Origin of the sequence: Paenibacillus germinis (genome assembly GCF_013141785.1) — a bacterium.
Classification (GTDB): Bacteria; Bacillota; Bacilli; order Paenibacillales; family NBRC-103111; genus Paenibacillus_E; species Paenibacillus_E phytorum.
Window position 1 is genome coordinate 1 of sequence record NZ_WHOC01000080.1, and the last position, 57,671, is coordinate 57,671.

Sequence of the window (57,671 nt, forward strand, 5' to 3'; positions counted from 1 at the left end):
CCTTCTGTCGCGGTCGCTGTAGTTACTGGTGCCGTGCGGTCAATCTTCACTTCTACGGTTTGTGCCTTCTCTGCGTTGCCCGCTTGGTCAACCGAGTAGAAGCTGACCTGACTCACGCCTTCTTGACTCACTGTCACGCTTGTGCCTTCTGCATAGACTCCTCCGTTCACGGAGTAAAGCGTCTTGGCTACGCCGCTTTGATCATCTATTGCTGCCAGCGTCACAATTGCTTCCTTAGACCATCCTTGAACAACACTTGCCTTTGTCAACGGAGCCATTTTGTCAATCTTCACATAAATGATTTTTGTCGCTTCCGTGTTGCCTACTTTATCTACAGAATAATAAGATACTTTATTATTGCCTTCTTGACTAATAGTAACGGCAGTTCCGGACACGAAAGCTTGGTCGTTCAAAGAATAGAACGTATTTGCCACTCCCGTTTCATTATCGGTTGCCGACAATGTTACTGCTGCAATTTGATTCGTCCAATCCGCTGGTGCAGTTGCTGTCGTTACCGGTGCCTCAGTATCGATGATCAGCTTTGCCTCAACTGTATTGGAAGGATCCGATTCACCAAATGAATTACTATACGAAGATACATAATACAGGTGGTTAGCATAAGATAGGTTATTTACTGTGTAAGACAGGTTGTTTAAGTTTTTAACTAGCAATATCGGTTGTCCATTTACAATTTCATACACGTTATAACCATTAGCGTACGTGACAAAATTCCATGTAATTACAGCGCTTGTTGGACTTAGCAGCCTCGAACTTGCCACTGGGGACTGCATATCAGGGAAAATAATATCAAAATTTAACCGATTGGAAGGTGCAGACTCTCCAAACCGTGTATTATAAATCACTAATTCGTAATAATGGTTTTTTTCTGTCAGGTTGAATAGCTGGGTTGTTAAAGCCGCACCTTTGTACATTAATTGGCGAGTATCGCCTGTCACCTCATAAACGCGATATTCATTGGCCCAAGTTGCCGTCGTCCAAGTTAATGTTAGATTATTAGCATTCGTGACTGTTCCTTTCAATTGCGATGGCTGAAGTACCGGCCAAGTTAAAGTAAAAGTTGAGAGCCCTGCTAACGGCGATTCACCGAATCGATCACTATAGGAGTAAATTTCATAATTGTAGTCACTTTCTGGCATGTTGGTAAACGTTACGGTTGTACCCGTTTGTGTTTTTTTCAATTCTCTTTGACCATCTACGATTTGGTAGACACGATAAGCCGTAGCGTACGTTACGGTTCCCCATTTTAAAGTAATGTCATTGCCATTCGTGATACTTTTTGTCACATTACCCGGTGCTTCCATAACTGGATGTACGAGTGTAAATGAGAGCTCGCCTCCCTCTGGAGACTCACCGAAGCGACTGCTGTATGAATGAATTTCATAGGTATAATCTCCAGCAGGCATGTTGTAAAATCCTATCGCTGTGCCCGTCTGTGTACTTTTCAGCACCTTTTGGCCATCTACAATCTGATAAACTTTATAGGTAGTAGCATAAGTTGAAGTTCCCCACAATAAAGAAATGTCGTTGCCATTCGTTATACTTTTCGTCACATTAGCAGGTGCTTGCATGATCGGATGTACCAGCGTAAACGTGAGCTGCCGTCCCTCTGGGGACTCACCGAAACGGCTGCTATAGGAATGCACTTCATAGGTATAATCACCTGCAGGCATATTGGTATATGTTACAGTTGTTCCGGTCAGTGTGCTTTTCAACACCTTTTCACCATCAACTACTTGATAAACTTTATAAGATGTAACGTAAGTTGAAGTTCCCCACTTTAAAGTAATATCATTACCATTCGCAATTGTCTGCGTTAATGTAGCAGGTGCCTGCATCACAGGGAAATCCAATGTAAAGCTTACACTTGCTCCATCTGGAGATTCCCCGAATCGAGTTCCAACTGAATGAACTTCATAGGTGTACTCTCCTTCAGGCATGTTTGCAAAAGTAAATGTGGTTGCTGTTTGCGATTTCTTCAGAACTTTCTCACCGTTAATTACTTGATAAATGTTATAGGATGCTACATTAGCCACGGCCCCCCATTGCAGGGTGATATCGTTGCCATTCACAATCGTTTGAGTCACTTGATCCGGTGCAGCAGTCCAATTCTGATCTAGCGTAAAACTAAGCTGACTCCCCTCTTGCGATTCACCGTAACGAGTGCTGTATGAATGGACTTCATACGTATAGTCACCCGCAGGTGAACGAAGATAACTTACGGAAGTAGTGGTCACAGTGCTTTTCAATACCTTCTGACCGTCAACGATTTGATATACCTTATAAGAGTTGGCATAAGGGACTGTTCCCCACTTAAGGGTAATGTCATTACCGTTTGCAATCGTCTGGGTCAGACTTCCCGGCGCTTGCATCACTGGGAAAACCATGGAGAGGTTCACTTTACTTCCTTCCAACGACTCTCCGAATTTGGTACTCACAGAGTGAACAACATACGTATGATCCCCAGCTGTCACATTCGTGTATGTTACGGTTAACGTGGTCACTGTGCTTTTTAAAACCTCTGTGCCATTCACAATCTCATAGACTTTGTAGCTGTTAGCATAGGGTACTGTATCCCACTTAAGGGTAATGTCATTACCGTTTGCAATCGTCTGGGTCAGACTTCCCGGTGCTTGCATCACTGGGAAAACCATGGAGTGGTTCACTTTACTTCCTTCCAGCGACTCTCCGAATTTAGTACTCACAGAGTGAACAACATACGTATGATCCCCAGCTGTTACATTCGTGTACGTTACTGTCAACGTGGTCACTGTACTTTTCAGAACCTCTACACCATTCACAACTTCATAAACTTTGTAGCTGTTAGCATAGGGTACTGTATCCCAAGTTAAAACCACATCGTTGCCATTCTGTACTTTAGCTGCCAGATTACCCGGCCCTACCATTGTCGGAAGAGTCAAATTGAAGCTTACCTCAGCACCCTCCGGGGATTCTCCTAAAATCGTTGAGTAGGAATCAACTACATAATGATAATCCCCACCAGGAATATTAGTATAGGTTACGGTTAGGCCTGTTAATGTGCTTTTCAGAACCTTTTGGCTATCAATAACCTGGTACACTTTATAGCTCGTTGCGTAAGGTACTGATGTCCACCTCAAGGTCAGATCATTCACATTTGCCAAACTGTAAGTCAGGCTAGCCGGAGCTTGCATCGTTTGCCCATTCAAAGTGAATGTCAATTGCACGCCGTCTACTGATTCTCCAAATCGTGTTGAAACCGTATGAACTTCATACGTATAATCACCAGGCTGCATATTGGTATAAGATACCGTTGTTGTAGCTACTGTGCTTTTCAATACTTTTTGACCATTAACTATTTGATACACTTTATAGCTGTTACCATTTGCTGCTGCGTCCCAGTTTAAAGAAAACGCCGTAGCCGATGTTACACTCTGCACCAAATTGGTTGGTGGCAGTATCGTTGGAAGTACGATAGAGAAAGTTACCTGAGCACCTTCAGCCGATTCTCCAAATCGTGTGGAATTCGAGTGAATTTCATACGTGTAATCTCCTGCTGCCAGATTTGTATAAGTTACCGTCGTACCTGTCACCGTGGATTTCAATACTTTTTGACCGCCTGAAACTTGATACACTTTGTAATTGGTTGTATTTGCAACAGCAGTCCATGTTAATACGACATCTGTCACATTTTGAACCTTTGCAGTCGGATTTCCCGGAGCTGCCATGGTTACAGCATCTACCGTAATCGATACCTGGCTCCCTGCCACGGATTCCCCATATCGATCGCTATAGGAATGAACCTCATACAGGTAATCGCCAGCCGACATATTTGCATAGGTCACAGTCATTCCGGTTACTGTACTTTTAAGTACCTTTGCACCGTCTACGATTTGATACACTTTATAAGCCGTAGCATTAGGTGCAACCGTCCATATCAGTACGATGTCATTTACATTCTGAAATTTGTATGCGAAATTCCCCGGAGCAGCCATGACTACTTCCCCTACCGTTAAGGCAGTTTGTGTTCCTTCAGCTGACTCACCAAAACGGGTGCTAACAGAATGAACCTCGTATACATAATCACCCGCAGGCATGTTAACGTAGGTAATCGTCGTGCCCGTCACAGTGCTTTTCAGTACTTTTTGATCACCAATAACTTGATAGATATTATAGGAGGTAGCATTGGGTGCAACCGTCCAAGTCAGTACAATATCAGTCAGGTTTTGCAGTTTGGAAGTAAACGTTACCGGAGGAGTCATCGTAACCGATCCTACACTCAAGGAAACCGTACTGCCGTCTACCGACTCGCCAAACAAGTTATTGGACGAATGAACTTCATATACATAATCGCCTGCCTGCATATTCGTAAATGTAACCGTCGTACCAGTTACTGTGTTTTTCAATATTTTTTCTCCATTGATAACTTGATACACCTTGTAAGAGGTCGCGTTGGTCGCAGCGCTCCAAGTTAGTACCAAATCATTCACATTTTGAAGTTTAAAAGTTAGGTTGCTTGGCGGCACCATTGTTCCTACGGTTAATGAAATCGTGCTACCCTCGACAGACTCTCCGAAACGGTCACTGAAAGAGTGAATTATGTATGTATAATTTCCAGCGGGCAAATTCATATAGGATACGGTTGTTCCCGTTATTTTGCTGCTTTTTAATACTTTTTGATTATCAATAATTTGATAGACATTATAGCCAGTTGCATAAGCAGTAGTATTCCACTTCAGTGTAACGTCATCGGTAGCCACCGTATACGTTAAACCGCTAGGAGCCGTCATCGTCGGGTAGCCGACAGCAATTTCTACCGGTGCAGAGTTTGGAGATTCTCCGTACAAAGTATGACTAGCTGTTACCGTATATGTATATATTCCCTCTGCGACATTGTTGACGGTAAAAGTTCTCGCTGTCCCCGAATAGACTAACTTTCTTCCGCCTTCTTGATTTACATACAAATTATATGTTTGTACATTAGGAGCTGTTCCCCAGTTCAAAACGATATTATTGCCATTCTGTATGGTGTACGTTAAAGTGGCCGGGGCAATCATATCCGGATAAGTGATATTGATATTCACCGGAGCACATGGGCCCGATTCGCCACCTGAACTTAAAGTAGACACCACATAACTGTAAGAGCCCTCAGTCAGGTCATTCATGGTAAAAGAAGCTGTTGTCGTTGTCCCGACATTGATAAGCTGCCCATAGGTGATGCTGTATACAGTGTATCCTGTAGCTCCATACACCGGACTCCACGTCAATTTCACATCATCAGGCGTCAGAAGTTGAGTAGCAAGATTGCTCGGAGGTAAGATGGTTCCGTTGTCTGTTGCTCCCCACGCATGTAAGGCTGGAAAAATTAATTGAACAAATAAAAGCAGTGTGAGAACCATAGACATTTGTCTTGATTTCTTCATTGACATCTGACTTCCCTTCTTATAATAAGGATTGATAGATCTCAAAAAAAAGAAAAGAACCTTAAACAAGGTTCATAGAAAAACACTATGATTCCCTGTGGTAACCGGCTGCCATTCGCGTTTTTTAATACGCGTTTCAGGCCCTTGGCTTTGCGTCTCACAGTTTCCTGTGATTTGCCCTTTTCACTTGAGATTTCGATACTTCTATCTCTGCCATAATACTATATTCCTAATAGTTTGAATAGGTAAATTTAACTATAAAGTCATTCTCCGTATATATTCTAGTACTTTTGATCTTCTTAATTAGTTAAAAAACCAATAATTTTCCTATATTTATAAAACTTGCATTATAATTCGACAATATTTGATTGGATACCCCTTACATAAGATGTTGTATACTATATGATTATCGAACTATTTAGAGTCTTTCCAACTTAAAAATAGACCATGCTTCTACAATCGTAGATAGCATGGTCTATTTTAAGTACCATCAGACTTGCAGGGTGTTTTACAAAATTGATTCTGTCCGTCCGCTATACCTTAGTTAGCGATTCTGCTCCATACAGGGTACTCTTCCAAGTACCCATATTCGTTCAATTCCTTAAGAGCCTTGCGTATGCTATGTTCATCCTCGCCCGATTCGCTGGACAGCTCCACTAGATCGTCTAGGTCGATGTTCGGGTTCTCTTTGCAAAACGTAAGCAAGCCCTTTGCAGCCCAGGAAAGTCGATCGTCTTGGAAATCTCCCACCATACGGCGGAATATTTTGTGCGAGACAATTCTCAGCTCCACGAGTTGCTGTAAAGATTTAGTCGCCTGCTTGATATTCATGCGACCGAGCTTAGCAATATCAGATAATCCTGGAATGTTCGATTCCGAAGAAAAACATTTCAAGACGATAAAGGTCATTTGTGTATAAATATCCATACCGGGATGGTGAAAAACTTCATCTGAAAGATTAAAATGACGCGCTGCGTCCTTAGCTTGTCCGTTGTCCATCTGATGTCCTCCTTTTCATTACCATGGAGTTCACCTACTCATTATTGTTGCCATGATCCGAGGATTGTACTAGCTTTCCCGAATTGTGCCGAGATTGCCGGAATATTTGCGCCAAGCTGAATTTTTTCTGATCATTGGCACCCGGGATCTCCTTCTTTGGCTGGTTGAAATCATCATTCGCTTCATGAGCAGGTTCAATAGGCTCTGCCGACTCCATGTCACTATAGCTGTCTGCTAGAGAAACGGCATTATCCATGTCCGAGTCTATTTCTTTCCCGGGAAATAATTCTACAACAGGTCGCTTATTCGATTGCTCTTCACGAACATATCTTGTCAAAATATCCATGATGCCTTGACTGAAAATGCCTTCCATTTTCAACTGATTCAAATAGTCGATGACCTCAGGCGGTGTATCTGATGGAATATAGAGTGTAACATCCTTACCGGAACGAACGTAAACGGTGGATCTCCGCTTTTTCAATCCGAACCGCTCCCGCTCTCGGATAATCCTTCAGAATCAGCACTGGCTGCCGCGGTTTCGTCCTCATGTTTCAGCGCGTGGTCAAGCATAAGAAAGGTGCCTCGCACATTTCGGAATTGGCTGTGTTCCACGGTATCAAACTTAATGGGCAAGCCCAGCTCGGCGTTTAATTTCTCAATCCAAGGCTGCAACACGACCGCTCCACCGCCGATAAACCAAAACTCGTTGGCGTAGCGAACATGCTTCCAAGAGTTGCGAGCGTATTTCAACACTTTCTCCGCTAATATGCGCATATGCCGATTAATAAGGCTTGTCATGTCAAAGACAACCTTACCCTCCGCATAAATCTCATACTCTTTGTTGACCAGCATGAGAGTTAATTCCGCTGTGCTTGCGATCAACTCCTCGCCTTGCGAGTTAACCTCGTTGCGAATGCTCTCTAAAGCATCATTGAGGTAGATCTTAGCACCAGTAGAGTGCCTCTGATCCAGATCGAGACCGGGTTTGAAGAACGCGATATCCATGTCAACACCACCTACATCCGCGATACCAAAGCCTTTGTGGGATAGATGCGATTTGGAAGTGGCCTCAAGGTCGTAAACACCGGATACATCGTCTATGCTGATATCGGTTGGAAGCGAAAATTCCATTTCCACCGTTATCCCTTTAAATATGGGGGTTGTCCCGAATGTAACGGAATGTACGCCTCCTGTAATCTTATTAGCAAATTCCTCACGGAATTTCGTTATTTCACGAATCGGCAGGCCCGTACCCAAATTGACAGCGGCTTTAATCCGCTTCTTCCCACGCCTGATGGCATCCTCATGTTTCTTGGCAATGGCATACGCCGCAGCCGTAAGGAGAGTCACCATCGTTTCGGGCCTCTGGGCCTTCTTTTGCACCGCTTTATCCCCTACTATTTCATGAATAATCCCTTCGTCACCGATTGCTAAGTTACCCACGTAAACATGCCGGTACTGATCGCTCTCAATCGAAGGCGATGTAATCTGCACGTCAAGAAAATCCAAGGGATCACCTTGTTCCATCAAAAGAAATCGTTCACCAAACGGTTGCGCTAGTACATTAGGGAAAATAAAGTTACAGTCCAAATGGTCATAAATCACTTTAACGTGACTGCTGCCATTATCAATAGACAGCGTGATGGTAGTGGTTAAGACTTCGTTCTTTGTCAAGTCTATTCCCCTCTCCGGTGGCCTTATTTGAGTTTATATAAACATTCGCGCTACTAGGGCCAATTGAGAGGGTATTTGGAGGAATTGGTATTTTTAGCAGCTAGCTGGAATGAACTTTAAACTTTAAAGTTTAGAATTTAAGATTCAAGATTTAAGCTTTAAACTGTACGATTTAAACGTTAAGGTTTAAACTTTAAAGTTTAGAATTTAAATATGAAGTTTAAACTTTGTTTCTGGTTGTTTGTAAAAGTTGATGCCACGCAGGCTAGACATCGCTTGCCTGTCCGTGGAATGTTGTATTTTCTACAACTTTTGGCAAGCAAATAACACCATTTCCACGTGAATGTTGCAAAAAACACAACAATTCCAGCCAAAAGTAGCTCCAAAGCATAGAAAGAGGCTAAATTGTTGTACAACATGCAACATCCTTAGCTTGCCAGGAAAAAATCAAAGAAATTGTTGCAAGCTGTACAACTTGCCATTATTTACGGTACGGCTTACCGTTGAATCATGCACATGCAGCCTTTCTGTGATTTGCTTCATGGTCATAGGCCGAATATGAGAGGAACCTTTCTTGTAAAACTCTGCCTGCAGCACAAAATACCCTGCTCCCTTCGTCAAGGAAGAGAACAGGGTTCTTGATTCTATCCTATAAAAAGCTTAGAGACCTAACACACGCCGCTCCTCATCCGAGAACATCCTCGAGCGAGTCAGAAAGCGTCGCCCTTCCGGCCCCTCAAGCGAGAACATCCCGCCTCTGCCGGGCACCACATCGATGATGAGCATCGTATTCTTCCAATACTCGTATTGCGACTTGCTCATATAGAAGGGGGCGCCGCCTATATCCCCTAGCCATACGTCGCTGTCGCCGATTAGGAACTCCCCTTGCGCGAAACACATCGGAGAGCTGCCATCGCAGCAGCCGCCGGATTGATGGAACATGACAGGGCCATGCTTTGCCTTTACGATTTCGATTAGCTCTAGAGCGGCATCGGTAGCAACAACCTTGCTCACTTCTATCGTCATCGTACGGCTCTCTTAGAAGAAGCCCAGTGCGTCGGGGCTGTAGCTGACGAGTAGATTTTTGGTTTGCTGGTAATGGGAGAGCATCATTTTGTGATTCTCGCGGCCAATGCCCGAGCTCTTATAGCCTCCGAAGGCTGCATGAGCAGGATACGCATGGTAGCAATTCGTCCATACGCGGCCGGCTTGAATACTGCGCCCCATCCGGTAGGCCGTGTTCATGTCGCGCGTCCATACGCCGGAGCCAAGACCATAGAGCGTGTCATTCGCGATCGCCAGCGCTTCTTCCTGATCCTTGAACGTCGTAACGGAAAGAACCGGTCCGAATATCTCCTCTTGGAAGATCCTCATCTTGTTATGCCCCTTCAGAACTGTCGGTTGAATGTAGTAGCCTTCGGAAATCTCTCCTTCCACCTTTGCCCGACCTCCGCCGATCAGGCATTCAGCACCTTCCTCTGCACCGATATGGATATAACTCATAATTTTCTCAACCTGCTCGGTAGAGGCTTGTGCACCAATCATCGTTTCCGTATCCAGAGGGTTGCCTTGTTTGATGGCTGCGACTCGCTTCAAGGCTCTTTCCATAAATTGATTATAAATCGATTCCTGAATGAATGCGCGTGACGGGCTGGTGCACACTTCTCCTTGATTCAGGGCGAACATCGCAAAGCCTTCGAGCGCTTTATTGAAGAAAGCGTCATCACTTTTGACCACATCCTCAAAGAAAATGTTCGGCGACTTGCCACCCAGCTCCAAGGTGACTGGTATCAGGTTTTGCGAAGCATACTGCATAATTAAGCGGCCTGTCGTCGTCTCGCCGGTAAAGGCGATTTTCGCGATGCGGCTACTCGAGGCAAGCGGTTTACCGGCTTCAAGTCCGAAGCCGTTGACGATATTAAGTACGCCCGGCGGCAGCAAATCTTGAATGAGCTCCATCAGCACCAGTATGGATGCCGGCGTTTGTTCAGCTGGCTTGAGGACGACCGCATTTCCGGCCGCAAGTGCCGGAGCAAGCTTCCATGTCGCCATAAGCAGTGGGAAGTTCCACGGTATAATCTGACCGACGACGCCAAGCGGCTCATTAAAATGGTAGGCTACCATATTGTCATCCAATTGGCTGAGCGAACCCTCCTGGGCGCGAATGCATCCTGCAAAATAGCGAAAATGATCGATTGCTAGTGGCAGATCAGCCGCAAGCGTTTCCCGAACCGGCTTCCCGTTATCCCAGGTCTCGGCAACCGCGAGCATTTCCAAATTCGCTTCCATGCGATCGGCAATTTTATTTAAAATGACGGCACGCTCTGCAACGGGTGTGCGCCCCCATGAGTCCTTTGCAGCATGCGCTGCATCTAAAGCTAGCTCGATATCCTCAGAAGATGAGCGTGGAACCTCGCAGAAAACGCGGTTATTTACGGGTGATGGATTGTCAAAATATTGGCCCTTAATAGGCGCAGTCCACTGTCCTCCGATAAAATTTTCGTACCGTTTTTTAAATGTAATCTTTGATCCGTTTTGTCCAGGTTGTGCATAAATCATTTAGCTCAGCCTCCTTAAAATGGAATACGTTAAATATATTAGCAAGGATCGTGCCAACATATTGAATGCCCTCCAATAAGACAATATGGTGCGCGCTTACTAGTTTTTGTTCCGCTCTGAAACAACGGAAGTGTTCCATTTTGGGACATTCTTTCTTTCAGCACTCCATTAATAAAAGCAACTATGATATGATCGGGTTAGGAAACTGATTGCAATGGAGGTGTTTATTTTTGCTATCCGTGGAAAATAACTTTTTATCAGAAGCGGCGGCGTCATCTTGGAAGCGCTGTCACGAACTTGGTTTAATGCCCACCGACCCCATTGACGATGACATCTTAACCGGAAGCCACATTCAATCTCTATTAAGGCAAAACGAGCAAACCATACATTACACGGAGCAAATATTCGAGCAAATGCACACAGGCATCAAGCAATCCGGCCAGATGGCGCTGCTTATCAATACGGAGGGAACCATTATTCACACGGTCGGAGATATCGATTTCTCCCGCCGGGCGTTAGCGGTTCAGCTGCAAGTTGGAGCAAATTGGACCGAGAGAAGAAAAGGAACAAATGCCATTGGTGTCGCCCTCGCAGAGAAAAAACCCGTACGTGTGCATGCCGAAGAGCATTATTTCAACTCCAATCACTTCTTGACCTGCGCCTCAGCACCCGTCTTCAATTCAATCGGCGAGCTGATCGGTATCATCAATATTAGCGGCAAACAAGAGAATTACCACGCCTATACGTTTACACTTGCCTGTATGGCAGCCCTTTCCCTGCAGAACAAAATTCTGCTGGAGGAGTCGAAGAAGGAGCATCTCATTACCCTCAGAGAACTTGAGCATTCCTCACAAAATCATCCTTTACCGCTGCTCTCTCTAAGCCGTGATAACCGCATCCTTCGTGCTAATCATGCCGCTATCCGCATTGTTGGAAGTGACGCCATTGGCAAAGTGTTTACGAAGTTGGAAGGCTTTTCGATCGAAACCATTCATAATGAGCATCAGAAGCTGTGGCAGTCCGTCTCCATTCAGAAGCATGCGGCAAACGAGCAGCATTTGTATACGTTTAGAGATATTGTCGGCACGTGTCCGGCCCTCATAGAGAAGAAAGAACTGGCCAAGAAGGCGGCAGCGACTGATTTTCCTGTCTTATTATTGGGTGAAAGCGGTGTGGGGAAAGAATTGTTCGCGCAATCCATTCATACCGCTAGCACCCGGTCGGCTGAGCCGTTCATTGCACTGAATTGCAGCGCCATCCCGGACAGCCTGGTCGAGAGTGAATTGTTCGGATATGCTCGCGGCGCTTTCACGGGAGCAAACAAAAACGGCAATGCCGGGAAATTCGAGGCCGCGCACAAGGGTACTATCTTCCTCGATGAGATAGGTGATATGCCGCTTCGTGCACAGGCTGCTTTATTAAGAGTACTCCAGGAAGGCATGATTACTCCGGTAGGCAGCGCGAAGAGCAAAGCAATTGATATTAGAGTCATTGCAGCAACGAATAAGGAATTGGCCACGGAAATTAAGGCTGGCCGATTTCGGGCTGATCTGTATTACCGGTTGAAGGGGATACATATTACGCTGCCGTCCTTACGAGAAAGAAGCGATATTTTGACATTAGCCGTGCATTTACTCCAGAAGCATGCTTCGCCCTGTCCATTCCTAACGGAAGCCGCGCAGCAGAAGCTGTTAACCTACAGCTGGCCGGGCAATATAAGAGAGCTTAGCGGCATTCTTATGCAGGCGGTCTTCCTAGCTGGAGGACAGGCGATTGACGCTGAGCATCTATCGTTCGAAGAATCCGATGAGGCTGTGCAAGCAGGATCAGGCAAAGATCACCCACTCTCGTTGAAGGACGCGGAAATCACAGCGATCAAGAAGGCGCTGAAGGCCTCGGAATGGAACCTTAGCAAAGCCGCCGGACAATTGAAAATCGGAAGAACGACGCTATATCGTAAAATTGAGGAGTACGGCATAACGTTATTTTAAGCGAAATATTAGTTAGACATAGCGCCCTATCTCTTTGAGATTGGGTGTTTTTTTCATCGGTCTGTCAATGGTATGATGGAGCCATATGGATAGGATTTCCTAGGAAAGGAATATGAATTATGTCAAAAGCAGATCATATGCTTTCTATCCTCTGGTTGCTCAAATCTCAAAAGCGAATAACAGCTAAGCAGCTTGCTGAGAAGCTGGAGATTAACATCCGAACCGTCTATCGATACATCGATGCTTTATGTGCCAGCGGAGTCCCGATTATTGCCGATTCCGGGCACAATGGCGGTTATAGCTTGCTCGGTCATTTCAATGAAGCTCCGCTTGTATTTGATCTAGATGAACAAAAAGCGTTAATTCACGCAGCAGCTTTTGCCCAGGAGGCAGGGTATCCGTTTGGAGAGAAATTAAGTCAGGCCGTCGCCAAGTTGAAAATGTATACCAATGAAGAACAACTTCATCAAATCAATCTACATGAGCAAGGTCTTGATGTCATTCTCCCCCAAGCTGATGCTTCGCAAGTATCTCTGCTTCAAGAAGTGGAAATGGCGGTGGCTCAGAGCGTGACCATATTTATGCATTATCAAAAAGGCTACGGATCTGTAACAGAAGCTCGTCATTTGGATCCTTACGGACTTGTTTGCTGGAAAAGTAAATGGTATGTGGTAGGTCATTGTCATCTTCGTAAAGAAATTCGAAGCTTTCGTATCGATCGTATTCGAAAGTTGGAAAGGGCGGAGAAGACTTTTGAACGGCCTGCTGATTTCTCGGCGCGCAAATTTATCCTTTCAGGTGTGCTGCCTGATTCGGATAAGCCGGATGAGCTCATATCTGTCAAAATTACTGGAAGAGAGCAAGCACTAGATGATCTATGTGGTCATTGGTTTCTGGCCCATGCGTTGGTAGAACGTTCGCAGCTTGAAGCCCATTTTAAACTGGAAGAGCGATACATCCTGTATGATCTTCCCTACTTTCTTCTGACTTATGGAGGGACCCTTCGCATTAAAGAGCCGCAGCTGCTCCAAAACCAAATGATTCAGGTAACGAAAAATTTACACAATTATTATGCGGCGGCGCAGCTTGACTGACCGTTTCTGTCAGTGAAGATGGGCTACAATGGTTCTTAGGTGAATCCTAAGGAGGAATGATCATGAATTTATTACAAGTTCGTATATTAGTAGATGATTTTCACAAAAGCGCAGCTTTTTATAGGGATCTATTAGAATTGAAAGCTGACTGGTACGAGGAGTCGATGGAGTACGCGTTGTTTAACACAGGCGCTGCTCGTATCGAGCTGCTGTCCCGCAAAGCCATGGGCGAAGCACTGGGAGAAGATTTGGGGCAAAGCGGCAGCTATGCAACGAATTTTGTACTCAATATTGAAGTTGAAAATATAGATGATACCTACCATCGTTTATCCGATAAAGGCATCGAATTCGTCAAAGAACCATTTAATCATCCGACATGGAATGGACGACTTGCCCATTTTCGGGATGCAGATGGCACATTAATAGAACTCTATCAAGCAAAAAAGAAGGAGGATTGATCCGATGTCTACGCAAACTCTCAAAAATTATGAGTATCATGTATGGGCTAATAAGCGGGTTTTCGCGCGTTTAGAGGAACTGCCGGAGGAGATCTTGCACCAGGAGATGAGCAATGTATTTCCAACCATCTATGCCGGACTTGTCCATATATATCGAGTGGATAATGTCTGGTTGTCCGGCATAAAAGGAAACAGCTATGAGCAAGTTAAAGAGCTGCTCGTCACTGTTGAAGAAAAGACTACAGGGAAAAGCATGAAACAACTAGAGGCCGCCTTCTCTGAGCTCGCTGAGGCTTACAGAGCCTTTCTGAATAGCGGTGCCGATTGGCAAGCTGTGAAAGACTTTCCGCATCCAACCTATGGTGTCCTGCATGCCAGCAACGAAGAGCTTATCCAGCATGTTGTTAATCACGGCACTTACCACCGCGGCAACATCACTTCTATGCTCCGCCAGCTCGAACATGCAGGTGTATCTAGTGATTACGTGTTTTACTTGTATGATGTAAATAAGTGAAATTAGATCCGCTACCGTAATAAGTCGCTTTTTCGCTTTTTATAAAGTGGTATCATCGGCGATCGACATTTCCATCATTTCCTTTACCTCTTTGAGGTCATTGGTCTTCCCTAATGCCCACATCAATTTCGGAACGATCGCTTCTTTATTCATATCCTTCGACGAAATAATCTGTTCTCTGCCTACTCTCCGCCCGACTTCATAAAGCGTCAGATCGCCGCCTTCTTCCAGACATTGTGTCGTAATGACAACAGCGACTCCAGCTTCTATAAGCTCAATGATTTTGGGAAGAAGGTTGCGCCCTTGGGTAGGAACCCCTCCTAAACCAAAGCCTTCGATAATCACACCTCTATAGTGCTGCTTCAGATAGTCAAAAAGCTCAGGCTTCGTACCTGGATGCAGCTTTAACAAAAAAACATCAGGACATAGCGATATGTCCAGCTTCATCTCTTGATTCCGAACAGGTTCAATAGGCGTCGTGTACTTGATTTCATCGCCTTCAAAGTAAGCCACATAAGGATGATTTATGCTTTCAAAGGCATCGTAACTGCGGGTTCTGACTTTCACGGCTCTTGTCCCGTTAATCACCTTGCCATCAAAAACAATAAATACACCACCAATGTCTTCACACGCAAACTGTGCAGCGTTACGCATGTTATGGATGGCATCTGTGTGATTGTTGTGGATTGGAACTTGAGAACCTGTAATAACAACCGGCTTACTTAAGTTTTGCAGCATATAGGAGAGCGCGGCTGATGTATAACTCATCGTGTCCGTTCCATGCGTGATGACAAATCCATCATAATCATCATAATGCTTATAAACGGCTTCCGCGATGCGGACCCAAAATTCAGGCTGCATATTCGTGCTGTCAATTTCCATCAGTACGTTACTGTCTACCTGATACAGGTGATTTTGTGCCGGCAAATAGCTTATCAGTTCATCGGCCGTCATCCCTGGGGTCAATCCATCCTCCCCAACCACAGATGCGATGGTTCCACCCGTAGCTAACAAAAGTATCTTTTTCATAGGAACGTTCCTTTCGCGTGGTTTCCGGTTACATAAAAGAGCAGCATGTAGAAAACCTCTATCCAGGCCGTTCAAAGATGAGCGACCTGCTAGAGGTAAGTTTATATAACCATTATAAATCCATCTATAGGATTTTGCTAAGAAATGCTTGGGTACGTTCGTGTTTGGGTGAATCGAATAGTTCAGAAGGTGTTCCTTCTTCTACGATGTACCCTCCATCCATGAAGATTACACGATCTGCCACTTCACGAGCGAAGCCCATTTCATGCGTGACGACAATCATGGTGATTCCCTCATGGGCTAAATCCTTCATGACTTGCAGCACTTCGCCAACCATCTCGGGGTCCAAGGCCGAAGTCGGTTCATCGAATAACATCACACGTGGATTCATAGCTAGCGCACGGGCAATGGCTACACGCTGCTGTTGTCCGCCAGACAACTGGTCAGGGTACGCATCCCGCTTCCCAGCCAAGCCCACTTTTTTCAGTAGTTCCATGGATTTTTGTTCATTTTGCTGCTTATCTATCTTTTTAATGTATTTCGGGGCTAGCATGATATTTTCCAATACGGTCAGATGAGGAAATAAGTTAAAGAGCTGAAAAACCATACCTACATTTTGGCGTAAATGATCGATATTCGTGTTAGGTGAAGTCACTTCGACATCGCCGATCACAACTTTTCCAGATGTCACATCCTCAAGAAGATTAAGACAACGTAGGAATGTACTCTTTCCTGATCCAGAGGGTCCAATCACGCAAACCACTTCTTTCTCTTGGATCGTAGTCGAAATATCTTTCAGCACTTCGTTCGTACCGAATTTCTTTTTCAAGTTTTGTACGACGATCATTTGGAAGCATACCTCCTCTCAAATACGCGAGCTAAGCGGGATAACGCATAGATGATAATAAAGTAGATGACACCCACGACTCCCCAAATCTCAAAAGCACGATAGTTGGCAGAGATAATAATCTCCCCGCTCTGTGTCAGCTCGCTAATTCCGATGACGGACAAAAGGGAAGTATCCTTAATACTTACAATGAATTGATTGACGAAAGCAGGTATCATCCGGCGAATGGCTTGTGGTAAAATGACCAATCGCATCGTCAACCATTTGCTTAATCCCAAGGAGCGCGCCGCTTCCATCTGTCCTCTGTTAATAGAGTTAATGCCCCCGCGGAATATCTCTGCTATATAAGCACCAGCATTCAAACTGATGGCAATAATACCTGCGGTTTCTGCCGGTATCCGAATATCAAAGAAAGCAGGTATACCAAAATACTCAAAGAAGACCTGTACTAATAGCGGCGTTCCCCGAATGATATCAACATAAGAAGAAGCAATACCCCGAAGAATTTTACTAGAAGAAACATTCATCAAACCCGTAATTAAACCTATAAGAAATGCGATCGGTAAAGAGATGATAACAATTTTAAAGGTAATTAAAGCGCCTTTCAGCAGCATGGGTAGTGCATCTAAAATAACCTGCAACGAGGAAGTCACCGGATCAACAACCCTTCCTTTTTAATGGAATTCATAATGACGCTAACCTTCTGAGGCCCATGGAACGTTGGGTGACAAAAGGTTAGCGCTTGTGTTATCTATTTAGTGGATTTTCCCATATACGTGCTGATAATTTCATCGTATTTTCCGTTAGCTTTTACCTTTTTGATTCCATCATTAATTTTTTTCATCAATTCTTCGTTTTCTTTACTCACCGCAATACCATAGTTATCGCCGTTCAAACGATCCCCAACAATTTTCAGCTTGGAATTCGGATCAACTGCAATCTTGTACGAGATCACCGGAAAGTCTTCAATCGTTACATCGGCGTTTTTATTGGCGACTTCTTGATACATGGCCGGACTATCATCGAAATACTTCACTGTAGCGCCATATTTTTTACCATATTCATCTGCTAATTTTGCTCCGGAAGTACCTTTTTTAATAGCAATGACTTTCCCCTTTAAGTCTTCAGGCGTTTTGATTGTTGTATTATCTTCTCGGACGATTAGCGAAAGTCCGGCTGTGTAATATGGATCCGAAAGGGCAACAACCTGTTTACGTTCGTCCGTAATACTGATACCAGCTATAGCGCCGTCCAATTGTTTGGATGTAATAGCAGGTATAATTCCTTTAAAATTCATAGGTTTTAATTCAACTTCAAATCCCTCTTCTTTGGCAATTGCGTTGATTAAATCAATATCTATTCCAATGTACTTACCATCTTTTTGAAACTCGAAAGGGGGATACGTCGCATCTGTACCAAACGTGTATTTCTTAACTGCTGCTGCTGTTTGTGCAGGTTGCGTAGTCTGCGTTGACTTATTATCCGTAGTTGCACCATTTCCACAAGCACTAAGTGTTAAAGCTATAACCGTTCCCAGTACTACTGATAAACCTTTTTTCATGTAAGAACCCCTTTTCTTCTATTAAATTTGAGATCGATTAATTCGATCAGTTTGTAATTACATACTACCTTCCGCTCTACAGCAACATACAGAATCCTACAAAAACAATTACACGACATGAAAATAAAGTTTACATGCACGGCAATTAATTTTACTTGAAAAATTTGTATCCGATTACATTTCGTATGGGTATCTGTTTCATGTGATGATATATCACAGTGAAATAAAAAAAGGAATCCAAACCTCTAGTCCTTACTGTTCCCAGACTTGAGAGGTTGAATTCCTTACTCAACTATTTAATTTTTCTAGGATCTCCATATAAAAAACTTGTAAAAATTTTTTGATGTTTACTTTTCCTTTATCAGGTTGCAGTTCTTCGTCCATGACTTTCATCCTCATTCGAATATCTTGGAAATCAAAGTACAGCGGCGCATAATATTCAAACTTAGGATTACTATAATCGGTTAAACCAATGGAAGCCATATTATTTAAAGCAGCCATAATCGTCCTTCGAATGCGTTGTTCAATCGCCTTACTTTCTTTCTCAATATCTTTCTGGCCTTGTTTATAGGTGTGGGCGACAGACTCGTACAATTCTTTTAACGGAGGGAAACTAGTTGCCTCTCTATGTTCGATGGCATTCTCCATTAAAGCTATGATGTCCTTACTGCCAATCTCACCGATGATTCCCAAATCCATTAGAATGGTCTTCACCACATCACGAACTTTTCGTTCTTTACGGGGGGAGGATGGTCCGGCAATATCTAATTTAGCTAAAGATTGCTTGATCTCAGAAACATACCGCTCATATTTCCACTGCTCATTAACTTTGCTCAGTACGTGCTCTACTTCTACGCGATTAATCGGCTTATGAATAAAGAACTCGATTCCTTTTTTATAAGCTTGTCCTACCATGTCCTTATTTTCAATTTGTGAAATCATAATAAATTTTCCATCATACCCACTGTTTTTTAATTGCGTGATTGTCTCAATACCATCCTGATCAGGCATTAATAAATCAATCAACACGACATCCGGTTTCGATTTAAGGATCATTCGAGCCCCCTCAATTCCACCTTCCGCCGTCCCCATCACCTCGCCAATGCCGCATTCATCAATAATATCTTGCAACATACTTCTGCAAACGACATCATCATCAACGATCATAATTGAAAGTGCCATCGACTCTACCCTCTTTAATTAGACTTGTTAGTGGGAGACGAACAACAAACTGAGTACCGCATGCTTTCTCCGATGATGCTACTGCGATACTCCCCCCAAAGGAAAGAACAATATCCCGTACATGAGAAAGACCGATCCCGGTTGCTGCTATCCCTTCTTCATTGTATTTTGTCGTGTAACCTGGTTCGAAAATAAGCTCCTTCTTATGATCAGGAATTCCTTTTCCAGAATCTATGACGATAAAATATACGTCGTCTTCTTTTTCAAAGACCCGAATATGTATGGTTCCATTTTTCTCTATAGCTTCTACCGCATTGGCAACTAAGTTATTTATGATCGTCAGCAAAGGCACATAGTGCGTCGTGTTCAGATTAAATGCCAGTTCTTTTTCAATGATAACCTTTTTCTTTAGCATTTCACTATATTCTTGATTTCCCTTTACGACAAAGTGCATGATCTCCGAAAGACTCATATGGACGACTACTTCACTATCGAATAATTTCAATAAACCTGCCAAAATACGTTGGGAATCCTTCTTTACTTCATGGATTTGTTGAGCAATTCCTAGCGTACGCTGACTATATCCTTTGAGATTATCCTCATTTAATTTCCGATAAAGATCATAGCTATCCGCGGTAATCCCCTCTATAGTATCCATAGCTTTTTTCAAATAAAAAGCTTCTCCATATAAACCAGAGTTGATGTTCAGCATCTGCTCCATCCGCTTTTCCTGTTCAGCATGAAGTAACCGCATCTGACTAATAGCGATACTGTTGTACAGACCGATTGCAAAATAACTGCGTACCACAGCTATGACCATTATAAGCAACCATTCTTTAAAATAAAAGGTATTCGTACCGAGGAATACCCCACGCAGTAAGAGCTCCGTTTCATTAGAAACGAAGTCAATTAATGCGATATATCCACCTAACATGAGGGGGTGAAGTTCGTTCAATTTTCTTCGAAGCTTACTCATACCAAGCGCGAACACGACATAGTAACAACCGGCTGCCACATTATTCTGCAAGCTCTCCAGGATCGTATAAGAATGAACGTGAGTGATCCAATCTCCAGACTGAACGATCATGCTAACAATCCCCGTTAGGATACCCGTTTTCACATAGGGTAAATGCGGCATAAGCAATAAAAAAAACAAAAAGATACTAACCCCAAGACCGATGCGGAAATAATCGTTGCTAAAGGGATTTATCTTGAATTGTGCGCCCGTGGCCGTAGCAATAGCGATTATGATCATTTGCAATCTTTCGTTTTTGACTAAATTCTGCATCTTTCGATTTGCACCTTCTTGGGGGGTCAGATTTTATCCGCTACCCATGAACTAAAATTCTAATGCTTTATACTAACATACATGACCCCTCATTTGCATAAAAGCTTAGCCATCATTTATGCTGCAGTTCACCCTGCACGCAAATGATGGCTAATTTTAAATTGCAGCTTTAATTTGTCTCGTATAGAAAAAGCGAACGATGAAAAAGTAGACGACTTGTATAGCGGCAAAGACGCACAGTACAATGGCGGATTCTGTAAACAAATTATAGTTAAACATATGGGATAATGCCGTCAGTGCCACGGCCCCGTGGACAAGCGCCACAACAATCGGAGCGAAGAAAAGAATCGCTGTTTGCCTGTTAAGCACTTTTTTCAATTCGTTTTCAGTCAAACCCATTTTGGCTATGGCTTTAAATTTTTGTTTGTCGTCGTCTAAATCTGTATAGAGGCGGAAATATAGAAAACTCCCAGCCGAGACGAAAAAGACAATTCCAATAAACAATCCAATGAACAACACCGGTCCATAGGTTCTATTTAAATCATATACTTCGAAATCAACAGCAAACAGTTCATGCCTTCCAACCTGTTTGGTTAAAATCTCTCCTGCTTGAATAATGGCCTGCTGCTGGCTTCCTTTCGCCTGCCATACATGAAACCTTCGTTGTTCAGTCGAATTTGGAAGCTGCTCATAGGCACCATCGTTGACGACATAATAATCACTAAATTCCGTAAATACTCTTGAACTGATAATGATATTAGGCTGTATGGTTATGCCTGATTGCAGCTTAATAGGCTGCTTCAACTGTTTATCATCACGGTTATTCACGAATCTTTCAGTATGAACGACTGCCGACTGCCCGTCTTGCAGATTGATTTTACCCGCTCCAATTATGCTTGCAAAGCGATTATAATCAGATTGCTTTGCGATCAATGTAGGCGTCTTTTGATCATTTACTCGAAAGTAACTGAGTATGGCTTGAGCCTTCACGGTCTCGATTTGCTTGCTGCCTAACTGTTCATCGATTAATGCAATATCCTTCTCTTCTTTATCCTTACTTTTGTCCTTGTCTGCCGTATAGGTTAATGTGTAGGGATTTTGTGATTTCGTTGAACCTGTAGTTAACGATTGAAATCCATAAAGTGACCCAATGGCGCTGAATGCTACGGTCGAAATGATGGCAACCATGAAAAATGTCCGCGCATTATCCTTCATTCGAAACGAAAGATCAGCAAATAGAAGCATATTTGTTCTTCGCCAGAAGATGGACTCCCTGTTCTTAAGACTGCGAATCACGTAAACACTTAATTGGGTAAACAACAGATAGGTGCCTATGATCACCACAATAATAACTGGCAGCATGACCATGAAAACAAGTGATCCTTTCGCGATCAAAGCAGTGAAGTACCCGATCCCTAGCAATGCAATGGCTGTTATGGTTAAAAAAACAGATGCCTTTGGTTCTCCTTTGGACTTCTTATCTCCTTTAATCAAGTTGATTAACTTTCCGCTGCGCAGGACAAAAGAAACAACAAAAGAAATGAACAGAAATAAAATGGTAAAGGAAGCAAATGTTAAGATAATGGCCTTCAACGGCATATAGAAGTCCAGCTCGGTTCCGATAATCAGAACGTTTTCAGCTGTTAGCAAGATTCCTTTTGCAAAAACTAATCCTAGACCAATGCCCCCTAGTGTTGCGAAAAATCCGATTAACATGTTTTCACAAAATACCATCGAACGGATTTGTCTGGTGGACATGCCTAGCATCATCAATAACCCAAATTCTTTCTTGCGAGACTGCAAAAAAGAGCTCATCGAATACAAAACGAAGAAAAAGGAAAAGACATAAATGATTCCTGAAGCTATATTAAGACCAAAGGTTGCTTTGCCATTCACAGCTCCTCCGTTCAGCGCCGGATGGAAAGCAAAAATAGCAAAAGTGAAAAATACCATCACCATGAACATACTGCTTAGAAAATAGGCCGCATACAGTCTTTTATTGCGTGTGACGTTATTAAACGCGAATTGACGAAAGGTCATTTGCGTTACCTCCCAATAAAGAGAGTGTATCGATAATCTTCTGGAAGAAGACCTGACGATTATCGCTGCGATGAATTTCCGAATAAAACCTGCCATCTCGGATGAAGACGACTCTGTTGCAATAACTCGCTGCTTGAGGGTCATGCGTTACGAGCATCATCGTTGTTTGATCTGTTTGATTGATGGATTCAAGCATTTCCATAACATCCTTCGATGCTTTTGAATCCAGATTTCCAGTCGGTTCATCTGCAAGCAATAGCTTAGGCGTATGAATCATCGCCCTGGCAACGGCCGCTCTCTGCGCCTGTCCACCAGATATCTCGTACGTGCGCTTTTTCATAATATCTGTAATCCCAAGTTTCTTGGCAATTTCATTTGCTTTTTGCTTCATCTCGCTGACTTTTTTCCCGTCCAATGTCAAAGGCAGAACGATGTTTTCTTCAACGGTTAACGTGTGTAGGAGATTAAAGTCTTGAAACACAAATCCCAGCTCACGTCGGCGGAATTTAGCTAAGTCGTTTTTACTTAGATGATGTGGATTATGGCCAGCAATTAAGATCTCGCCAGTTGTCGGTTCGTCTATGGTTGCGATCATATTAAGCAAAGTTGTTTTCCCGCTTCCAGACGGACCCATAATGCCAACAAATTCACCTGATTCAATGGTTAAATCTATATCCGATAAAGCGCGGTAGGCGATCTTCCCCTCATAGATTTTACTTGCTTGCTTCACTTTCAGCATCACGAAAGCCCCTTTCAAATAGTCATCATTCGATCTGTGATTAGTGTACCGCTATCGACCGAATCCAACTATTGATTCTCCTTTCACTTTCCTTACACGGATGTAAGGTTTTGCGATGACGCGAAAATAATTCGAAAGGTTGTACCTTCGTAAACTTCCGAATCAAGTTCTATGCGATGTCCCAGATGTTCGGCTGCCTCCTTCGTTAAATAAAGACCCATTCCGGTCGATTCTCTGAATTTACGCCCATTTTCCCCTGTGTAAAAAGGGTTGAAAATACGGGTTTTATCGGTATCCGGGATGCCCACTCCGAAGTCAGTTACCTCTAGTATCGCTTCTTTATCTTTCTCATATAGGGAAATGATCAATTTTTTGCTTTTTCCTGCTGAATACTTCACCGCATTATTAACAAGTTGTGAAAGCATAAAAAACAGCCATTTTTCATCCGTCTCTACGACGATTCCTTCCTTTATCTCTTGCAGTTGAGGATAAACCTGATTACGGATATAGAACCGTTTATTTTCCTGATTCACTTCATTCACGATTTTGGACAGAACGACAGGTTTGACATGAAAATCCTGCTCAATGGTTCGAAGGCGCGCCATGTACAGAATCGTATTTAACCCCGTCTTCATTCGCTCCGTCTCTTCGCGGATATAGGAAGATTCCGGTTCATCCAAATTTCGAGCAGTGAGTTCGATGACGGACAGAGGTGTTTTCATCTGGTGTACCCATTGGTCCATAAACTTCAGATGCTCCTCTTGTCGATGCTCAGCCGTTTTGATTTGTTGCTGGTAATGCTTATACTGATTTCTCAACAGCTTATTAAAAGCTTCCGACACAGGGGTTTGCTCCGTTTTCTGGAAGGAATCATCCAGTGACTCCAGCGGGTTGCTGAGACGTTGATAGAAACTGCGACGGCTAAAGTATTGATATAACAGATAGCATCCAAGAAAGAAGAATCCGAGGAAAATGGCATAAAGACCCGGTGCCGTATTGCGATATCCATCAAGCCAGTAAATGCCTAGAATCGTGATAAATTGAATGATCTGCAAGACCACCAATAGAGAATGCTCTTTGATAAATAACTTCATTGATCTCCCGCCTTCGTCCATGTAACGTTTAGACGATATCCGGCGCCCCTAACCGTTTCCACCGCATCCTCTATGCCTAGCTCATTAAATTTTTTCCTGACGCGTGTAATGTTTACATTGAGCGTATTTTCATCTACGTACGATTGATCGTCCCATAGCTTTTCAAGTAAATCTTCACGACCAGATACGCGCGGATAGCGCTCCATCAGACTTTCGATGATGTCGGCTTCTTTTTTCGTCAGTGAAGCAGCTTTTGTACCGAATAGGAATTCCAGCCGTTCTGGATAAAGCTTAAGTCCGTCTCTTTCCAATACTCGCTCGCCAACCTTCACCGCGTATTCCCCGTAAGCACGCCGAAGATGACTGCGAATTTTCGCTAAGACAATTTCAGAATGAAACGGCTTCGTAATAAAATCATCCCCGCCATTTTCCAGCGCCATGACCTGATCCATTTCACCTGTTCGCGCTGATATAAATAGGACAGGACATATCGATTGCGTACGAATCTGCCGGCACCAATAATACCCGTCATAGCTGGGTAGATTGACATCGAGAAGCACAAGATCCGGCTTGTTTTTATGAAAGTCATCCATTACATGATCAAAATCAGTTACTGATGTTACATTATAGCCGTATTTTTTTATGTAAGACTGCAAGAGTTCAGCAATTTTAGGATCGTCTTCTACTATCATAATGGTTTGCATATCAGTCTCTCCTTCCGATTGGCACACTTTTAGTATGAATAAAAAAGATTGCCAAGTAAACAATATCCAAATAAATGACAATATTAGGAGGAATCATCATGGTTGGCATATTGGAAGCAGCAATTACTACAATTAAATCTTTGACAGATGAAGAAAAACCCCACCCTCTTCATGTAGGTGAGGTGATGGCTTGTTGGATTTACTTAGCAGGTCTTGAAGTAGCCAAAGTAACTGTTCAAGCGGGTATAAACACCACCAATGATGAAGATCTAAGAGCAGTGCTCAAGGAAGATTTGGAACTCAACCATGGTCAACGGGAACGTCTCTATGATTTCATGCTCAAGGAAGGAATAACTTTACCGCCTGCTCATGAAGATATGCCTCAATCAGATACTAACAGTATTCCGCTTGGTGTTAAATTGACGGATGAAGTACTTGCCAACGAATTATCCTTTAAAATCGTTAGTTTGATTCTCCGTGCCGCAGGTGCCAATGCAGAAGCGATCCGGACTGATTTCGGTTTAATATTTCTTCAATTCCAAGCTGAAAAAGTGATGTTGGGGGGAAAATTAAAACAATTAATGGTTAAACGCGGTTGGATTAAAGTACCGCCGTTTTTCATTCCACCCGGCTCCCAACAAACTTCAACTTAAAACTTTATGGGGCCACCTTTAAGTCTTAAACTCTTAGGAAAGCCCCTTTTCAAAAAATTCAGAACTCCGTTTTCCCAATCCACCTCACATTTGTGAGAATGAATAACCCCGATACTCTACGGTTCATCAAAGATTCCCACCACACCTGCATATAACTCGCCTGTTTCGCCTGTCCAAGAATCCCGACATCAAACAATATCGCACTTCTTCTCCCTCTTAGGAGCTCGTGTTTCAATTCCCGCTATTATGTTTATATTATTACTACGGCTTTTTTGATCGGAGAGGAAATTTCTGATTTAAGGATAGTCTGATTTCAACTAAACAACAGGAGGTAGCTATGCATATTGTTGAAGTCAATAATTTGACGAAGGTATTCGGACAAGATCCCAAGAAGGCCCTTTTACTTCTTGATAAAGGATGGTCCAAAAAGAGAATATACGAAGAAACGAAGCATACCGTTGGTGTAAATAAGGTCAATTTAACCATACAGGCGGGCGAAATCTTCGTGATTATGGGATTGTCCGGAAGCGGCAAGTCTACGCTGGTCCGTCTATTGAATCGTCTGATTGAACCCACCTCTGGAACCATTCTCATTGATGGTGAGAACATTGTATCGATGAACCATGAGCAGCTTCGCCAAGTTAGGCGCAGTAAGATCAGCATGGTTTTCCAGAAATTCGCCTTGTTTCCGCATAAAACAATCATTGAGAATGTGGAGTTTGGACTGGAGATTCAAGGCGGTTCCAAGCAGGCCAATCGGCAAAAAGCGCTGGAATCTTTAGAGCTTGTCGGTTTAAAAGGATTGGAAGACAGCCATCCCGACCAGCTGAGCGGAGGCATGCAGCAGCGGGTTGGACTAGCACGTGCTTTAGCGAACGATCCTGATGTTCTGCTTATGGACGAGGCATTCAGCGCACTGGATCCTTTAATTCGTAAGGATATGCAGGATGAACTGCTGGAGCTCCAGGATAAAATGAAAAAAACAATTATTTTCATTACACATGATTTGGATGAAGCCTTGCGAATTGGCGACAGAATCGCTCTTATGCGGGAGGGCTCCGTTGTCCAAATTGGGACACCCGAAGAAATTTTAATGAATCCAGCAAATAAGTACGTGGAACGATTCGTAGAAGATGTCGATCTGTCCAAAGTGTTAACGGCTGCACATGTGATGCGCAGGCCAGAAACGATCACTTTGGAGAGGGGACCAAGGGTCGCCTTACAATTGATGCAGGATAATGGGATTTCGAACCTGTATGTCGTGGATAAAGCCAAAAGGCTCATTGGCGCCATTACAGCAGAAGATGCCGTTATGGCTGTTAAAGGTAATAAAACGATTGGAGATATCGTCATTCGTGATGTGCCTACAGTCCCGCCTGACATCCATTTGAATGAATGCTTCGAGCTTATTAGCATTGCCAAAATTCCGGTTACTGTGGTCGACGAAAAAGGCCGTTTACTTGGCATTATAGTTCGTGGCGCAGTCCTAGCTGCCATCGCAGGCACCCATGATACTACTGACAAGAAGGTGAACCTCTAATGTTCACGAAAATTCCTTTGGACCGCTGGGTCGAATCCATCATCAGTTGGTTCAATACCAACTTTGCCTTCCTGTTTGATTTCTTCTCATCCATCATTAGTGGGATCGTAGGCGGATTTACTTTCCTATTTCATGCCTTCCCCGCTATCGTTGTTATCGTAGTTCTAACGCTCCTTGCTTACTATTTCGGCAAGTGGCGGCTGGCACTATTTACAGTGCTCGGATTGCTGCTTATCCTTAATCTCGGATACTGGGAATCCACAATGGACACATTGGCATTGGTATTAACCTCCGCCCTTATTTCCATCGTTCTTGGACTGCCACTCGGGATTTGGTGTGCCAGAAACCGCTCGGTGCGGAGTACGCTGACCCCCATGCTGGATTTCATGCAGACAATGCCGGCGTTTGTATACCTCATTCCTGCGGTTACTTTCTTCGGTCTTGGCGTGGTTCCAGGCGTTATCGCCTCGGTTATTTTCTCTATCCCGCCGACCATTCGCTTAACGAACCTTGGTATCCTGCAGGTACCTGCCGATTTAGTGGAAGCTGCAGATGCATTCGGGTCAACCCCGGCTCAGAAGCTTTTCAAAGTACAGTTTCCATTGGCCCTGCCGACCATATTAGCCGGGATCAACCAGACCATTATGCTGTCTCTGTCGATGGTGGTCATTGCTTCAATGATCGGAGCACAGGGTGTCGGAGCGGACGTATACCGGGCTGTGACTCAATTGAAGACAGGACAGGGATTTGAAGCAGGACTTGCTGTTGTCGTTTTGGCTATCCTACTAGACCGATTAACACAGAGCGTCATTGGAAAGAAAAGAAAAGGGAAAAAGTCTTTCACATTAAAGAAGCCGCTGGTAATCGCGGCCGTAGCCGCTTTCTGTATCGTTGCTATCTTTATAGGAATAGGGAAGAAATCTCCTGTTTCGACGAGTACTTTTGTCGGAGACCAAGTGGCTTATAGTATTGTAGGTATTGACCCCGGTTCTGGCTTAATGAATGCTTCTGAAAAAGCGCTTAAGGCTTATAATCTTACCTCATGGAAGCTAATTGAAGGGTCCAGTACAGCTATGACCATTGCCTTGGACAGAGCGTATAAGGAAGGGAAGCCCATTATTGTGACCGGCTGGACACCGCATTGGATGTTTTCTAAGTATGATCTGAAATATTTGGAAGATCCGAAAAAGGTATTTGGCGGAGATGAGGAAATTCATACGATTGTACGTCTCCGATTGAAAACCGATCAACCTTCGGCCTATCAATTCCTCGATAAATTTCAGTGGACACCTGCCGATATGGAAAAGGTGATGGCGAACATCCAAGATGGCCAGAAGCCGGAGGAATCCGCTGCCCAGTGGGTGGAGACTAACCCGGATAAGGTGAATGCGTGGATTAGCGGTATTCCCAAGGTGGAAGCGAAGAAATTAAAGCTTGCCTATGTAGCATGGGATTCTGAAATTGCCAGTACAAATGTGGTTAAATACGTGCTGGAGAGCAAGCTAGGATACCAAGTAGATATGCTTCAGGTTGAAGCTGGACCCATGTGGGCCGGCATCGCTAGCGGTGACGCTGACGCCATGGTGGCAGCTTGGCTGCCAACCACGCATAAAGAATATTATGAGAAGTTTAAAGGTAAATTCGAGGACTTGGGACCCAACCTAGTAGGAACCAAGCTCGGTCTAGTCGTTCCGAAATATATGACCATTACTTCCATTGAGGATCTGGTTAAAAAATAACGGAGGCGGCATGCACAAAAAGACTGGATAAGTATATACTTGTCCAGTCTTTTTTGTATGAGGGTAACCTTCTCAAGGGGGCGTCTACTATTACAAACGGTTCTTTAAGAAAATGGAGAGTTCTTCACCGGATACTGGCCGGCTAAAAAAGTAGCCTTGCGCTTCGTTACATTGTCTCTGTTGAAGGAAATGTAACTGCTCCTGCGTTTCAACGCCTTCCGCAATCACTTTTAAATCCAGATTGTGTGCCATAGCGATTATGGTATGAACAAGTGCTGCATCCTTTGAATCCTCAAAAATATTACTTGTAAAAGAGCGATCGATTTTTAAACTGTCGATTGGGAAAAGTTTCAAATAACTTAAAGAAGAATATCCTGTTCCAAAATCGTCAATGGATAGATGAATACCCATGGCTTTTAGTTTTTGCATCGTAGTAATAGCATACTTCGAATCTTGGATGATGCTTTCCGTCAGTTCAAGCTCAAGATATTGAGGGTCAAGTTCCGTTTCTTTTAAAGTTTTACTTACCATCTCAACTAAATTATTTTGTTGAAATTGACGTGAAGATATATTTACAGCGATACGTAAAGGAGGATAGCCTGTATCTTGCCAAATTTTATTTTGGTGGCATGCCTCATAAAGCACCCATTCGCCTATTGGGATGATCAATCCGGTTTCTTCGGCTAAAGGGATAAACTCTTCGGGAGAGATATTTCCCCACTCTGGATGCTGCCAACGGATCAGAGCTTCTACACCAATCACTTTACCGGAAATGACATCAATCTGCGGTTGATAGTAAACCTTAAACTCACCGCGTTCCAAACCTTTGCGCAGTCCCATCTCTAACTTCATTTTTTGGGACACCGCTTCATTCATATCCGGTGTATAAAACTGAAAATTATTTTTTCCTTGCTCCTTTACACGGTACATGGCTGTATCCGCATTCTTGATCAAGGTCTCTATATCCCTGCCATCGGATGGATACAAGCTAATCCCAATCGATGGGGTTACAAACATCTCGTGTTCACTTAACACAACCGATTTCGTGAATAAATGAACTATATTTTGGGCTTTTTTCGTAATCTCATCAGAAGTCGTATTAGGGAGAAGCACAATAAACTCATCTCCACCTTGGCGTGAAACTGTATCCATTTTACCCATGCAGTCTCGAAGTCGCTTGGCGACCTCAATCAATAAACGATCACCCATGGCATGTCCTAACGTGTCGTTAATATATTTGAATCGATCCAAATCGATAAACATTATCCCTATGATCTGTTTATTTTCACTTGTCTGATCCAACGCTTGCGTGAGGCGATCATTTAGTAATCGTCGATTCGGTAGTCCCGTCAAAGGATCAAGATATACCATTTGATTGATTTTTTCTTCGGTTTTTTTGCGTTCCGTAATATCTCGAATGATGCTGCTGAAGTAGGTATTTCCATCCTCTACCCAATCGGCAATAGAAAGTTCGATTGGAAATTCACTTCCGTCTTCTCTCAGTCCTTGTAATTCGACGGTTTTCCCAATAACGTGAGGTTTGCCTGTGGTAAGGTAACGTTCCATTCCTTTTTGATGAGCTTCTCTGTATCGTTCAGGTATTATGATTTGTAGCTTTTTACCTAAAACATCTTTTTCTTGATACCCAAAAATGAGCTGGGCTCCGGTGTTCCATGAAATAATGGTACCCTTGCTGTCGGCTAAAATAATGGCGTCGTTAGCGGACTCGATCACGGATCGGAATTTTCTTTCTGACCCTAAAGATTGGGATTCAAAGCGGTTTTCAACAAAAGTGCTGATAAACACCAGCCCCAAAATGATCAGCATGCCAATTCCAATCGAATACGCTAGAAGTGTATTATCGAACGATGATCCCGACAAACTGATATGTTGATGATCGTGTTTGAACGTAGCTGCCGACATCCCAGTGAAATGCATGCCAGATATAGCTACCCCCATAATGAGGGCACTTCCTACTTTTCTCCACCCAAAACCCGGTTTACTCGAATTCTGTTTCGCCAAAAACAATAGAAGCAAGGCTACTAATGATACGACAACAGCAATGATGGCAGAAAGAGCCCATAGAAAACGATTGTACGTAATTGTTGCTTCCATCACCATGGCTTCCATACCGATATAATGCATAGAAACAATTCCAATCCCAATGAAAAGGGCACCCGTGATCACTTGGAATTTGCGCATAGAAGGTTGGCTTACAATATGCAGCGCTAACCCGGATGAAAAAATGGCAGGAATAATAGAAACAATGACCAGCATTACATTATAGGTGACAGGAATAGACAAATGGAAAGCAAGCATAGCTATAAAATGCATGGACCAAATGCCCATCCCCATCGCAAATGCTCCGCCAGATAACCAGATGTAACGTGCATAACCTTTCGCTTTATGTATACGAATCCCTAGATCCAATGCAGCAAACGAAGCAACTATTGCGATAATAATCGAAAGAAGGACTAGGGGGAAGTCATATGTGTTTGAAAGTGTCTCCATCATGAATATTTTAATTCTCCTTATTTGCCTCAGCAAACGACAATTTCCAATTATATTCGACTAGTTTCCTCCTATTACCTGCTTTAATAATTCCAGTATTATGGAAGAAATTATATTTATTCAACACAAAATTTAAAGAACAGGCCGGGAAAAAAGCTCTTCCGACCTGTTCTTTAAATTTTGTGTTATCACTAATGAATGCCTTCGTAATTGATTATATTCTCATCAAAGCTCGTCGCTCCGCCTGTGGTTTACATTGATCACATACACCTAGTACCTGACCACTTTCAGATGAATAAAAATGAAGACGTTTGGCTTTTTTTCGACAAAAACTGCAAGTTTGTTTATTCACCGAATTCTTTTTTTGTTTAAGTGATAGTTGAACTACTTTTTTTGTCTCAAGTTTATCTCTAGCCTTGCGTGCAAACAGGAACAAAAAAATTAGAACGCATATCAAAATAATTATTAAAAAAAACCAATACATAGCTGATCCCTACCTTTGGAATGACCTATTCAGTTATATTCTTTAAAGCAGCATCTAATGCATGGATAACCTTATCACACCAACTATCAAATTCCTTATCCTCTGTTTGATGTTCAGGATGGGCTAGAATGTATGCGATCGTTTGCCTAATTCCTTGATCAAATCGCGTGCTTGCAACAAATTCGGGAACAAGTCTTTTCAGCTTTGAATTATCAAATACGACCGAATTAGCCTTATCTCCTAGCAACCCACCCCTGTAATCCTCCTTACTGCATGCAGCCAGAAATTCAGATGAAACATGGACTGCTTTAAGTTTCACTCCTAGGGCATCCGCAATTACTTCATAAATTTGATTCCAGGTAACCGTCTCATCTGAAGTGATATGAACGGACTCACCAATCGCATGAATATTGCCCATTAGGCCAATAAAACCTTTAGCAAAATCACTATTGTGTGTCATTGTCCAGAGGGAAGTACCATCTCCATGAATAATCACGGGTTTATTCTCCAACATTCGCTTAGCAACCTGCCAGGTACCCTTACTTCCATGTACGCCAAGTGGAATCGAGCGTTCACTATAGGTGTGGCTTGGTCTTACGATCGTTATCGGAAAGCCATTCTCACGATACTGTTTCATTAAATATTCTTCACACGCAATCTTATTTCTGGAATACTCCCAATATGGGTTTGATAACGGAGTTCCCTCCGTAATTCTATAATCGGACAACGGCGTTTGATACGCAGAAGCTGAGCTAATAAACATAAATTGTTTCGTTTTACCATTAAATAAACGATAATCTCTTTCCACCTGAGACGGTTCAAATGCTATGAAATCAGCAACGACATCAAACTCCAAGTTCTCAATAATCTTAGATACATGATCTTCATCATTAATATCCGCTTTCATAATGTTTACGCCCGCTGGCAAGTCCTCGTTCCTTGTGCCTCTATTGAGAAGATAAAGCTCGCATCCTCTTTCTAACAACTGCTTGGTGATTGCAGAGCTGATCGTCCCAGTACCTCCGATAAATAGTGCTCTCATATCAAATCCACCTCCGATAGTGTTGATATCTTCCATATGATTTTACAATTCTTGTAACTCAATCATTCGACGTTGCTATTACAAAACCTCCCCTAGGTGCCTAAGCAATCCGCTTTAAAAGCATAAAGAATCATTCGTATTCACTGCTTGTAAAGCTATTGATGTATAAAGCAGCAGCGTATTATTGACGGTAAAGCAAGAAATATCCATATCGTATGAATAACTTGAATATTTTTCTAAATATAATATCATCATGATATCATTATATTGTAACGATCTGCGGCAAAAGAGGAATCGCGCGATGAACAAACAGGTTACGGCATGCTTGTCGGAAAAGCGTATTCAGCGGTGGTCGGAACGCCCCAACCATCAGTTAACAGTCGGATTGATTCACCATTCCACGCGTTCATTCTGGACTTCGGGACAGGGTAACGGAGTTGATTCATCCAAATTCCTGTATGAGATTGGCTCGATTACCAAAACAATGACCGGCCTGCTATTGGCAATCGGCGAGCAGAATGGCGTCTGGAGTCGTTCCGACCGGCTGTCTGACTTCGTTCCCGAATGGTCCTCCAGTCCATTTGCCAGAAGGACAACTTTACTTCAGCTGGCTACTCACACGTCAGGTCTACCCGAAGTACCTAAAAATATGAAAGGAACCATCATAGATCCACTGAATCCTTACGCGAATTACAAGGATGATGATTTAATCAGCGCTGTTGCATCTGAAAGTCTTAAGAAAAGCAATAAACACAGCTATTCCAATTATGGCTTTGGTCTGCTGGGTTGGCTGTTATCCAGACGATTGGACGTTAGCCTGGATGAAGCCTTGCGCGATTTGGTGTTTAAGCCTCTTGGAATGACCGATAGTGCTGTACAACTCCCGGAGGTCCAACGTAATCGTCTGCTTCCCGTCTTCAATGCAAAGGGGAAACCTGTGCCGCATTGGGATTTTAGGGATACGATGGCTGGAGCTGGGGCCGTTCGTTCGACCGTTTCGGATATGCTTCATTACATGGACGCTCATTTGAGTGACGCCGATCACCCCCTGTATGCCGCGCTTACGGAATGCAGGAAATCGCAGCACGACATTTTCCCAAGCAGGGGGATCGGCATCGGTTTTGGCTGGATGTTCTTCAGAGAGAAGGATGGTTCTACCACGCACTGGCACAATGGGGGAACGTACGGATCTAGCAGCTTTGCAACATTTAATCGAGATAAGAGGATTGGATTGGTCATTTTATCTAATAATGGCACTGATATTTGGAGTCAACTTGCACCCATGATCGGTATCCGCAAGATGTCTGTTGATACACTAGCTACCCTGCTTACAAAGGAGTTATTCAAAACCGACCTCGCTACCGGAGGATCCAAAGAATAAGGAGTGAAGCCAAATGGTGAGTCAAGGCTCTATCACAGCAATGATTGTTCAGGTTATTCTCGGAATTGTAATTTCTTTGTCTCTGCTCATTTATTATCGTAGAACGCTTAAAATTTCTTACCGTGCGGTCGGTGTCGGAATTCTTATCTTTATCGTTTTCTCGCAGTTGTTGGAGCAAGTGCTGCATGCCTATATGTTTTCAGGTAACCAAACAACGGAAGCGTGGCTGAAAAATCCATGGATGGCCGCAGTTTACGGCGGACTAGCCGCAGGTATATTTGAAAACGGAGGACGTTGGCTAGGCTTCTCGTTTCTATTAAAAAAACGCCAAGAGCGCAAAGACGGCATTGCTGTAGGGATAGGCCACGGTGGTATTGAGGTATTGATAATAAGCGTCGGTATGGGCATATTGGGGATCGTCTTAGCAACAATGATTAACGCAGGAACCTTCGAGCAAGCTTTTGGCGCCGCAGCACCGTCCGAGCAAATTGCTCTGTTCCAAGGGCTCAAAGACCGAATGATCCATACACCCCAGAGTGAATATTGGTTAGGCGCGTTCGAGCGCATCCCAGCGATATTTATCCAAATTGCACTTTCATTAACTGTTTTATACGGGATTCGGACAAGAAAGGCTGTGTACTTGCTTTATGCGGTATTGATTCATGCTCTAATTGATTTTTTTGCGGGTCTGTATCAAGCTAAGATGTTACCGTTGTGGGCAATCGAATGTATAGTTTGGGTATGGGGCCTCGGGGCAGTAATCGTGATTGTGAGGTCAAAGAAATGGTTTGCTAAATAGACCTCATCTACCCCATCCCGCTCCCTAACTATTGAATAATTCAGACCAAAAAAGCGTCAAAGACATACCCTTGTTCTTCGACGCTTCAGTTAACATTAACTATACATTCTCACTTGACGCACTCTTCCAATTACGGCCAGTATCAGCAGAATAATTGTGGCTAGCAGGTAATACTGATATACACCTCGGTCCAGTGCTTGCGGTGTTGACCCCATAAAATCCATAACATCCAACTTATTTAGGGGACCCAGATACCACATTAACATAAACACCACTTGAAACAATTTGCCATTCCCCGACCATATGCCTAAAGCTACAGCTAGTGTTGGTATAAACAATCCGCCTACGGCCATGGCCTTTAGGCTTTCCCATTCACCCGCGACAATAAAATGAATCATAGCCCCGCTGCCCGTCAAATAAGCAATAATGATTCCGGCTAGCCATAATACAATAAATTGATTTCGAACCGGATGCATGGCCGTAAAAATCAATTGATGGGTACGGTAATACGTTTCATTTGTACCCATTGCCGACCAAATCAGAACAGGCCAAACCCATGTAAAGGGCACAACATATTCTAATACGGATTCCATTGGCAATAATAAACCTAGTAAGATCATAACCAATGCTACCAAGTACCACCACAAACGTAACCCTTTGAGCATAAGACGCAGTTCCAAGGCTAATGTTTTGATATAGTTGGATTGCCCTTGTGCATTAGAATAAGGAGTTAACTTTATTTCAATGTCATTCCTATGTACAGGCTTACTGTGAGGCTTCGCATTTCCAGATTCACTAGGTTTACTTTTTTTATTTATTTTAGCCAAACGTGTTAGATCAAACCGATGAAAGAAGAATGAGGCCATTACTACAATTATTAGTGCCGCGGCTAACCAAATATAACGTGCTAAAAACATCTGTATAGTCCAATGTACACCGTTCCAATCGTATGTATGTAAATTTCCCTCCAACGGGCCAATACCAGAGACATGGCTCCCATGGTTATTAGGAATCCTCTCATTCGCCTCGCTTGACATCTTGGCCAGAATTGGTGAAATACCGAGCATATCCTGGCCTGAATGAATCGCCTTAGTCGAAAGGTTAAGCGAAACGAGCCACAATACAAAATAAATTAAATTGCCAAATCCCTTACGTAACAAAGGCACGGATTCAAAAAAGATGGCAATTGCAGCCACCAAAGCCATAGTCGGCAATGTGGAGTACATAAATGGAAGCAATAGATTCGCCAAATCAATCGTATAATCTTCCCCTCTAACCAGCTGCATGGCAAGCGCAGATACAATCGATACAGCAACAATAGACATCAAGAAAACGAAATTACTCCACATTTTACCCATGGTGTACATCCACCTAGTAATCGGAGTCGTTGCTATGATTTGTCCCACCCCAGTCTGCACATCTCGCTCTATCGCATTTTTCACTAGAAAGAACGCTGGAAGACTTAGCAGCATGGATGTTAATATAGCAATTGCACTGCCGACCCAAGCAGAGTTATAGATGCCGCGTATATCGTGTAGCGATAAGGTTAAATAACTATCATTACTTGAAGGAATGTACTTAAACACGAAAAAAATCGACACTAGCACTGTAATCAAAAAGCTATATCTTCGAACCCTTTCTAAATAATCAGCTTTCATCATGTGGAAATAAAATACGAAACGAGGTCATACTGCTGCCCCCTGCTTGTTTGCCGAAATGTAATACAAATACGCATCCTCTAAAGTCGGCGTAACCAAGCGACTCTCTGCTGAAGGCTGAGTATCGGCAATAACCCTCACACGCACCCCTTCACTGCTTTGGATGGTGCTGCTGACTAGCAACTGTTTACGCACTTCCATCCAAGTATCACTCGGTATTAACCACTCCCACACTTTACCCACCGTCGCTGCTAATAATTCACTCGGAGCTGCCTGTATCACACTTCGTCCTTGATTTACAATAGCGATGTCTGTTGCGGTCGCTTCGATATCCGATACGATATGGGTTGATAAGATAACAATACGATCCCCAGATAATTCGGATAAAAGATTACGAAAACGAATCCGTTCCTCAGGATCAAGTCCAACCGTTGGCTCATCAACGATTAATAGCTTGGGGTCATTCAGTAACGCTTGTGCTATACCTACACGTTGTCTCATCCCGCCTGAAAAGCCATTCAGCGGTTTTTTGCGGACCTCATGAAGATTAACCAAATGCAGTAACTCGTCAATTCTTTTTCTTACGATTTTATAATCTAACCCTCTGATCGCCGCTAAATATTCCAAAAACTCAACGGCATTCAAATGAGGGTATACACCAAAATCTTGTGGCAAATAACCTAATATACTTCGTACAGCATTGGGATCTTTCGTAATATCGACTCCGTTCCAACTCACCTTCCCCCCTGTCGGTTGAGTAATGGTTGATAAGATTCTCATCAACGTAGATTTCCCAGCACCATTCGGACCTAACAATCCCAAAATACCTGTTTGGATTTGTAAGGATAAGTCCCGAAGACCGTAAAAATCCCCCTTATATTTCTTGCTTACACTTTCGATAATTAATTCCATATATTCCTCCTGCTTATGTGTTGTTTCAACTTTGGGCGTCATAGCTTCCAATGTTATCCACTATAAGCCTACTTTAACTAAAAAACATACTCTCCATAACTGGCTGAGGTTTAGTTTATTACTGGACTTTGGTCTTGGAGGGGAATGGAGGTGTTACATGTGACAGATTACTTCACATAACAGTAAGAAAAAACCGTCTGGGAAGATCCCTGACGGTTTACTTATCCTTTTCCATATCAAAGGAATGATTTGGTTTTAATAGAGAAGCCTCATTATAGCCCATTAAACCAACTTCGATACATAACTCCATTAATTTATGAACGCCATTAAATTGTTGCCGATTACGTCTGTGAATACTAATGAGAGCATTCTCCGTGACTTCTTTTATTTTTTCAATGCTGTGATGTTCCACGGCTTGGACAAGCTCTTTCATTTTTTCCAAATAATAAACAGTCTTTCTCAAATTGCAGATAAGTAAAATCTGTCTCACATGAACTGGGGTATACAACCTGTATCCATTTTCAGGAGCTCTTTCTGGAAATAGAAGCCCTTCTTTTTCCCAATGACGAATGGCTGAAGTTTGTACATTGGTTATACCAGCCACTTCGCCAATAGTCATCAAATTTTTAATCTTCTTATCCTTAATTGTAGTTAATTTAGGATCCTGCAGCAGGACAAGGGTCTGGTCTGCGTTACTTTTTTCCTCATGCAATTTTGCTTGCTCTACGTTGACAAGCCAAAATGCATGGTCCATATCTGCATTTTGAATGTGACGAAGCACATCATAAGTAAGCGTGAAGCCAAATCCGGGTATCATTGCACGAAGACAACGAAAATACGCCAAATGCACTTTTGTATAGAGACGATATCCGTTTTTCGCCCGTTCTGGTAAAGGCACTACTCCCCATGATTCATAGTGTCTTAAAGCACTTGTGCTTATTTCAAGCTCTTTAGCAATCTCTATCGGTTTGTAATATCGCATCCATTTACTCCTTGAATAAATAAAATCATTCATAAACTACCCCAATTTTTCGATCTATGCAAACCTTAAATCAAAACTTTAAAGTGCTTTGAGAAGCTTTAACATAATAACCCCTTATTTTTAGACTGTGTTTTCCCGTTACTTTCTCACTTGCATAAATGTTGTATATTAGTTTGTATAGGTGTAACAAAAAATCTAAATGGGAGGGCTGAATATGATCAAGGTAAAAATGCATGATGGACATATGATTGATGTAGAGGTTCAAGGAGAGGGACCAAACCTATTGCTTCCGGTAAACCCGCAACCCATTGAAGGACCACAGGCCGATGAAATGTTAAACTGGGGAGTAGATCCTGCTCTTGGCCGTTCACTTATAGAGGGTCTTAGTGATAAATTTCGTGTGATCGCCTTCGACTATGAAGGTCATGTCCTAAGCGCGGCTAAACCCGATACCTTAACACCAACCAACATTTCTAACGACATTCTTTCCATTGCTGATGCGGTAGAAGCTAAGCAATTTGCCTATTACGGTTACTCATGGCTTGCTCTTAGCGGAATGCAGCTAGCGATTCGGACCCATCGACTCTCTGCACTTGTTATGGGTGGTTTTCCGCCTATTGGCGGTCAATATAATGAAATGTTAAGCGTAACAATGGCGACTCATGAGATGTCCAAATCAACTCATAAGATCACAAATCCCTCCCAGAACGGTTCGGATGAATTCGATTGGTCCAATGTTGAAGTCACTATGAGTGAGGCTCAGACCAAGCAGTTCGTCACCCTATATCAGGATCTACAAGGTTTCAATGATCGAGCAGCCCAATCCAAGATTTCATGTCCTCGCCTTTGCTTTGCAGGAGCTGCTGACAAGATCGATTATGGCAAGCGTTGGGGCGATGTACAGGTGGACATCGTTGGACCTCTCATTTACCGACGCCAAGAGATTGAATCTCTCGGTTGGGATGTTTCGGTTCTTGAGGGTCTCAATCATACACAAGCTATGCAAGCTGCTAACGTCTTGCCCATCTTACGTCCTTGGTTAGATTCCAAGTTAATATGTAATTAACTAACAACTTGAGTAGACATTTGTTCAAGTTATAGTCAGAGAAAAAAAGGATGGGTTTGCACCATCCTTTTCTTTTAAGCAACTATTCCTTGCAGGATTGTATGCATTTATTATGACTATATGCTCATGCTTATCAATAAAATCTTCGACTTGTAGTAACCAATTCATAAAATAGTTACCTTTATTTATAATTATCATTCTTTTAACCCAATTATTCCCAATTTTAAAACCAATTATCTCTCATCTTTCCGCTACACCACTATTTGTGATACGGTTCAAAGTAACATCGTTAGGGCGAAATTTTCAGAATTTGCCGAATAATCGGCGTAATTCCACTTACCATAAACTCAATGGCAATCACCATAACAATTAGACCCATTAAACGCATTAGCACATTATTGCCTGTTGGGCCAATCCATCGATAAATTTTAGCTGAGTTAACAAGGACAATGTATGTAAGCATAAGTACAACCGCAATTACGACTATTAATATAATCTTTTCCATAAAATTTGTCGTAGATTCCATAAGAACAATTCCATTAGTAATTGCCCCAGGACCACATATCATTGGAATAGCCAATGGAGTAATGGAAATATCATTTACATATGCATCAACATCCGCTTTATCAACCTTTGTACGAACAAGTCGTGCCTGAAGCATATCCTGTCCCATTAAAATGAAAATAACCCCACCGACAATCTTTAAACTGTTAATAGAAATGTTGAAAAAGTGAAATACCCATTCGCCCGTAGTTGAAAAAATGAGCAATGTAAAAAACGAAACAACTACGGCTTTACGAGCAGTATGGACTTTTTTCTGTGATTCAAGATCGGCTGTCATCGACATAAAGATTGGCATGATGGCAAGTGGATTAATGAGTGTAAAGAACGAAGTGAGGCTCAGTAATAAAAATGATGTGTACAGTTCCATGTAATATCTCCTAGTTGTATACTCTTTTTCATTGTTCCAGTTTTAATAGTTCTCAATTCGTATCGGTTGTGCCCTTTTCCAAAGAGTGAATTTCCTGCTTAATGGCCTCCATTCTTTTGGTTCCCCAATCATACATCATATCAACTATGGGTAATAAAGTCATCCCAAGTTCAGTCATGGAATATTAAACCTTTGGAGGGACTTCAGGATATACCTCTCTATGAACAACACCATCTTCGATCAGTTCACGCAGTTGCCATAACACTACGATTTTCCACTTCCCACTGATAATAGATAACGTGAGTTCTTTCGCACAGTTATAATCCCCATTTATGATCTTGTCTCTGACTTCATCTCTAGATATGAATAAACAAGCATTACTTATTATACCCCCTGAACGCTTTAATGAAGACGAATTATTTCAACCAAAGGAAATACTAGAAAATGCAGGAGTGAAAGTAACCATTGCTAGTACGAAAACGGGAGAAATTATTGGTGACTATCAAGGAAAGGTAAATGCTGAAGTCATCTTCTCAAACGTGTCTGCCCGTGATTATGATGTAGTTGCTGTCATTGGAGGATCAGGTACGAACGATCATCTCTGGAACAATCAGGAGTTACTGAGCTACTTAAAACAAGCACATGAAGACAAAGTTCTTGTGACAGGAATTTGTGCAGGCGCAGTAAACAAAGCAATGTTAGATCATGCAAGCAAGAATCAAAGGACGGGAAAATGAAATCACATAGGCCTTAAAGGAACAAAAAAAGAGGGGTGGCTGTCCCCAGGCTGTCCCCCCCTCTTCTTCGTTATGTGCTTATTGCAACAGTTTCTGAATCGGATATTTCTTTACTTTTCGCTAATCAATCTGTCAGTACTTCCATCATCCGTTTGAGCACTCACCGGAACAGCCTTACTAACTCCAAAAGCGTAATAACTAATAACAACGATACCTAAGAAAACAATTCCGGCAATAAGAGAGAGGCGTGTATCATCATTCATCCACATGCCGACCAATACCATAAGCAAAAAAGCAATGGTCACATAGTTTGTCACTGGTGCAAAAGGCATTTTGAAAGGATGATTATCCAATTCAGCTCCCTTTACTTTTCTGAATTTCATTTGACTGATCAGAATAACAAACCACGGCACCATACCGGGAAGTACGCTGGCGCTGTATACATACACAAACAGATTTTCCGGTGCAATGTAGCTTAAGATCACACCAATGCCCAATCCCACGAGTACGCCAATCGTTCCCAGCAGGGGCACGCCGTTATGGGATAGCTTCGTAAATATTTTCGGTGCCTGTCCATTTACTCCTAATGTATAAAGCATGCGCCCTGCGCTATAAATCCCACTATTACAACCTGACATAGCTGACGTGATGACGACAAAGTTGATGATCCCTGCCGCTGCTGTAATCCCGATTTTCGCAAATGTTGCCACGAACGGGCTGCCGATTGCATGCAATTGATTCCAAGGGTAAACGGTTACGATCACAAAAATCGCGCCAATATAGAAAATCAAAATACGCCAAATAATACTTTGAGTCGCACTCATTAACGTCTTTTGTGGGTTTTTTGCCTCGCCCGCAGTAATCCCAATAAGTTCCACACCTTGATAGGCCCCAATTACCAGCGAGAGAGCAAAGAAAAAGCCTGACCATCCACCGGTAAAGAAGCCCCCATGCTGCCATAGGTTAGATAACCCGATTGCGTTCCCACCGTTGCCAATCCCAAAGAAAATCAGACCAATCCCTGCAACAATCATCAATACGATGGTTACGACTTTAATCATGGAAAACCAAAACTCAAATTCACCGAATGATTTAACAGAGAATAGGTTCGCTGCACCGAGAATCACCATTGCGATAATACCTGGTATCCACGCGGGTAAATCCGGAAACCAGTACTTCATATATGTCCCAACCGCAATGATTTCCGCCATCCCGACAACGACCCACTGGAACCAGTTGCTCCAAGCCGTCGTGTAACCTGCCAAAGGATGAATGTACTTATAGCCAAAGGTTGCAAAGGACCCCGTGCTCGGTTCTACGTACTGCATTTCCCCCATTGCACGCATGATGAAAAATATAAAAATCCCTACAAGCGCATACGCAAGCATAACTGATGGACCTGTCCATTTTATCGTACTTGCAGAACCCATAAATAACCCAACGCCGATTGTGCCTCCCAATGCAATCATTTGAATATGACGCGCTTCGAGTCCCCTCTTCAATTCTTGGTTTTTCATTTCAGTTCCTCTTCCTCTCTGCTACTCTAGGTTGTTATTTTGAACAAGCTACAAACACTAACTATGATGAAGCAGTTACCGGCATATCATTCAATTGTAAGCGTTTTCTGCGTTGTGAATCACTAACGAATCCCATTATAATATTTATTTCTGATGAAAACAATTACATTAAACTGGAAATAATGAGTGACTTGACGTTTGGGATATGGCTGCTATTCAGAGGAGGAAAACTCGCCAAAGTGAATAAACTACCCTATTGTAACATCAAAAATACACAAAAAAGCTATCTAAGTTACTGATAGCTTAAATTATACGCAATAAATTATCTGCATATTAGACGACTCAGACCGCAATGACTGGATCCCGCCAATTGCGCTTTTGCTTATTTTAATATTGTCCTTTAATAACAAAAAACGAGCCCCGAATTGTTCCAGCTAGTTTTGACTTCTGCCTAGCAAATTTAAACTTCTCTTCTAACTCCTTTGGTATCTCCATCCCCTCAGAAAGCTTAAAACCAACGGCCCGCTTCTTAGGGTCATCAACCGTATACATGACATTGACAGAAAGACCATCCTCATAAAAGACGTAGGTAAATTGGATATTTTCCACTTGAAAACGCGACGTTTCTAACGGTTTGGCCGCAAACGCAATATCACGTTCTTTCAAAATTCGGTTCACATAATCAAGGTTCTCCTGACTTTCGCTAGCTGGTACAACCGTAAATTCATGCTCGTATTTGTTCATAAAGTAACGGGCTTCATTAGCACGTAAACCAGCAAGCGCTTCTACTACAGGTGAAGACTCTAAACCTACCGTAGACACATTTTTAAAATCAACGATATACGACATTTCCATCCCTCGTTTTCTCTCACTATTTTCTAAACAGAAATTTAATCTTCTTTATCTACCAAATATTATACCAAAAAATAATTCAATATAAACGTTCACGTTTGGGATATGATAAATCCCGTTGTTTCCCCCAATGAAATTTGCGTCATTTATGATAGGGTTCCCCTCGATTTATACGCATAGCGCGATAAATCTGCTCCACCAGCACCAGCCGCATCAGCTGGTGCGGCAGCGTCATGCGGCCAAAAGACAGCCGCATATCCGCACGGCGCAGCAGCTCGCTCGATAGCCCCAGCGAGCCGCCGATCACGAAAGCCACCTGGCTCCGCCCGTAGGTGGCTAACTTATCGAGCGAGCCTGCCAGCTGCTCGCTCGTCCACATCTCGCCGTCGATGGCCAGCGCAACGACGTACACGTCCGCGGCGAGCTTGGCTAAGAGCCGCTCGCCCTCCTTCCCACGCACCTGCTGTTCCTCAGCAGGGCTCATGTTCTCGGGTGCCTTCTCATCCGGCACCTCTATCATCTGCACCTTGGCATACGGCCCAAGGCGCTTCACATACTCCGCGATCCCGTCCACGAGATAGCGCTCCTTCAATTTCCCTACGGTTAATATCTGTATATGCATAACCGACAATCTCCCCTCATTTGCTCCATTGGATAAAATACAATCAAATCGAGCTCTATCACCTTTTTTGCCCGCTTTCATTGGAGCTAATCCAACAAAATGCTCCAAAATCAGCTCTTTTGAGCCATTTCCACATATTCCACTGTATTAATCCAATGGAACTAACCCCAATCGCCGATGTCATGGGACATCATTGGATATCATCCAATCAAATTTATCCAGTTAAGGTATTTCTATTTTCCTCCCAACCCAAACAAAAAAGGAAGGCCTCCGCCTCCCTCATACAACTAGAAATCGCGCTAACTCCTTGCAATGCTCGCAGTGCGTCGGTGGCTCCCAACTAGCGAAGTGGGTCTTCTGCAAATCCACAATGTCCGGAGCTTCCTCATACTCATCAACAAACTCATCAATCGCGATTTCTACATGATCTTTACAAACTACATGCATGCAAGTACCTCTCATCCGCAATGTTTCTATCCACGCATATCTTAACAAGCTTATCATTCATCTTTTATCACTTATCCATCGCTTCAACCAACGTAACCACCGCATTCAGCTTCTTACCGCCGCGGTAATACACCACGTTGACCTTATCGCCAATCTTCTTCTCGTTGTACAAATATTTCCGCAGGGAGATCGTACTGTCAATCTTGCGGTCATCCAGTTGGACAATGACATCCTGCGCTTTGAGGCCCGCTTCTTTGGCAGGTCCCGACACATCGAAGACGATAACTCCAGTCTTAACATCCGCAGGGAGCTTTAATACATCCGTCCCTTTAAAAGCTTGCAGTTCCTGCGTCGAAACACCCATCAACGGTCTTTTCACCTTATGATCTTTGATCAAACTCTCAATAATCGGCTTCACACTATTAATTGGAATGGCAAAACCTAACCCTTCCACTCCCGTATCCGATATCTTCATGGAATTGATTCCGACAACCTTGCCTTCGATATTCACCAGCGGTCCGCCGCTGTTCCCTTGGTTGATAGCCGCATCCGTTTGGATAACATCCATCTCCCAGTCGTAATCCGTTCCTTCACGTGACAGCGAAACCGGTATCGTTCGTTTTGGCGAAGAAATGATACCTTGGGTAACGGTTGGCGAGAATCCAAGTCCAAGCGGGTTGCCTACCGCTATCGCCATCTCTCCTGCTCGCAGCGTTTCGGAGTCACCGAATTCAGCAAGCACTTTGATGTCTTTTCCATCTGCTTCTAGCACTGCTAGATCTGTAATCCGATCGCGGCCGATTAGGGTTGCTTTGCGATGCTCACCTTGGAAATTAACGATTTCGAACTGGTTCCCGTTCTCAACAACGTGACTATTCGTCACAATTCGAACTTTATCACCATTCCGTGCAAAAATAACTCCCGAGCCGATCCCGAGTCCGGTCTCTTGCCCTTTATCATCCTTCTTCGAGGAAATAACGCTAACCACGGCAGGCTTTATTTTCTCCGTTGCCGCCACGACTGAATCGTTGCTGTTCATCGGATGCGCCTCGGCTTTTGTCGCAGAAGCTGGTATTGCTAGCGCTGCCTCAGATGAGTCACTTTTCCCGAAGCCGCCAAATACCCCGACCAGCAAAAGCATGGCTAGCGCTCCGCCTACTCCAGCAATGAGGGCCACATTCCGTCTGCGACCCGCGAAGCTTGTGAATGCCCCTGTCCCTTTGGGACGCCAAGAATCCTGGCGCTGCCTGGACCTTTTGGTGGAATAAAAATCATCATCAAACAAACTCATATCGGGTCCCTCCTCGCTGATGGGGATTAAGCTGTGCCGCTCTCTTGGATTGTTTTTTTATCTTTGGATTGTTTTATTGAAATCTTAGATTGTTTTTCGTCTCGCCTTACATTGTTTTTCGATCTAACCTTGAACTGTTATTTTTCAAAAAACAGGAATGTTTCGTTCACTTCTTGCCTACAATAATAGTAAACCAAATCTCTTAACGAAATACTAGAGTTAACTGAAATTTTAAATCAGACAAATAAAGGAGAATGCTCAGAATGAACCGTATTCCTTCCCATTTTGATGAAATAAACATGATTGGTAAGCTCGCTGACCTCAAAGATAGCCACTACCACCAGTCCCTCGTCCTCTCATCTCTCATTCAAGTTCTGATCGATAAGGGTCTCATCACCGCGCAGGAAATCCAGCTCAAATCCAAAGAGCTCGACGCCGCGCTTACTCCGAATCCAATACATCCCATTTCGTAGAGCGGTCAAAATATGTATCCATCAGCCGCAGCTGTTTAGCTTCAGGGGCACGCTCTTGTACTATGTTATTCACCGTTAGCCTGGCCAAATCCATTAAATTATGGTCACGGCTCAAATGCGCCATATAGACGGACTTCGTCTTGTTCGTCAACACGTCACAGAGCGCTTCCCCTGCAGCTTCATTGGATAAATGACCCTTATCCCCAAGGATCCGACGCTTAATACTCCATGGATAGTGCCCCACGCGCAGCATATCCACATCGTGATTCGTCTCCAGTACCAAGCTATCTGAATCCGCAATCTTTTCTTTAACCTTCTCACTCATATAGCCCAAGTCCGTTACAACACTTAGCTTCTGTTCCCCTTCATAAAAGCAGTACCCCACAGGCTCCGCTGCATCATGCGATATTCCGAATGATTCAACACGCAGCGTACCGAATTCCTCGATACCTCCGGTTTCCATCACCCTCTTGTTGCCTTCCGCGATCACACCGATTTGACGGTCCAGCTCTTCCCAAGTCTTCTCATTCGCATAGATAGGCAAATCATATTTGCGAGCCAGTGCTCCCAACCCTTTAATATGATCCGAATGCTCATGTGTGACCAGAATGGCATCAATACTGCTCGCCTCGAGCTCACGTTCCTTCATTAACAGCTCCATCTTCTTGGCGCTAAAACCCACATCAATCAGCAGCTTGATCTCGCCATTATCAACCACCGTCGCATTGCCTGTCGAACCGCTCGACAGTACCGTAAACCTCATACCCATCTTCCCTACTCCTCTATGCCTACATGTCATCCATCTAGCCGTCCATTGTTGACTATCCCACTTGCCTACTTCTTATCGGTGCTCTTATCTTCGTTTTTATCAGGATTCTCAGTTGTTTTCGCACCATCCACTTGCGTACCAAATGGAGCCAATTCAGACCCTTTTTGCGGAGACTCAACAGCTCCATTGAAAGCTTGTAAATAATAAATATCTCCATTATCGATCGTAATCCGCCAGTGCGGAAACATCGGTTGCGTTTCTGAATTATACGGCTGTCCGTGATACCCCAGTCTGACTTCCGTAATAATGGCACCATCACTCAAATAATTGTCCACTAAACTGCGAACAGCTAACTGAGCGGGGATCAGCTTCTGCTCCGCCTGCTCTACTCCTGATTCTACTTCAACGTAAGCTTGACGGTAACTGGTAATTTCTCCATTTTTCTCGCTCAACTCCACCTTCACATCGAAGAGTGGAATCTTGCCATATAGCTGCGTGAACACATAAACACCATTTCGACTAACCGCCGAATCCAATTGGTATAAGCCAAAATTCGGAATCTCCGATTGCGCTTGAACTTCTTTACTAGCCCCTTTACCAAGCAAATTGCTCATGTTAATGGGCGCTTTCAGCGTCTTCAGCTCACTGGGCTTCATATTATCATCGTATTTCACCGTTATGACTTTCATCTTCGGTTGATCCGTCGGTAACTCATCCGTTAGCCTTATATTTTTGTTTCGGAGTGCGTTATTTAGCTCTTCTACGGTACCTGATGTGTCCAAAGCGATTTCCGTCTGATTGGAACGATTGGTGGACCAAAGTTGGAAACCAAGAATCAAATTCAACATCAAAAAGGAACAAATCAAAATCGTTTTAGCCCGACTCCAATTCATGATCTCACCAACCTTTCCTCAGAAATGGAACATGCTTACTCAATAAAATCATACGTGCCATCTCGCAGCTCTACAGCCCATGTTGCCGTCAATACTAGCGTCTTATCCGCTACTACCGGACGATACGCTGGGAAAATAGACACAATACTAGAACGCTTCTGATAATACTGCAGCCTTTCTTCCAAAGCATCACCAGACATGATTTCAAAATCACGCCGCTGTACCGTCTTCAGATCGGGAATAATCATCGACCTCTCGAATCCAGAAATAATTCCCTTCTGAACTTGCATTTTCATGGAACCATAGCCCTCAGCCTGCGGCGTAATAATTGGCAAAGACTCATAGTACTGTCGGAACGTGAACGAGTGATTATCGATTAACTGCTTCTGCGGCGTGCGAGAAACCATATATTTCCCATCCCAGCCAATATGCTGATTAATAAATTTAATACCGGCCTGCAAGTCATCTAATACCTCAGTCTTACTTTCTACTGGTGCAACAGGATCCGAATACGTGACCCACCGCAGATCTCGATTTAGCTGAAAACCACGCTTGCTGTCCGTATAAATTTCAGAACCGTCGCGCTCTTTGAGATATCGTGTAATACCCGGATCCACGAACAGGCTTTGTTTCAATTGGTCTGCCGTCAACAAGCTATAACTAAATATATAGTTCGGCAGTCGAAGCGGCTTTATTGGGAGATAGTACTCCCCGCTGTTTGTCGTTTTGTATAGGTTCGTCAGGTCACCAAATGCCGCGAAATTTTCCACATCTTTACTTGTAAAATCGGCCCCGATGACTTCGTACCCAACGCCCGGGGAATCCGTAAAGAAGAAGGCACGTACATCCTCGTTATTGCCCTTGGAGTAAATCCAAATCCGCGTGATTTTATCATTATCAATCGGCAATTCGCCTTCAATCCGCAGCAACTGCTGAAGAATCGTAAAAGGAATACCATCTCGGAATCGAATCTCAACACCTTGCTGTTTCGTACGAACTTCTTCCCAGTTCACATTGACCAAATACATCGACGTTTTGCGAAAGCCTTTAAAGCTTCGCTGCTTAATATTGTCGAGCAGTCTTGTGTAGTAGTAATTGGTAGGATACAGAACAGAGTGCTGCTGATTGCCTAAGTGCACGATGATTTGATCAGGGAGCAGCATGTCATGCAGCTCCAATTGCTTCCCTAATGTCTCCGTCTGAACATAATTACTTTGTTGAATAGGCTCAATCTTCGGCGGGGTGTATGAAGCCAGATAAAAGCTTTGGTACAAGCTCGTCCCAATCAGGACAACAAGAAGGATGGATTTCAGACTCTCGATCATAGCTCATCTTCCTCCTCTTGCTGAATCGGTAGTAGGAACACAACACGAGTTCCTTGTCCCAACTCCGATTCCAAAATGATAGAGCCGCCATGTGCTTTTACTATTTCCCGGGCAATTGAAAGACCTAACCCCGTACCGCCCATATTGCGGGAACGCGCTTTATCCACACGGTAGAATCGGTCAAAAATGCGGGACAGATCTTTCTTCGGAATGCCAATTCCGTTATCCTGAACCGAAATTTCCAATACATCCTTCTCGATCTTCCTCGCTTCTAGCCGAATGGCCCCTTCATCACCCGTATACTTAATCGCATTCGACACGAGATTGTCGAGTACTTGATCAATTTTATCCCGATCGAGCAGTAAGCTGGTCACACCCTGCTCCACATGAATTAGAATTCGAATCTTCCGCTGCTGCAGCTGGAAAGAGAAGCGGTCAGCTACCTCTTCCAGCATTTCGCTCACAAGCGTCGAGGATTTACTCATCATCGATTGCTTCGAATCAAGCCTCGATAGATGCAAGAGATCCGTCACTAAACGGATCATCCTTTCTGTCTCGCTGCGCGTAACGCTAATGAAGCGTGAAGCCAGCTGCGGCTCCTCAATCGCACCATCATCGAGCGCTTCCAGATAGCTCTTGATCGTCGTTAATGGCGTACGCAGCTCATGCGAAACGTTCGCTACGAACTCACGCCTTGCCTGTTCCAGCTTCTCCTGATCCGTTACGTCCTGCAGCACCGCAATAATCCCGTTCTGCCCTTCACCTCGGCGATGAATCGGCGTGAACGTGATACGTACGGATAACTGCTCATCGTCATCGGGAAGATTAATATCCAGCAGCGTCGTACTAACATGACCCTGGAGGAAACCGCGAATCGTATCCATCGGAATACCAAGCACCTCGGATATGTCCAGACCCAGCGTCGTCTCCTCTTCCGTCTGGAGGATTTGCTTCGCCCTGCGGTTAAGCACGATGACATGGCCTCTATCGTCTGTGGCAATGATCCCGTCATTCATATTCGTTAAGATCGAAGCGAGCTTCTCCTTCTCTTCTTCATTCAGCGAGAGCGCTTCTTTGAGCCTATTCATCATAAAATTAAATGTATGACCGAGCTGCCCAATCTCATCGGTCCCTTGAATAATAACCTGCTGATCAAAGTTACCTTCTGCGACAGCCGTCGCCTGCTTCGTAATCTCTTTGATCGGATTCGTAATCGTACTTGTTAGAAGTACACCAAGAATAGCGGTTAGCCCAAGAGCGATCAATGTTCCCGAGATGAGGATGCGGTTAATTGATCGGATCGTTTTATAAACATCTTCCATGGAAGCGATAATGTATACCGCACCCAGGACACGGGCACCGCTGCCTACCGGCTTAGCGATAATGACCTTCCGATAACCGTCCTCATCCGTGAAGATCCGTTGGTTATCCTTAATCCCCTGAAGCGCCCTGATGACTTCCGGCTGCGTGTTCTTCTGTTTCAAATGATTAGGAACCGATGTGCTAATGACGTTCCCATTCGCATCTATAATTTGAATTTCCGCATTATTAATGGAAAATAAATTGCTGACGAATTCATTCAAATCCGCATACGTCTTCTTGCCTTCAGCGGCGTTCTTGCTGTCCTGATCCCCTGTGAGATACGACCCCACAAAGCCGGCCAGCAGCGTCACCTGACTGTTGCGTGAGGCCAAAAAGTCATTCTTGAAATACGTCTCCACTGTCTTATAGAAATACACACCAATGAGCTGCATCGCAATCAGAATGAGTAAGACATAAATAATAATCAGCTTCGCCTGAATCGATTGAAAGAAGCGGATGCCCTTCATGCTCAGAAGCCTCCGGCCTTAGGACTGCGCATTAAGTAGCCGAGGCCCCTGCGCGTCATAATATACTCCGGACGGCTCGGGTCCGTCTCCAGCTTCTCGCGTAAGCGCCGAATCGTTACATCGACTGTTCGTACGTCGCCAAAATATTCAAAGCCCCACACAGCCTGCAGCAGGTGCTCACGTGTCATCACTTTGCCTGAATTTTTGGCCAAATACTGAATAAGCTCGAACTCCCGATGCGTCAAATCGAGTGGTGTGCCATCTTTATACACCATGTACATGTCGTTATCGATAAACAGGGCATGAATACGCATCCCATTCCGCTGCGTGTCAGACTCGCTTGGAGCCGACTGCGCTTTCGTCTGTCTGCGCAGGTGCGCCTTCACCCTTGCAAGCAGCTCCCTAGTGCCAAATGGCTTGGTCACATAGTCGTCTGCGCCCATCTCTAGGCCAAGCACTTTATCCAGTTCTGTATCTTTCGCTGTGAGCATAATGATAGGAGTATTCAGCTTCGAGCGAACCTCTCGGCACACATCCATCCCATCCTTTACAGGCAGCATGAGATCCAGCAATATCAGATCGGGCTGCTCAGAGAAAGCAAGCTCTACCGCGCTTCCACCGTCATACGCACAGATGACCTGATAGCCCTCTTTTTCCAAATTAAATTTCAAAATATCTGCAATCGGTTGTTCGTCATCCACCACGAGAATTTTACCAAACAAACCTACCACCGCCTACTCAAGGATAAATGACTACGTCCCACAAGGACGAGCATGTAAAGTCAGTCTATTTCCTGCATACTACCCACTATTTTATCATACATTCAAGTGAGAAACCCTCTACCCGATGCAAATCGAAACATATTCTTTCTTTTGTGGAAAAAAGAGACAAGGCCCCCCGAGTTGTCCGGTTTGACCTTGCCTCTGTCTATGATTAGCGGTTTAAATACTTTAACGGATTTTCTAAACTACCACTTTTGTGAATCTCAAAATGCAAGTGAACACCCGTGGAGTCGCCTGTACTTCCCATAATACCGATTTTATCGCCCTTTTCGACGATTGTACCCTCGGTGGTGGTGATTTTGCTCAAATGACCATATAACGTTTCGTAACCGTTCAAATGATTAATAATAATATAATTGCCGTAATCGGATTTATAACCGGTTTCCGTGACTTTGCCGTTATCGGCCGTCATGATATTCTTATTGCCTGTGATATCAATCCCTTTGTGAAGCTTGCCCCAACGCACGCCGAACGTACTTGAAATACTTGGGGAAATGACAGGCCACGCGAACTTCCCTGAGCCTTCACCTTGAACCACTTTCGTTCCTTTTTTCACCTTAGCCATAACAGGTTTATCAATGATCTCTTCATTCACAAGCTTCTCTTCGGTCATTAAACCGTCGACCTTCGTCACTTGAATCGTAACCTTCTTCAGCCCATTCTTTCCAGCCGTTATCGGTTGAACTACACCTACACGAAGTGAATCATCTTTCACATACTCCGTGTCGTACTGAATCTCCTGATTCTGTACAACCCGTTCTGTTGTCTTAACAGAGAGCGTTGGTTTGAGCACCGTCACATCAAGTTGGTTGCCAATTTTCAGCTTATCATCTTGAAGGCCGGGGTTCTTATCATAAATGAATTGCTTCGTAATCCCTAATTTCTTCGCGATACAGGAGACACAATCTCCTTCGACAACCGTATACTTGGCAGGCTGTACATCACCGGTCTTGAGCTTCTTAACGACATCATCCGGTTTAGCCAAATCATCAGGTTCGATAGGAACTTCCTTAGTATCGACTTGCTGAATAAACTCTACTTTCTCGAGTTCCGATGGTGCTGTTGTGATATCCTCACCCAACTCTGTTGATAGCGCAGCTACCTTAGCGGTTTCCTTGGCTTTAGGCGCGAAGGGTGCACTTACTTGTTCAAGAATCCGATCAGCCGTCTGCTGATCCTTCACAATTGCGATGGTTTTCCCATCTACCTTCATTTCAATGCCGACCGGTTGCGGCACAAGCAGCTTATCAAGTGTTGCCAAAACAACTGAATCATCGGATTTTACGTTGAAAGCCTTTTCAGACTCATAGGTAACTCCGTTAGTTTTCAGCACGACATGCACATCTGGGAATTTTTGTTGCACTTCTTGCGGTTTTCTTTGCTTATATTCATCAATAATCTTATTGTCACTTACAATACCTATTTCTTGGCCATCCAGCTTCACATGATACACATTCACCATGCCAGCTTCTACATATTGATGTCCAGTAAACGTAATTATCCCAGTTAACGCGACTGCACTAACTCCCAGAGCAAGGGACCATTTATGTCGTTTCATTACCGTTAGCGTCGTTGTTGTCGTTGATTCTTCCAGCTGCTTGTCTGATATTGATTCATTTCCGGTCAAGCTTTCTCGCTTAGGCGTGAATCTCTTGATGAGATCCATGACAAAGCGCATTCCCCTGAAACCTGTCATGATCTTCTCCCTTTGAACGGTTTTGCATCCGAAGATACATAAATAAACCTTGATTAGACATAATATCCATAAAGGATGTCTTCCTTTTGTTAAATTTAACACACTTTCTCTGCCTATTTCAACAAAATACTCGATATCCATGTGATAGATTCGTGTCCATCACCAAAAGAAGGCGCTAAAAATTCATTTTTTTGTATGAAAATCCGAGAGAATATGCGCACTGCTACAAGGATTGACGAATTTGCATGAAAAATTGAAAGGGGACATCAACGATGGAAATTAATTTGTCGGCTACATTCCAAAATAGGGATAATTTAGAGCAAGCGGCGGAAGTACTTAAATTGCAAGGTGTACTAGATATCAAATTCGATAATAGCGTAGTGCCTAATTCTGATCAACAAGCTGACAGCTTCATTCAATCCGTAGACAGCTTTGCTGCTGAGTCCTCCTTTGCACTCATGGTAAGTGTTGAGAAGTCACGTTATCGCCAAGCTGAGGATACGATTATCAAATACGGCGGACAACTCCATTAATACTTGCTTAGGATATCTGTAAGCTGCTTCAATTCCTTCTCACTCAAGTACTTTTTAAGCGTGTCATTAACCTGCTTTAACTCTTCTGTGGTAATCCCATCTTCGAGCAAAACGGATAGATTCTGCACGTCACTTTGCGGCAGCTTGGCAACAACTAGAGAAAATATTTTCATCTTATCGTCGCTAGACAGTGCTTCTTTCTTTTTGGCAAAATCCTCAGTCGACATGACGAGTTCCTTTTTCTGCTCGTTCGCTTCACTTCGCGCTCTTCCCATAACGGCTACGGCATCATCCTTGGCTCCTTGGGAAGCATCTCCACCGTCATTAGAACTAACTCCACTTGTGGGGAGTTGATCGTTTGAACTAGGGTTAGATAGGCTTCCAGACGGGTTGAGACTAGGAACAGGCTTCGTTGGTGCAGGGCTTTCAGATGGGGCAGCTTGCTTCCCCCCGTCTCTACGCATAACTATATTCAGCTCACCCGCCAATCTTGCAGCAAATTCGTTAAATTGAACCTTTTTACCCAAAGCTGGGATCTGATATTGTCGAAATATATCCTCCACATACATGTTTACAACATACCATGTCGTAAACATCGTAATCGATGTAATCAGGACTGTTCCAATGACGATCTTACTTAACCATGCTATTAATTTCATTCTCATTATCACTCCTGGCGCATAATCATGTTCCTCCCTCCCAGTATTGACGAAATCATCTCCATTAAATCCCTTTTTGATAAAAAAGAAATCCTCTAAGCTGCAAACAGCCTAGAGGATTTCTTAAGTTATTTAGGAAAAAGCGAACATTACGCCTCATTTGGTTATGATTATGCGTAGATTGGACGAACCAGGTTCGTTTGCTCACGGTTACGACCTACGGAAAAGATCGCGATTGGAATACCTGTCAGCTGAGAAACACGCTCCACATAATGTCTGGCATTCTCAGGCAGATCGCTCAGCGTACGTGCGCCGGATACGTCTTCTGTCCAACCTGGAAGCTCTTCATATACAGCTTCACACTCGGAGATAGCTTTCAGGCTAGCTGGGTAGTGCTCAATCAACTCGCCGCGGTACATATAGCCTGTGCAAATTTTTACCGTTTCAAGACCAGTCAGAACGTCAATGGAGTTAAGGGACAAGCCCGTGATTCCGCTAACGCGTCTTGCGTGACGAACAACAACGCTGTCGAACCAACCCACACGACGTGGACGACCCGTTACTGTACCGTATTCAAAGCCTTTTTCACGAATCCAAGCGCCGATTTCGTTGTCAAGTTCCGTAGGGAACGGACCATCGCCGACACGAGTCGTGTACGCTTTTGCCACACCAATGATGTTGTGGATTTTCGTTGGGCCTACACCTGAACCGATACATACACCGCCTGCGGTTGGGTTCGAGGAGGTAACATACGGGTATGTACCTTGGTCAATATCCAACATAACGCCTTGTGCGCCTTCGAACAATACTCTGCGCCCTTGATCAATGTATTGGTTCAATACAACCGACGTATCCGTTACATAGGGACGAATGACTTCAGCGTACTCGAGATATTCTTTGAGAATTGGTTCTACATCAAGACCCTGTGAACCGTAAACTTGCTCAATCACAACGTTTTTCTCAGCAACGATGCGTCTAAGCTTCAATTCGAACTCTTCTGCATCCATCAAATCAGCGATACGAATACCGTTACGAGCTGCTTTATCCATATAACAAGGTCCGATTCCTTTGCGGGTCGTACCTATTTTGCTATCACCTTTGCGATCTTCTTCCAGACCATCCATCAACAAATGATACGGCATAATGACATGCGCGCGGTCACTGATGTTGAGGTTTGTCGTCGTAAAACCATTATCATGAATGTAGTTAATTTCTTCAATGAGTGCAGCCGGGTTAATAACCATTCCATTCCCGATTACACAAGCTTTATCTTTGTAAAAAATACCTGAAGGAATCATCGTTAGCTTATATTTCTTCCCGCTAATAATGATCGTATGGCCAGCATTGTTACCACCTTGATAACGGGCTACGACCTCAGCAGATTCCGCTAAGAAATCCGTGATTTTCCCTTTTCCTTCATCTCCCCATTGCGTACCGACAACAACAACCGTTGACATATGCACTTACCTCCGTACGGTGACGAATCACCCATAATGAGCCGTTATGGCTTTAGTACCACAGAGAGAAGTTGGACTTCATTAAAGCGCTAAAGCGTCTAGCGTCCATCATACTTTCCCTCTGGCGATGCAAATACCTCTATACACCGTTACACACTTAGTGAACCGGTTCAGAGGGCTTACTCACCGCAAAGGAACATCCAGGTTTCTTCGGCAGTCATCTGCAGGAAGGGAACCTACCTTACGGCATGAAAAACGACCTTATTTCGAAGTTGCCTTGCGATAAGCAGGCATTCGACCAAGGTTTTTTCACCGTCTCTAGTGTAGCAGTCCCCCTGAGCAAAGTCAATTAAAAACGAACAATTACACAGGTGCCCGTATAATCGTTCGGATATTGCGCAAACTAATAGGTTAGCCCTGTGAAAATAAAAAAAAGCAGCCGTCAATACTGCGCGGCTGCTGCTTCCTGATGACTTCGATCCATATTCACGAACTTATTAAATTGCTTCAAGAAGGCCAGCTCTACGGTTCCTACAGGACCGTTCCGCTGCTTAGCAATAATAATCTCGATAATGTTCTTCTTCTCGGATTCCTTATCGTAGTAATCGTCCCGGTAGAGGAACGCTACGATGTCGGCATCTTGCTCGATGGATCCCGATTCCCTAAGGTCAGACATCATCGGACGCTTGTCTTGCCGCTGCTCAACACCCCGGCTCAGCTGCGAGAGCGCGATGACCGGAACGTTGAGCTCACGCGCAATTTGCTTCAGCGTACGGGAGATCTCAGAGACCTCCTGCTGACGGTTATCGCCTTTGCCGCGGCCGGCAATCAGCTGCAGGTAGTCGATGAGGATCATGCCGAGCCCCTTCTCCTGCTGCAGACGACGGCACTTCGCGCG

49 protein-coding genes, 2 pseudogenes and 1 riboswitch (1 of these 52 running past the window's edge) are annotated in these 57,671 nt (G+C 43.6%); of the genes and pseudogenes, 13 read left to right on the top strand and 38 right to left on the bottom strand.

Annotated features, from left to right (window positions below; all coding sequences use genetic code 11):
* The 7 genes from GC102_RS16140 to adh all read right to left on the bottom strand — a co-directional run.
* A partial coding sequence (locus GC102_RS16140; RefSeq protein ID WP_171690471.1) for an OmpL47-type beta-barrel domain-containing protein occupies nt 1–5,426 on the bottom strand: 5,426 nt, incomplete at its 3' end.
* Between the two features lie 90 nt (nt 5,427–5,516).
* Nucleotides 5,517–5,609: riboswitch (cyclic di-GMP riboswitch) on the bottom strand.
* 351 nt (nt 5,610–5,960) lie between these two features.
* Nucleotides 5,961–6,419 (bottom strand): hypothetical protein, encoded by a 459-nt coding sequence (locus GC102_RS16145; RefSeq protein WP_171690472.1) that lies wholly within the window; start codon nt 6,417–6,419, stop codon nt 5,961–5,963.
* Between the two features lie 34 nt (nt 6,420–6,453).
* Complete coding sequence (locus GC102_RS16150; RefSeq protein ID WP_171690473.1) at nt 6,454–6,900, bottom strand: hypothetical protein; 447 nt, start codon at nt 6,898–6,900, stop codon at nt 6,454–6,456.
* On the bottom strand, nt 6,897–8,093 hold the full coding sequence (locus GC102_RS16155; RefSeq protein ID WP_171690474.1) for a ParM/StbA family protein: 1,197 nt from the start codon (nt 8,091–8,093) through the stop codon (nt 6,897–6,899). Before GC102_RS16155 ends, GC102_RS16150 begins: the two co-directional genes overlap by 4 nt.
* 447 nt (nt 8,094–8,540) lie before the next feature.
* The gene (locus GC102_RS40070) at nt 8,541–8,690 is read right to left on the bottom strand and encodes an RNA polymerase factor sigma-54 (protein WP_312883296.1); all 150 of its coding nucleotides are present in this window, start codon (nt 8,688–8,690) and stop codon (nt 8,541–8,543) included.
* Between the two features lie 63 nt (nt 8,691–8,753).
* A complete protein-coding gene (locus tag GC102_RS16165) occupies nt 8,754–9,119 on the bottom strand; it encodes a DUF779 domain-containing protein (protein ID WP_171690475.1) in 366 nt (121 codons plus the stop codon).
* A gap of 12 nt (nt 9,120–9,131) precedes the next feature.
* Nucleotides 9,132–10,652: an aldehyde dehydrogenase gene (adh, locus tag GC102_RS16170; RefSeq protein WP_171690476.1), complete on the bottom strand. Its 1,521-nt coding sequence runs from the start codon at nt 10,650–10,652 to the stop codon at nt 9,132–9,134.
* A 239-nt stretch (nt 10,653–10,891) separates the two neighbouring features.
* Here adh and GC102_RS16175 point away from each other — a divergent pair, with 239 nt between their 5' ends.
* From GC102_RS16175 to GC102_RS16190, 4 genes are all read left to right on the top strand, one after another.
* Nucleotides 10,892–12,643, top strand: coding sequence for a sigma-54-dependent Fis family transcriptional regulator (locus GC102_RS16175; RefSeq protein WP_312883298.1), 1,752 nt, complete (start codon nt 10,892–10,894; stop codon nt 12,641–12,643).
* 119 nt (nt 12,644–12,762) lie between these two features.
* The gene (locus tag GC102_RS16180) at nt 12,763–13,737 is read left to right on the top strand and encodes a helix-turn-helix transcriptional regulator (RefSeq protein ID WP_171690477.1); all 975 of its coding nucleotides are present in this window, start codon (nt 12,763–12,765) and stop codon (nt 13,735–13,737) included.
* Nucleotides 13,738–13,799: 62 nt separating this feature from the next.
* The gene (locus tag GC102_RS16185; RefSeq protein WP_171644175.1) at nt 13,800–14,195 is read left to right on the top strand and encodes a VOC family protein; all 396 of its coding nucleotides are present in this window, start codon (nt 13,800–13,802) and stop codon (nt 14,193–14,195) included.
* 4 nt (nt 14,196–14,199) lie between these two features.
* Nucleotides 14,200–14,709, top strand: coding sequence for a DinB family protein (locus GC102_RS16190; protein ID WP_171690478.1), 510 nt, complete (start codon nt 14,200–14,202; stop codon nt 14,707–14,709).
* A 39-nt stretch (nt 14,710–14,748) separates the two neighbouring features.
* Here GC102_RS16190 and GC102_RS16195 read toward each other — a convergent pair whose 3' ends face one another.
* From GC102_RS16195 to GC102_RS16240, 10 genes are all read right to left on the bottom strand, one after another.
* On the bottom strand, nt 14,749–15,738 hold the full coding sequence (locus GC102_RS16195; protein ID WP_171690479.1) for an asparaginase: 990 nt from the start codon (nt 15,736–15,738) through the stop codon (nt 14,749–14,751).
* Nucleotides 15,739–15,862: 124 nt separating this feature from the next.
* Nucleotides 15,863–16,585, bottom strand: coding sequence for an amino acid ABC transporter ATP-binding protein (locus GC102_RS16200; RefSeq protein WP_171690480.1), 723 nt, complete (start codon nt 16,583–16,585; stop codon nt 15,863–15,865).
* A complete protein-coding gene (locus tag GC102_RS16205) occupies nt 16,582–17,238 on the bottom strand; it encodes an amino acid ABC transporter permease (protein WP_171690481.1) in 657 nt (218 codons plus the stop codon). The genes GC102_RS16200 and GC102_RS16205 overlap by 4 nt, the downstream gene beginning before the upstream one ends.
* 98 nt (nt 17,239–17,336) lie before the next feature.
* Entirely contained in the window at nt 17,337–18,146 is an 810-nt protein-coding gene (locus GC102_RS16210; RefSeq protein WP_171690482.1) for a transporter substrate-binding domain-containing protein, read from the bottom strand.
* 288 nt (nt 18,147–18,434) lie between these two features.
* Nucleotides 18,435–19,328, bottom strand: a complete 894-nt coding sequence (locus tag GC102_RS16215; protein WP_171690483.1) for a response regulator — start codon at nt 19,326–19,328, stop codon at nt 18,435–18,437.
* Nucleotides 19,303–20,616 (bottom strand): ATP-binding protein, encoded by a 1,314-nt coding sequence (locus tag GC102_RS16220; RefSeq protein WP_171690484.1) that lies wholly within the window; start codon nt 20,614–20,616, stop codon nt 19,303–19,305. The genes GC102_RS16215 and GC102_RS16220 overlap by 26 nt, the downstream gene beginning before the upstream one ends.
* Before the next feature lie 156 nt (nt 20,617–20,772).
* Nucleotides 20,773–22,656, bottom strand: a complete 1,884-nt coding sequence (locus GC102_RS16225; RefSeq protein WP_171690485.1) for an ABC transporter permease — start codon at nt 22,654–22,656, stop codon at nt 20,773–20,775.
* Nucleotides 22,631–23,395 (bottom strand): ABC transporter ATP-binding protein, encoded by a 765-nt coding sequence (locus GC102_RS16230; RefSeq protein WP_171690486.1) that lies wholly within the window; start codon nt 23,393–23,395, stop codon nt 22,631–22,633. Before GC102_RS16230 ends, GC102_RS16225 begins: the two co-directional genes overlap by 26 nt.
* A gap of 92 nt (nt 23,396–23,487) precedes the next feature.
* Complete coding sequence (locus tag GC102_RS16235; protein ID WP_171690487.1) at nt 23,488–24,489, bottom strand: sensor histidine kinase; 1,002 nt, start codon at nt 24,487–24,489, stop codon at nt 23,488–23,490.
* Nucleotides 24,486–25,193, bottom strand: a complete 708-nt coding sequence (locus GC102_RS16240) for a response regulator transcription factor (protein ID WP_171690488.1) — start codon at nt 25,191–25,193, stop codon at nt 24,486–24,488. The genes GC102_RS16235 and GC102_RS16240 overlap by 4 nt, the downstream gene beginning before the upstream one ends.
* Before the next feature lie 98 nt (nt 25,194–25,291).
* On the opposite strand from GC102_RS16240, the gene GC102_RS16245 reads away from it, so the two are divergent.
* From GC102_RS16245 to GC102_RS16255, 3 genes are all read left to right on the top strand, one after another.
* Complete coding sequence (locus GC102_RS16245) at nt 25,292–25,846, top strand: DUF3231 family protein (protein WP_171690489.1); 555 nt, start codon at nt 25,292–25,294, stop codon at nt 25,844–25,846.
* A gap of 337 nt (nt 25,847–26,183) precedes the next feature.
* Nucleotides 26,184–27,386, top strand: a complete 1,203-nt coding sequence (locus GC102_RS16250) for a quaternary amine ABC transporter ATP-binding protein (protein ID WP_171690490.1) — start codon at nt 26,184–26,186, stop codon at nt 27,384–27,386.
* Nucleotides 27,386–29,125 (top strand): glycine betaine ABC transporter substrate-binding protein, encoded by a 1,740-nt coding sequence (locus GC102_RS16255; RefSeq protein ID WP_171690491.1) that lies wholly within the window; start codon nt 27,386–27,388, stop codon nt 29,123–29,125. The genes GC102_RS16250 and GC102_RS16255 overlap by 1 nt, the downstream gene beginning before the upstream one ends.
* 90 nt (nt 29,126–29,215) lie before the next feature.
* On the opposite strand, the gene GC102_RS16260 is transcribed toward GC102_RS16255, so the two are convergent.
* Together GC102_RS16260 and GC102_RS16265 are read right to left on the bottom strand one after the other, a co-directional pair.
* On the bottom strand, nt 29,216–31,639 hold the full coding sequence (locus GC102_RS16260; RefSeq protein ID WP_246320953.1) for a bifunctional diguanylate cyclase/phosphodiesterase: 2,424 nt from the start codon (nt 31,637–31,639) through the stop codon (nt 29,216–29,218).
* A 506-nt stretch (nt 31,640–32,145) separates the two neighbouring features.
* Nucleotides 32,146–33,162, bottom strand: a complete 1,017-nt coding sequence (locus tag GC102_RS16265; protein ID WP_171690492.1) for an SDR family oxidoreductase — start codon at nt 33,160–33,162, stop codon at nt 32,146–32,148.
* Nucleotides 33,163–33,463: 301 nt separating this feature from the next.
* On the opposite strand from GC102_RS16265, the gene GC102_RS16270 reads away from it, so the two are divergent.
* On the top strand, nt 33,464–34,543 hold the full coding sequence (locus tag GC102_RS16270) for a serine hydrolase domain-containing protein (RefSeq protein WP_171690493.1): 1,080 nt from the start codon (nt 33,464–33,466) through the stop codon (nt 34,541–34,543).
* Nucleotides 34,544–34,556: 13 nt separating this feature from the next.
* Entirely contained in the window at nt 34,557–35,342 is a 786-nt protein-coding gene (locus GC102_RS16275; protein WP_171690494.1) for a YhfC family intramembrane metalloprotease, read from the top strand.
* Nucleotides 35,343–35,437: 95 nt separating this feature from the next.
* Here GC102_RS16275 and GC102_RS16280 read toward each other — a convergent pair whose 3' ends face one another.
* The 3 genes from GC102_RS16280 to GC102_RS16290 form a co-directional block, all read right to left on the bottom strand.
* Nucleotides 35,438–36,958 carry an ABC transporter permease gene (locus tag GC102_RS16280; RefSeq protein WP_246320954.1) on the bottom strand — a complete coding sequence of 507 codons (1,521 nt, stop codon included), beginning with the start codon at nt 36,956–36,958 and terminating at the stop codon, nt 35,438–35,440.
* Between the two features lie 69 nt (nt 36,959–37,027).
* Entirely contained in the window at nt 37,028–37,912 is an 885-nt protein-coding gene (locus tag GC102_RS16285) for an ABC transporter ATP-binding protein (RefSeq protein WP_171690495.1), read from the bottom strand.
* 217 nt (nt 37,913–38,129) lie between these two features.
* On the bottom strand, nt 38,130–38,894 hold the full coding sequence (locus tag GC102_RS16290) for a TioE family transcriptional regulator (protein ID WP_171690496.1): 765 nt from the start codon (nt 38,892–38,894) through the stop codon (nt 38,130–38,132).
* Between the two features lie 214 nt (nt 38,895–39,108).
* Here GC102_RS16290 and GC102_RS16295 point away from each other — a divergent pair, with 214 nt between their 5' ends.
* Entirely contained in the window at nt 39,109–39,960 is an 852-nt protein-coding gene (locus GC102_RS16295; RefSeq protein ID WP_171690497.1) for an alpha/beta fold hydrolase, read from the top strand.
* Nucleotides 39,961–40,249: 289 nt separating this feature from the next.
* On the opposite strand, the gene GC102_RS16300 is transcribed toward GC102_RS16295, so the two are convergent.
* Both GC102_RS16300 and GC102_RS16305 read right to left on the bottom strand, forming a co-directional pair.
* Nucleotides 40,250–40,891: a MarC family protein gene (locus GC102_RS16300; RefSeq protein WP_171690498.1), complete on the bottom strand. Its 642-nt coding sequence runs from the start codon at nt 40,889–40,891 to the stop codon at nt 40,250–40,252.
* Between the two features lie 52 nt (nt 40,892–40,943).
* Nucleotides 40,944–41,255 (bottom strand): annotated as a pseudogene (locus GC102_RS16305) (winged helix-turn-helix transcriptional regulator).
* Here GC102_RS16305 and GC102_RS16310 point away from each other — a divergent pair.
* Nucleotides 41,254–41,577, top strand: a pseudogene (locus GC102_RS16310) (DJ-1/PfpI family protein); the annotation flags it as partial. The pseudogenes GC102_RS16305 and GC102_RS16310 overlap by 2 nt on opposite strands.
* Before the next feature lie 161 nt (nt 41,578–41,738).
* Here the strand turns inward: GC102_RS16310 and GC102_RS16315 are convergent.
* From GC102_RS16315 to GC102_RS16335, 5 genes are all read right to left on the bottom strand, one after another.
* Entirely contained in the window at nt 41,739–43,145 is a 1,407-nt protein-coding gene (locus GC102_RS16315; RefSeq protein ID WP_171644201.1) for an amino acid permease, read from the bottom strand.
* Nucleotides 43,146–43,532: 387 nt separating this feature from the next.
* Nucleotides 43,533–43,994, bottom strand: coding sequence for a DUF8821 family protein (locus tag GC102_RS16320; RefSeq protein WP_171644202.1), 462 nt, complete (start codon nt 43,992–43,994; stop codon nt 43,533–43,535).
* Nucleotides 43,995–44,139: 145 nt separating this feature from the next.
* On the bottom strand, nt 44,140–44,619 hold the full coding sequence (gene rlmH / locus GC102_RS16325) for a 23S rRNA (pseudouridine(1915)-N(3))-methyltransferase RlmH (RefSeq protein ID WP_171690500.1): 480 nt from the start codon (nt 44,617–44,619) through the stop codon (nt 44,140–44,142).
* A gap of 279 nt (nt 44,620–44,898) precedes the next feature.
* Nucleotides 44,899–45,066 (bottom strand): CxxH/CxxC protein, encoded by a 168-nt coding sequence (locus GC102_RS16330; protein ID WP_063860151.1) that lies wholly within the window; start codon nt 45,064–45,066, stop codon nt 44,899–44,901.
* 67 nt (nt 45,067–45,133) lie between these two features.
* On the bottom strand, nt 45,134–46,357 hold the full coding sequence (locus GC102_RS16335; protein WP_171690501.1) for a S1C family serine protease: 1,224 nt from the start codon (nt 46,355–46,357) through the stop codon (nt 45,134–45,136).
* 263 nt (nt 46,358–46,620) lie between these two features.
* Here GC102_RS16335 and GC102_RS16340 point away from each other — a divergent pair, with 263 nt between their 5' ends.
* Nucleotides 46,621–46,830, top strand: coding sequence for a hypothetical protein (locus GC102_RS16340; protein WP_029196124.1), 210 nt, complete (start codon nt 46,621–46,623; stop codon nt 46,828–46,830).
* Here the strand turns inward: GC102_RS16340 and GC102_RS16345 are convergent.
* The 6 genes from GC102_RS16345 to GC102_RS16370 form a co-directional block, all read right to left on the bottom strand.
* Nucleotides 46,799–47,599, bottom strand: a complete 801-nt coding sequence (locus GC102_RS16345; RefSeq protein ID WP_171690502.1) for an MBL fold metallo-hydrolase — start codon at nt 47,597–47,599, stop codon at nt 46,799–46,801. The genes GC102_RS16340 and GC102_RS16345 overlap by 32 nt on opposite strands.
* Nucleotides 47,600–47,664: 65 nt before the next feature.
* Entirely contained in the window at nt 47,665–48,492 is an 828-nt protein-coding gene (gene yycI, locus GC102_RS16350) for a two-component system regulatory protein YycI (RefSeq protein ID WP_171690503.1), read from the bottom strand.
* A gap of 35 nt (nt 48,493–48,527) precedes the next feature.
* Nucleotides 48,528–49,817, bottom strand: a complete 1,290-nt coding sequence (locus GC102_RS16355) for a YycH family regulatory protein (RefSeq protein ID WP_171690504.1) — start codon at nt 49,815–49,817, stop codon at nt 48,528–48,530.
* Nucleotides 49,814–51,646 (bottom strand): cell wall metabolism sensor histidine kinase WalK, encoded by a 1,833-nt coding sequence (walK, locus tag GC102_RS16360; protein ID WP_171690505.1) that lies wholly within the window; start codon nt 51,644–51,646, stop codon nt 49,814–49,816. The genes GC102_RS16355 and walK overlap by 4 nt, the downstream gene beginning before the upstream one ends.
* Before the next feature lie 2 nt (nt 51,647–51,648).
* Nucleotides 51,649–52,368: a response regulator YycF gene (yycF, locus tag GC102_RS16365; RefSeq protein ID WP_029196128.1), complete on the bottom strand. Its 720-nt coding sequence runs from the start codon at nt 52,366–52,368 to the stop codon at nt 51,649–51,651.
* 211 nt (nt 52,369–52,579) lie between these two features.
* Nucleotides 52,580–54,124: a M23 family metallopeptidase gene (locus tag GC102_RS16370; protein WP_171690506.1), complete on the bottom strand. Its 1,545-nt coding sequence runs from the start codon at nt 54,122–54,124 to the stop codon at nt 52,580–52,582.
* A 272-nt stretch (nt 54,125–54,396) separates the two neighbouring features.
* Between GC102_RS16370 and GC102_RS16375 the strand changes: the two genes are divergently transcribed.
* The gene (locus tag GC102_RS16375; RefSeq protein ID WP_171644209.1) at nt 54,397–54,657 is read left to right on the top strand and encodes a hypothetical protein; all 261 of its coding nucleotides are present in this window, start codon (nt 54,397–54,399) and stop codon (nt 54,655–54,657) included.
* Here GC102_RS16375 and GC102_RS16380 read toward each other — a convergent pair.
* The 3 genes from GC102_RS16380 to dnaB all read right to left on the bottom strand — a co-directional run.
* Nucleotides 54,654–55,316 carry a hypothetical protein gene (locus GC102_RS16380; RefSeq protein WP_171644210.1) on the bottom strand — a complete coding sequence of 221 codons (663 nt, stop codon included), beginning with the start codon at nt 55,314–55,316 and terminating at the stop codon, nt 54,654–54,656. The genes GC102_RS16375 and GC102_RS16380 overlap by 4 nt on opposite strands.
* A gap of 170 nt (nt 55,317–55,486) precedes the next feature.
* Entirely contained in the window at nt 55,487–56,773 is a 1,287-nt protein-coding gene (locus tag GC102_RS16385; RefSeq protein WP_171644211.1) for an adenylosuccinate synthase, read from the bottom strand.
* 442 nt (nt 56,774–57,215) lie between these two features.
* Nucleotides 57,216–57,671: the 3' portion of a replicative DNA helicase gene (dnaB, locus tag GC102_RS16390; RefSeq protein WP_029196133.1), read on the bottom strand. Its footprint extends 909 nt past the window's final position; only the last 456 of its 1,365 coding nucleotides appear in the window; the start codon falls outside the window, past its right edge — the gene reads right to left on this strand; its stop codon occupies nt 57,216–57,218.

What these genes read in the sequence shown, in the direction of transcription:
- GC102_RS16145 (WP_171690472.1), bottom strand. Translation starts at nt 6,419, where the DNA reads ATGGACAACGGACAAGCTAAGGACGCAGCGCGTCATTTTAATCTTTCA.
- GC102_RS16165 (WP_171690475.1), bottom strand. Translation starts at nt 9,119, where the DNA reads ATGACGATAGAAGTGAGCAAGGTTGTTGCTACCGATGCCGCTCTAGAG.
- adh (WP_171690476.1), bottom strand. Translation starts at nt 10,652, where the DNA reads ATGATTTATGCACAACCTGGACAAAACGGATCAAAGATTACATTTAAA.
- GC102_RS16180 (WP_171690477.1), top strand. Translation starts at nt 12,763, where the DNA reads ATGTCAAAAGCAGATCATATGCTTTCTATCCTCTGGTTGCTCAAATCT.
- GC102_RS16185 (WP_171644175.1), top strand. Translation starts at nt 13,800, where the DNA reads ATGAATTTATTACAAGTTCGTATATTAGTAGATGATTTTCACAAAAGC.
- GC102_RS16190 (WP_171690478.1), top strand. Translation starts at nt 14,200, where the DNA reads ATGTCTACGCAAACTCTCAAAAATTATGAGTATCATGTATGGGCTAAT.
- GC102_RS16195 (WP_171690479.1), bottom strand. Translation starts at nt 15,738, where the DNA reads ATGAAAAAGATACTTTTGTTAGCTACGGGTGGAACCATCGCATCTGTG.
- GC102_RS16200 (WP_171690480.1), bottom strand. Translation starts at nt 16,585, where the DNA reads ATGATCGTCGTACAAAACTTGAAAAAGAAATTCGGTACGAACGAAGTG.
- GC102_RS16210 (WP_171690482.1), bottom strand. Translation starts at nt 18,146, where the DNA reads ATGAAAAAAGGTTTATCAGTAGTACTGGGAACGGTTATAGCTTTAACA.
- GC102_RS16215 (WP_171690483.1), bottom strand. Translation starts at nt 19,328, where the DNA reads ATGGCACTTTCAATTATGATCGTTGATGATGATGTCGTTTGCAGAAGT.
- GC102_RS16220 (WP_171690484.1), bottom strand. Translation starts at nt 20,616, where the DNA reads ATGCAGAATTTAGTCAAAAACGAAAGATTGCAAATGATCATAATCGCT.
- GC102_RS16225 (WP_171690485.1), bottom strand. Translation starts at nt 22,656, where the DNA reads ATGACCTTTCGTCAATTCGCGTTTAATAACGTCACACGCAATAAAAGA.
- GC102_RS16230 (WP_171690486.1), bottom strand. Translation starts at nt 23,395, where the DNA reads ATGCTGAAAGTGAAGCAAGCAAGTAAAATCTATGAGGGGAAGATCGCC.
- GC102_RS16235 (WP_171690487.1), bottom strand. Translation starts at nt 24,489, where the DNA reads ATGAAGTTATTTATCAAAGAGCATTCTCTATTGGTGGTCTTGCAGATC.
- GC102_RS16240 (WP_171690488.1), bottom strand. Translation starts at nt 25,193, where the DNA reads ATGCAAACCATTATGATAGTAGAAGACGATCCTAAAATTGCTGAACTC.
- GC102_RS16245 (WP_171690489.1), top strand. Translation starts at nt 25,292, where the DNA reads ATGGTTGGCATATTGGAAGCAGCAATTACTACAATTAAATCTTTGACA.
- GC102_RS16250 (WP_171690490.1), top strand. Translation starts at nt 26,184, where the DNA reads ATGCATATTGTTGAAGTCAATAATTTGACGAAGGTATTCGGACAAGAT.
- GC102_RS16255 (WP_171690491.1), top strand. Translation starts at nt 27,386, where the DNA reads ATGTTCACGAAAATTCCTTTGGACCGCTGGGTCGAATCCATCATCAGT.
- GC102_RS16260 (WP_246320953.1), bottom strand. Translation starts at nt 31,639, where the DNA reads ATGATGGAGACACTTTCAAACACATATGACTTCCCCCTAGTCCTTCTT.
- GC102_RS16265 (WP_171690492.1), bottom strand. Translation starts at nt 33,162, where the DNA reads ATGAGAGCACTATTTATCGGAGGTACTGGGACGATCAGCTCTGCAATC.
- GC102_RS16270 (WP_171690493.1), top strand. Translation starts at nt 33,464, where the DNA reads ATGAACAAACAGGTTACGGCATGCTTGTCGGAAAAGCGTATTCAGCGG.
- GC102_RS16275 (WP_171690494.1), top strand. Translation starts at nt 34,557, where the DNA reads ATGGTGAGTCAAGGCTCTATCACAGCAATGATTGTTCAGGTTATTCTC.
- GC102_RS16285 (WP_171690495.1), bottom strand. Translation starts at nt 37,912, where the DNA reads ATGGAATTAATTATCGAAAGTGTAAGCAAGAAATATAAGGGGGATTTT.
- GC102_RS16290 (WP_171690496.1), bottom strand. Translation starts at nt 38,894, where the DNA reads ATGCGATATTACAAACCGATAGAGATTGCTAAAGAGCTTGAAATAAGC.
- GC102_RS16295 (WP_171690497.1), top strand. Translation starts at nt 39,109, where the DNA reads ATGATCAAGGTAAAAATGCATGATGGACATATGATTGATGTAGAGGTT.
- GC102_RS16300 (WP_171690498.1), bottom strand. Translation starts at nt 40,891, where the DNA reads ATGGAACTGTACACATCATTTTTATTACTGAGCCTCACTTCGTTCTTT.
- GC102_RS16315 (WP_171644201.1), bottom strand. Translation starts at nt 43,145, where the DNA reads ATGAAAAACCAAGAATTGAAGAGGGGACTCGAAGCGCGTCATATTCAA.
- GC102_RS16320 (WP_171644202.1), bottom strand. Translation starts at nt 43,994, where the DNA reads ATGTCGTATATCGTTGATTTTAAAAATGTGTCTACGGTAGGTTTAGAG.
- rlmH (WP_171690500.1), bottom strand. Translation starts at nt 44,619, where the DNA reads ATGCATATACAGATATTAACCGTAGGGAAATTGAAGGAGCGCTATCTC.
- GC102_RS16330 (WP_063860151.1), bottom strand. Translation starts at nt 45,066, where the DNA reads ATGCATGTAGTTTGTAAAGATCATGTAGAAATCGCGATTGATGAGTTT.
- GC102_RS16335 (WP_171690501.1), bottom strand. Translation starts at nt 46,357, where the DNA reads ATGAGTTTGTTTGATGATGATTTTTATTCCACCAAAAGGTCCAGGCAG.
- GC102_RS16340 (WP_029196124.1), top strand. Translation starts at nt 46,621, where the DNA reads ATGAACCGTATTCCTTCCCATTTTGATGAAATAAACATGATTGGTAAG.
- GC102_RS16345 (WP_171690502.1), bottom strand. Translation starts at nt 47,599, where the DNA reads ATGGGTATGAGGTTTACGGTACTGTCGAGCGGTTCGACAGGCAATGCG.
- yycI (WP_171690503.1), bottom strand. Translation starts at nt 48,492, where the DNA reads ATGAATTGGAGTCGGGCTAAAACGATTTTGATTTGTTCCTTTTTGATG.
- GC102_RS16355 (WP_171690504.1), bottom strand. Translation starts at nt 49,817, where the DNA reads ATGATCGAGAGTCTGAAATCCATCCTTCTTGTTGTCCTGATTGGGACG.
- walK (WP_171690505.1), bottom strand. Translation starts at nt 51,646, where the DNA reads ATGAAGGGCATCCGCTTCTTTCAATCGATTCAGGCGAAGCTGATTATT.
- GC102_RS16370 (WP_171690506.1), bottom strand. Translation starts at nt 54,124, where the DNA reads ATGACAGGTTTCAGGGGAATGCGCTTTGTCATGGATCTCATCAAGAGA.
- GC102_RS16375 (WP_171644209.1), top strand. Translation starts at nt 54,397, where the DNA reads ATGGAAATTAATTTGTCGGCTACATTCCAAAATAGGGATAATTTAGAG.
- GC102_RS16380 (WP_171644210.1), bottom strand. Translation starts at nt 55,316, where the DNA reads ATGAAATTAATAGCATGGTTAAGTAAGATCGTCATTGGAACAGTCCTG.
- GC102_RS16385 (WP_171644211.1), bottom strand. Translation starts at nt 56,773, where the DNA reads ATGTCAACGGTTGTTGTTGTCGGTACGCAATGGGGAGATGAAGGAAAA.